Raw genomic sequence first — 51,809 nt, forward strand, 5'->3', positions numbered from 1 at the left:
TCAGACAATTTCCGCGTCATAACCCATGAAAAAATTCGGGTTTTGGGGTAGCAGCGGTATAACTTAGAAAATATCTGGCCTGTTTGTGCTTTTATTTCGCCTTCGTGACATAGATTCGCGAAGGATGTAAAACCAAGGTTCAGTGCACTTCCCTTGAGGAAATGCAGATCTTCTTCGATCTCTGATAGTGGCTTTTCGCTGTCTAAATGTTCTACACGCTCTTCGACCTCGCATAGAAATAGTTCGACGACTTCATCGAAGTCTTCGGCACCAATTTCTTCGCGCAACTCTACCACTCTCGCCCAGTTTATCATGTATCCTCCTGCATGTTGGTCTATCGGCGAAAAGGTAAAAATTTCGTTTCCTTCAGATGTGTTTTTTGCCTTTTTTTCATGTCGCTAGTTCATGTTTTATTAGGATCTGCGTTCTAAACCTCGGTTGCTAAGGAGGAAATTGTGCAGGCAGGTGTTACCATAAAAAGCGAGCGGACATCTTTTGCGGAAAGCATTCAGATCAAAGTCTTGATCGTCGATGACAGCAAATTGCAGCGCAAGATTATTTCGGCGTCGCTCCTTCGCATGGGATATGAAGTGCGTGAAGCGGATTCTGGTCAAACTGCGCTGGATATTTGCGAAATATGGCAGCCAGATCTTGTGTTGAGTGACTGGATGATGCCGGGCATGGACGGAATAGAGTTTTGTCGCGCGTTCAAGGCTCTCGATCGCGAAGGCTACGGCTATTTCATCTTGCTTACCTCAAAGAGCGGTAAGGAGGAGGTGGCAGAAGGGTTGCAATGCGGTGCTGATGATTTTCTGAGTAAACCGGTGAATGGTGTCGAGCTTCGCGCGCGACTGACGGCTGGCGAGCGGATCGTGAAAATGCAGAGCGACCTGCTTGATCAGAAAAGAATTGTATCTGAAACGCTCGAGCAACTTCGCAAGGTGCACGATTCGCTTAATCAAGACTTGATTGAAGCGAAAAAGCTTCAGCAATCGCTGGTCCGTGAGAAACATCGTCAATTTTCGAATGCAGCATTGTCGTTTATTCTTCATCCCGCCGGGCATATTGGCGGCGACCTTGTCGGCTATTTTCCTATTTCCAAACGCGAGGTTGGTTTCTTCGCGATTGATGTTTCTGGACATGGTGTAAGTTCGGCTCTTATGACCGCGCGTTTGGCAGGGTATCTTACTTCTCCCTCCCCTGAGCAGAACATCGTACTGACCCATGGTCCGCAGGATTCCGTTGTCCCGCGCGCGCTTGGGGATGTGATTTCAGATTTGAACAGGATTGTTTTGGATGAAATGGCAACGGAACACTATTTCACAGTCATTTTGGCGATCGCTGATATGGAGACGGGCGTCGTTAATCTATGCCAAGCCGGGCATCCGCATCCGCTTGTTAAGCGAAAAAACGGGCAGATTGAGCAGGATGGCCCTGGTGGATTGCCGGTCGGGCTTTTCCCGAAAGCTGAATTTGATGAGTTTCAGATTAAGCTCAATGAGGGTGATCAGCTAATCCTTGCTTCAGATGGCGTGACGGAATGCCCAAACTCGCAAGATGAGATGTTAGGCGAGGATGGTTTCGAAAAAATTGTCTGCGGTTTAAATGGTTTGAAAGGGGCTAATCTGCTTGAAACGCTAGTCTGGAAACTATCAGCATACGCAAATGACGCGCCTTTTCCTGATGATGTGTCGGCCGTGCTTTACGAGTATGCGCCAACTAAAGGGATCTAAATGTGCGGCGCAGAAAGTGTCGGTCTCCAACATTGGCAACAAATGAAATCGCCTGTTGTTTGCTTACCCAATGGGATGTGTGACCGGCTTCTGTTGGCGGCCCTTTTTTCAGCGCTGGACGGGCATAGTAGATGTGACAAAGCTTTTCAGCCCAAATGTTATATTCTGGCATATGAACAAATCTTCGAAATGCGCCGATCTTTCTTGGGGCACCAATCGTATAACCGGTCTCCTCCAAGATCTCACGGCGCAATGCGTGGATGACGTTTTCATTTGGATCAATGCCGCCACCTGGCAGTTGAAATTCTAAAAAAGGAGAATCTTGAAAGGTTAGCAAAATCCGATCGTTCTGCTGCAAAATCGCATAAGCGCCGGGTCGCAAAGTGTACTTAATGCCATCGTGAGGCGGTTCACCAAAACGTCTGATCATCTGCATGCCCTTGGACCTGCGCTTGCTGCGCCTATATAGGCGCGGTATGCCAAGTCACTGCGCATAAGGAAAGCCTATGTCACTCGGACAAAAACTCGCTTGGGACGATTCAGTCCTGCCCTTCCAACTGGATGCATCTGACATTCGTGGCCGCGTCGCGCGGCTTGATGGTGTTTTGGATGGGATACTAGAGCAACATTCATACCCGCCAGTGGTGGAGGCGCTTGTCGCTGAAATGGCTGTGCTGACTGCCTTGATTGGTCAAACGATCAAGCTTCGCTGGAAACTATCGCTTCAGGTTCAGACCAAAGGCGCGGTTCGCATGATTGCGACAGATTACTACGGTCCCACGGAAGAGGGCGAGCCAGCGCGCATTCGCGCTTATGCCAGCTACGATGCGGATCGTTTGAATGATGCTGCCCCTTTCGATCAGCTGGGCGAAGGTTATTTCGCGGTAATGATCAATCAGGGTAAGGATATGACGCCTTATCAGGGAATCACGCCAATTGCGGGTGGATCAATCGCGACATGTGCAGAGGCATATTTCGCTCAATCAGAGCAGATCCCAACGCGATTTGAGCTTAGTTTTGGCGTTTCGACAGAAGCTGACAAACCACATTGGCGCGCGGGTGGCGTGATGTTGCAACATATGCCCAAAGCATCGCCATCCGTCACAAGCGAAGGCAGCGGCGAAGATGGTTTGTTAACCCCTAGCGATGTTGTCGGCGAGGGCGACGATGCTGAAAACTGGACGCGCGCGAATGTTTTGCTGGACACTGTCGAAGAGCTTGAACTGATCGGACCAAGCGTATCGCCGGATACGTTGTTGTTGCGTTTGTTCAATGAAGAAATGCCGCGTGTGTATGATGCGCAACCCATTCGATTTGGGTGTACGTGTTCGGAAGATCGTGTGCGTCAAAGTCTTTCAATTTATTCGGCCAAGGATATCGAAACGATGACCACAGATGAGGGTCGCGTGACAGCGGACTGCCAATTCTGCGGTTCGCACTACGATCTGGATCCAAAGAGCGTTGGTTTTGAGGCAAATGCTTGAAGCCATTGATAACGTTCAGCGTCTATTGGTTGGCAATGGCCTGCCGTCGTCTGACTTTGATCTCAATCCGGAAATTAAGCTGCCCGCCGAGCGCAAGTTACGCCCAGCTGCTGTTCTGATACCGATCATAGAAAAGCAGGGCGAACCACATATTATCCTGACGATGCGTTCTAGTGCGTTGAAGCATCATCCGGGTCAGATTGCCTTTCCCGGTGGAAAACTGGACGAGAGTGATGCGTCGATTGAAGACGCAGCGCTGCGGGAAGCGTTTGAAGAGATTGGCCTACCGCGTGAAAAAGTTAAGATCTTAGGCAATTTACCAACACATGAAACTGTGACGGGCTTTACCGTGACGCCCATTGTTGGGCACGTTATGTCAGACTTTGAGGAAATACCGGAGCCCGGAGAAGTCGCGGAAGTTTTCACGGCTCCGCTGGCTTTCTTGACGGAGTCTAAGAATTTTCAAGTTGAGCATCGACGCTGGCGTGGTCAAATGCGGTATTATTATACCATTCCATACGGTCCATATTATATTTGGGGTGCGACGGCGCGGATGCTGAAAATGCTCAGCGAAACGCTGGCAGTTAAATGAAGCTCAGCGGCGCATGGATCGACGCCACAGCGACGCAAAGCGTGTGCGCCATGTTAACCAGTAATGGTTATCAAGCGCTTTTTGTGGGCGGTTGTGTGCGCAATGCGTTGTTGAACGTGCCTGTCTCGGACATCGACATTGCCACGGATGCCGAGCCGGAGGCGATCCTGAAGTGCGCTGAGCAAGCAAATCTCAAAGCCATTCCGACGGGCATAGATCATGGGACGATCACAGTCGTTAGCGATGGTATCGCGCATGAGTTAACGACTTTTCGCAGCGACACCGAAACGGATGGGCGACACGCAAAGGTACGTTTTTCAAAGGATGTGATTGAGGATGCTGCGCGTCGTGACTTCACGATGAATGCTATTTATGCGCAAGCGGATGGCACTGTGATCGATCCTTTGGGCGGTATGCCTGATCTTAAAAACCGACTGTTGCGTTTTATCGGTGATCCACATGCGCGCATCCGAGAGGACTATCTGCGCAGCCTCAGGTTCTTTCGATTTACCGCTTGGTATGGAGATCCTGCGCTGGGCATTGATGCGGATGGCCTTGCTGCGGTTGCAGAAAATATTGAGGGCCTTGCTGGCCTTTCAAGAGAGCGCGTTGGCACAGAAATCAAAAAGCTGATGGCCGCGAAAGACCCGACACAAGCGGTCGCGGCGATGCGTGTGTCTGGAGTTTTGGGTGCTGTTCTGGACGGTTCTGATGATCGCGCACTTGGTCCGTTGATCCATTTTGAACAAATGTTTGATGAGAAACCTGACGCGATCCTTCGGCTGGCGGCGATTGCAGGTGCTGAGAATGCAGAAAACCTGCGTTTGAGCAAAGCTGATAAAAGGCGTTGGATGCTGTTGCGTGACGAAGTGGGTGACATGAAATCAGCTAGTCATTTGGGCTATGCTTACGGTGCTCACGCGGCTCAGGACATTTTGATTTTGCGCGCGGCTTTGTTGGAGACACCGATTGATCCAAGCCTAGTGAGTGAAACACTAAAGGGCCAAAACGCAGTATTTCCCATCAAAGCGAAAGACCTTGAACCGCTTACAGGGCGTGATCTTGGGGTGAAGCTTAAGGAGATAGAAGCGCGCTGGATTGCGTCTGACTTTACGCTTTCTCGGGACGACCTGCTCGGATGATCCTGTTAAGCGACCCACTCTACCTTTTCGTATTTATCGGGCTGTTTTCACCAGGTCCAAATATCATTCTTCTCACAGCGTCGGGTGCGAAGTTTGGTTTTCAACGCACTTTGCCTCACTTGTTGGGCGTTGTTATTGGTGTTGGGGTCACGGCAGGCTTAACCGCATTTGGCCTTGGTGCGATCCTGCTTGCGTTGCCGAGCCTGACTTTTGCGCTCAAAATATGCGCGGCGCTTTGGATACTCTGGATGGCGTGGGGTTTGTGGAACAGCAAGCCGCGCGAAATAGACGGTACAGACATGCCGATGACGTTCCTGCAGGCTGTGCTTTTTCAATGGGTGAACCCAAAGATTTGGGCAGTCGCGTTAACCGCAGTCAGTGTCTATTCAAGCGGTTTAACACCAATTGGTGAAGCGCTTCGTCTCGCGAGCGCCTTCTCGGGCATCAACTTTTTCGTTTGTATGTTTTGGACTTTCGCGGGGACTTTGCTCACCTATTTGCTCAGCTCAGAAATTGCTTGGTACAATTTCATGCGGCTCATGGCCTTGGCCTTGGTCGCGTTTTCAATCATGATCTTCGTCTAACTCCTTTAGACGGAAAGCAGATGAATATGCTGCGCTTTTTCGAACGCCTCGTTGACCCATATGTAGATTACGCTGAGCAGGACACACCTCCGCAAAAACTGTGGCCGTTCATGATGGCCTATTCGCAGCCGTTTAAGCGGGTGTTTTGGATAACCGGCGTCATGTCCATTGTCGTGGCCGTGGTGGAAATTTGGTTGATCGCCTACATGGGCCGCGTTGTGGATATCTTGCAGGGTGACCCCGCGTTGGTTTGGCAGACCTATAGCACCGAATTTGTGATCGTTGCGCTGCTGATTTTGTTCGTGCGACCGATCTTGCAAGGCATCGATGTCGCGCTTTTAAACAATACCATCTTGCCGAATTTCGGGACGCTTATTCGCTGGCGCGCGCATAAACATGTGCTGCGCCAATCTGTGGGATGGTTCGAGAACGACTTTGCAGGGCGCATAGCAAACCGGATTATGCAAACGCCGCCCGCCGCGGGTGAGGCGGTGTTTCAGGTGTTCGACGCGATCACGTTTTCGCTGGCCTATGTCATTGGGTCTGCGTTCTTGCTCGCCAATGCGGATCCGCGTTTGGCTTTGCCTTTGGTGATTTGGTTAGGGCTCTATGCCTGCCTTGTCGTGTGGACGGTCAAACGCGTTGGCCCCGCGTCGCAAGCGTCGTCTGACGCGCGTTCGACCGTGACGGGACGGGTAGTAGATGCGTATACGAACATTCATTCCGTCAAGATGTTTAGCCATGGTCCGCAAGAGTTGGAGTACGCGAAAGACGCTATCGAAAAGGCGCGCACCACCTTCCAGACAGAGATGCGGATTTTTACCATTATGGACGTGACATTGGTGATGTTGAATGGCGTGCTTATCATCGGAGTTGTTGGCGGCGCTGTGTGGCTCTGGACGCTTGGTGAAGCCTCTGTTGGTGTCGTCGCGGCGACGACTGCGTTGGTGCTGCGCCTCAATGCTATGACCGCTTGGATCATGTGGGCGCTGACGTCTTTCTTCCGTCAACTTGGTGTTGTGAAGGAAGGGATGGAGACGATTGCGCAGCCGATTACGTTAACGGATGTGAGTGATGCAAAGCCGTTGGAGTTCCGCAATGGGCAGATTGAGATTGATCGGCTCACCCATCACTATGGGAGACGAACAGGCGGGTTAGACACTGTTTCGTTGCAAATTGGGCCGGGTCAGAAGATTGGTTTGATCGGTCGTTCTGGCGCTGGGAAGAGTACGCTCGTTAAGCTTTTGCTACGCTTTTATGATGCAGATGGTGGGCGTATTTTGATCGACGATCAGGATATTGCGAAAGTGACCCAAGACAGTTTGCGCGCGCAGATTGGGATGGTGCAGCAGGATAGTTCGCTGCTCCATCGTTCTGTGGGTGATAACATACGGTATGGGCGACCTGATGCGACGGACGAGGAAATCATCGCCGCCGCGAAGCAGGCCGAGGCGCATGAGTTTATTCTTGGTCTTGCCGATGCCGAAGGGCGTGAGGGCTATGATGCCCAAGTTGGTGAGCGCGGCGTGAAATTGTCTGGTGGTCAACGGCAACGCATCACCCTTGCGCGCGTCATGCTGAAGGACGCGCCGATCCTGCTGTTGGACGAAGCGACAAGCGCGCTCGACAGTGAAGTCGAAGCGGCAATTCAAGAGACGCTTTATGGAATGATGGCTGGCAAAACCGTGATCGCGATTGCGCACCGTTTGTCCACGATTGCGCAGATGGACCGTATTTTGGTTCTGGATAAGGGCAAGATTGTCGAAGACGGCAGCCACGACGCGCTTTTGGCGCAGGGCGGGCTATATGCTGATTTCTGGGCGCGTCAGTCTGGTGGATTTTTGAATGCCGAGGACACATGAAGAATATTGAGAATTGGATCGAGGCGTTTCGCGAAGCCGATGGGCCGCCTCCTAAAACGCTTTGGGCATTTGTGAGCTGGTGCTTGGCAAGCTCTTGGCCCGTTCTGATCCTTGCGGCGCTTTTGTCTGCAGGCGCGGGCGCGATGGAGGCGGGGACGGCCTACATATTAGGTCTCGTGATCGACGCCGTCGTTGGCTCTGGCGCGGATAATTTCTATACGCCCGCGAACATAATGATGGTTGTGCTGGCGGTTGGCTTTTTCGTGGTTATTCGCCCTTTGATGTTCGCGCTTTCATCAGGTGCGAACCACATCATCGTGATGCCGAACGTATCAACCCTTGTTCAGTCGCGCTTGCATCGTTGGTCGCTGGGGCAATCGGTAACCTTCTTCGACGATGATTTCGCGGGACGTATTGCGCAAAAGCAGATGCAGACGGCGCGTGCCGTCACGGATGTTGTGTCTGAATCCATCAATGTGGTCGCGTTTGCATTGGCGTCTTTGCTGGGCAGCTTTGCGTTGCTTGGTGCAATTGATTGGCGTGTTGCAGGTTTGTTTGTGATCTGGCTGATCTTCTACTTCGCCCTTATCGCGTGGTTTTTGCCACGTATCCGGGCGCGCGCGGCGACACGTGCGAATGCGCGTGCGGTGGTATCCGGGCAGTTGGTCGATACGATTACCAACATCAAAACGGTCAAACTTTTTGCTCATGACGCGCATGAAGACGAAGTCGCTTTGGATGCGATGGGCAAGTTCCGTCAGCAATCGCTCTCATACGGTTGGCTCGCCGCGACGTTCCGGTTTTTCCTGATGGTGATTGCAGGGATTTTGCCAGTGCTGTTGATGGGTGCGTCGATCTATTTTTGGCAGCTTGGACAAGCGTCGCCAGGTGACATTGTTGCCGCTGGCGCCGTGTCCATTCGCATTGCGCAGATGACGGGGTGGGTGTCGTTCACGCTGATGGCGATCTATTCCAATGTGGGCGAGATTGAAGATGGTATGCGCACTTTGGCCAACCCTGTTCGGGTCGAGGATGCAGGCAGCGCGGCGGAGTTGCATGTCCCTAAGGGCGAAATCACATTCGAGAATGTAGACTTTCAATATGGCAATGCGCTGGGCGGTGTGACAGGTCTGAACCTCACGATTGGTGCTGGTCAGAAGGTCGGCATTGTTGGCGCCTCTGGTGCAGGTAAATCGACGTTGGTTTCGCTGCTTCTTAGGCTCTACGATGCGGAACAGGGTCGCATTTTGATTGACGGGCAACCATTGGAAAGTGTTACGCAAACCTCGTTACGCCGCACTATTGGAATGGTCACGCAAGAGACGGCGATGTTCAATCGCTCTGCGCGCGACAACATTATGTATGGACGGCATGGCGCATCTGAGGACGACATGATCCATGCGGCGCAGCAAGCCGAGGCGCATGAGTTCATCGCCAATCTGCGCGATAACAAACAACGCAAAGGCTATGATGCGCATTTGGGTGAACGTGGTGTGAAACTTTCAGGTGGGCAACGTCAGCGGATCGCCTTGGCGCGGGCCATTCTGAAAGATGCGCCGATCCTCGTGTTGGACGAAGCAACGAGTGCTTTGGATAGTGAGGTTGAGGCGTCGATCCAAAGCGCGTTAGAGCGCGCTATGGTAGGCAAGACTGTACTGGCGATTGCGCACCGGCTTTCGACGCTCTCTCAAATGGATCGTATTATCGTCCTAGATGATGGTCGTATCGTTGAGGATGGCACGCATGAAACTCTGCTCGAACAAGACGGGCTTTATGCGCGGTATTGGAACAGGCAATCGGGCGGATTTATCGACGTGCGTTCAGCCGCGGAATAAGGCACTAGCGGCCCTATGGATGAATTTTTGATTGAACGTTTGGGGCATCAAGGCGACGGGATCGCTGAAGGTCCTGTGTTTGTGCCGCGTACTTTACCTGGTGAACGCGTGAGCGGTATTCGCAATGGGGACCGCTTGAGTGATGTGAAAATCATCGAGCCGTCTGAGATGCGCATCGCGCCTTTGTGCCGTCATTACAAAAGCTGCGGTGGTTGTCAGTTGCAGCACGCGGCTGAACCGTTTGTCGCGCAGTATAAACAACAGATCGTTAAAAGTGCGCTGGATGCGCACGGGATCGAGACGGAGTTTCGCCCGATTGTGACCTCGCCCGTGCAAAGCCGTCGCCGTGCGACGTTCGCTGTGCGGCGTACGAAGAAAGGTGCGCTTTGGGGTTTCCATGCGCGCGGTTCGGATACGGTTGTCGCTGTGCCCGAGTGTCAGTTGGTGCTGCCCGAGATTTTGCAGATTGATGCGTTGATGAACGATCTCGCCAAAATTGGTGGATCGCGCAAAGGTGAGATGTCGGTGAATGTCACGCTGTCCGAGGTTGGGCTCGATGTCTTTGTAAGCGGCGGCAAGCCGCTGGACGAAACGTTGACGATTGGTCTGTCCGGTGTTGTCGAAGCGCATAAACTGGCGCGTTTGACGTGGGATGATGAAATCATCGGGATGCGCAATCCGCCTTATCAGAAGTTCGGTGCAGGCAAGGTTGCCCCACCACCCGGTGCATTTTTGCAAGCGACAGTGCACGGGCAGGACGCTTTGACTGCCGCTGTAAAGGAAGCTGTGAGCGGTGAAAAAGGTGTCGATCTGTTCGCAGGTTGCGGCACGTTTACTTTGCCCCTGGCTGAGCACTACGAGATGATCGCGCTTGAGAGCGAGAAACCGATGATCGCAGCGCTTGACCGGGGTTGGCGTGAGGCGAAAGGGCTGAAAAAGATTGAAGCGGTTGCGCGCGATTTGTTCCGCAGGCCGTTCTTACCAGACGAATTGGCGAAGCTTGATTTCGCTGTGCTCGATCCGCCGCGTGCGGGGGCAGAAGCGCAAGTTGCTGAACTGGCGAAAAGTGAAGTCGCGCAGATTGCCTATGTGTCGTGCAATCCTGTGACCTTTGCGCGCGATGCCAAAGTCTTAATCAATGCGGGATATGTGCTTGATTGGGTGCAGGTTGTGGATCAATTTCGCTGGTCTTCGCATGTAGAACTTGCAGCAAAACTCTCGCGTCCACATATGCAGCGCTAGGGCAAAGGGAACGGGTATGCGTCAAGCGTTAGACAAATGGTTAGATCGGCCGATCGTTGGCAATTTCATTATTGCTGTGATCATTGTGAACGCGATTGTGCTGGGTCTTGAAACGTCCAAGCCGATCATGGCGCAGTTTGGCGGATTGATCTTGGCGATTGATCAGGCCTGTCTTGCGATCTTTGTAGTTGAGATTGGCGCAAAGTTGGTCGCGCGTGGCGGACGTTTCTTCCGTGATGGTTGGAACTTGTTTGATTTAGCAGTTGTCGCGATTGCGCTTGTACCAACCAGTGGTGGATTGTCGGTGCTACGGGCGTTGCGTATCCTGCGTGTTTTGCGAGTTGTCTCTGTTGCGCCCAGCCTGCGCCGTGTGGTGGAGGGGTTCATTACCGCTTTGCCGGGCATGGGCAGTGTGTTCCTGTTGATGTCGATTATTTTCTACATTGGCGCGGTAATCGCGACGAAGATATTCGGTACAGATTTCCCGCAATGGTTCGGTTCATTGGGGCAATCTGGTTACACGCTGTTCCAAGTGATGACGCTGGAAAGCTGGTCCATGGGGATCGTGCGCCCTGTGCTTGAGATTTATCCCTATGCTTGGGCGTTCTTTATCCCGTTCATCTTGGTGACGACATTTGCGGTGGTCAATTTGCTGGTGGGTTTGATCGTGAACTCTATGCAAGACGCGCATCAGGCAGAGGATGTGCAGCGCACGGATGCTTACCGCGATGATGTGCTGGTGCGGCTTGAGGCAATTGAAGCATTGCTGAAAGAGACGGCAGAGTCACAACAGCGTCAAAGCAAGTGATTTCCTTTTGAAGGATGGGTAAAACCGTTTAAGGAAGGTGCAACTTATAAGCGTATAAATTTTGAGGCAGTATTTTAGATGAAAAGACGGATTGTTCTTCTATCAGCAGCATCCGCTTTGTTGCTCACGGCATGTGGTAGCAAGTTTAAGCGTTACAACGACCCTCAAGTCACGCGCGTCATTGTTTTCAAAGGTGAGCGTAAGATGCATTTGATGCATAAGGGAAAAGCGCTTCGGAGTTATGACATTGATCTCGGTTTTGCGCCTTATCAGCATAAACGCGAAGAGGGGGACGGGCGAACGCCCGAGGGCAATTACATCATCGATCGCCGCAATCCCAATTCAAGCTTCCATCTTTCTATCGGGATTGATTATCCGAACGCACGCGACATCGCTAAAGCGCGCGCAGCTGGGGTGAGCCCGGGAGGAGATATCTTTATCCACGGGCAGCCGAATAAGTTCGCGCCCAAAGGACCTGACTGGACTGCTGGATGTATTGCTGTGACGAACAAGGAAATGGAACAGATTTATTTCATGGTGAACAACGGCACGCCGATCACGATCTATCCTTGATTAGTTAGCCGCGAGTTGGAGCGGTGGCGTACTTGCGGGTGCGCCTGTCACCAGCGTCCACCAGATCTTGCCATTGGACTCTTGGAAAAAGGCAAAACCCATTTGGGTAGATGTTTTGTCTAGGATCACATTGCGCGTGCTTGGATCTTCCATCCATGCGCCAAGGGTTTCCAGTTCTGTCTCGTATGTCTCAGAGATGTTTTCGCCCTTCAGTTCGCCGAAGTATCCGACGCGACGTACGCGGTCGATTGGAGAAGACCCGTCAGAGCCAAAGTGCCAAGGGCGGTTTTGAATGGACATGTCGCGCGAATGTGTGGCCGCAGCTGCGTTTAACTTGGCGTCCAGTTGAAGCGGTGACGCGCCAGAAGCTTGGCGGAGTGAGTTGACTGAATCGAGCATGCGGAACTGGATTTTGGCTAAGTCGTTTGAGCCGATGCGGTAAACCTTGGGAAGTGGTTTGCCATCGGGCGCAAGGGTTGTTGATGAGCTGCCACATGCTGACAAGACCAGCATTGCCGATATTAGGAGAAATCCGATGCGCATCATTTTAACTTACCTTAAGCCTGCTTTTTTCTAGCACTACCCCCCAATGCGTTGCGATTCAAACCCACAATCGGTTCAGAATCGCACAATAGTGTGCGTTTGAATTGCGAGTGAGGCTTTCGCGCACTAATAGTGAGTGCAAACACCAGTGTCTGAATTGGAGAGCGGTATGAGTGAACGAGCAACTAAACCCCTAAACCGACGTAGTTTCATCGGAGCAGCAGGTGCTTCGGTTTTGGCAGGACCTGCGATTGCGCAGCAAGCCTTGGCAACGCAGCCAGGTTTACCAAGCAACGGGACGGTTGAGTTAGAGCGTGACATCAGCGAAGCGGTGCGCCGCAACATTTCGTCGTTCCGCACACTTGATTGGCAGCCTTATTTCAACAATCTGAATAACGGCGCGATCCTTGTCGATATCTCTAGCCGTGCGCTGCACTATTGGTCTGAGGGCGGGGATACATATAAGCTGTATCCGTCTTCGGTGCCTTTGACGCCCGATTTGACGAAAAAGGGCCGCACGACTGTTGTGCGAAAAGTTGAGGGGCCCACATGGCGTCCAACGCCATCGATGAAGAAGCGTAACCCAGAGTGGCCTGATGTGGTTGAGCCCGGTCCTGATAACCCGCTTGGGACGCATGCGCTTTATCTGAGCTGGACGTATTACCGCATCCACGGCACGCACGACACGCGTAAAATTGGTCGACGTTCCTCTAATGGGTGCATTGGGCTTTATAATGAGCACATTGCGCAATTGTTCGCGGCGACGAAAGTGGGCACACAAGTGTTGCTAATTTGACGACATATGGGCGATCATGGGCTGAACAGCGAAAAGATGGGTTTGCATTCCATTAAGATAACTGTTTAGAACGGGAAATGAGGTTTAAGTCTTGGGTGCTTATTGTCCCGCAAATGGGGCTTTAGGCGAATTCTAGAGGATACTACAATGAAAAAAATCGCACTTGCTGCTGCACTTTCCGTCGCTGCTTCCACAGCTTTCGCTGGCAACATGTCAGCTCCAATCATGGAAGCTCCAATCATCGTTGAAGAAGCAAAAGCAGCTTCTTCTTCTTCCAACATCATCGTTCCTTTGTTGATCTTGGCTGTATTGGCTGCGGCTCTTTCCTAAGCTCTTAGCTAGGAAAACACAGTTTGAGAGGGCGGTACCGTTTGGTGCCGCCTTTTCTTTTTTCTGAACGGTTTTTGATTGAGCGCGCAAGCGCGCACAGGTTTAGCATATCTCAAGAGATATGCAGATTTGCCTCCGGCGGAAGTTTAGTCGGAAAGATGAAGGGCTTAATCCAGCCAACCTTTTAGGTTTTCTTCAATCACAGCTGAGAGTGCAGTGATGTGAGCCGGATCATCGTTGAGGCAAGGGATATAGGTGAAGTGCTCACCGCCGCCCTCTTCAAAGCTCTCTTTGATTTCTTCGTTAATCTCTTCAAGCGTTTCGATGCAATCGGATGAGAACGCAGGCGCAATAACAGCGATGTTCTTTTTGCCGTCTTCTTCTGCCAAGCGCGCGACTTCTTTCACGGTGTAGGGCTGAAGCCATTCTTCTGGCCCGAACTTTGATTGGAAAGTTGTCGCAATTTGCGTGTCATCCCAGCCGAGGCGTTCTTTCAGAAGGCGCGTCGTTTTCTGGCATTGGCAATGGTAGGGGTCACCCTCCATCAAGTAGCGTTTTGGAACGCCGTGATAGGAGCAGACAAGAATGTCCGGTTTTTTCTCGGCAGCGGCGTAGGCGCGTTCAACGGATTGCGCGAGCGCTTCGATATAAAGCGGATGCTCGAAGTAAGGTTCGATCGTGCGCGTCGTGGGTTGCCATTTCTCTTCCATCAGAGCGCGGAAGAACTGATCGTTAGCAGTGGCAGAAGTCGCGCCAGCGTAGTGCGGATAGAGCGGGACGAACAGGATCTTGGTGCAGCCCGCCTCCACCATAGCGCGGACTTTGCTTTTGGTGGAAGGGTTGCCGTAGCGCATGCAGTAATCAACCAAGACGTCATCGCCATAGAGTGCTTTCATCGTCTCAGTGATCGCTGCGTTTTGCTGTTTTGTGATTGTGAGCAGCGGGCTTTCGTTTGCCTCTTCGTTCCAGATTGTGCGGTACGCAGCACCAGAGGTGAAGGGACGCTTTGTCAGAATGATAAGCTGCAAGAGCGGCTGCCAAAGCCAAGGGGAATAGTCGATGACGCGACGATCCGAGAGGAACTCACCCAGATAGCGGCGCATGGACCAGTAGTCGGTGTCATCCGGCGTGCCGAGGTTCGACAATAGGACACCGACCTTGGGTTTTGGCAATTTCGGGTGGTCATCCGGGGCATGCATCGGGCAGGTCTTGGGGATTGTGTCGTCACGCATGGGGTTACTCCGAAGTGTCTTGTTAATACGCCAGATAAGCGAAATATGCGCGCGGTCAATCGCGCAGCGACTTTTCTGTTGTTTTCAGCGCATCAGCGAGACGCGTTGTCGCAGAGCCGGGGCGCAATGGTTTGGGTTGATCTGCAGAGGGTGCCCAGCCCGAAAGAAACAGGAATTCGAAAGTTGCGAGGATTTTGCCGTCCTCGGAGAAGGATTGTTCGTAGATTTCAGCACATCGGTTGAACACTGCGCGGCGGGTTGGTTTGCGCAGGCGGGCATTCAGGGCATTAGCTTCGCCAAATTTACGCAGGTCTCGCATCAGGTGGTAAACGCTTTGATAGCTGGTTTTGATGGTGATGCTATCGGCGACGGGCAAGGCGAGGCCCGCGCGTTGCAAGAGTGCGCCAAGATCGCGAATTTCGCCCATAGGCGCGATGCGAGGGGAAAGACCGCCGGTGACTTCGCTCTCCGCTTGCGCGAGGCAGGCACGCAATTCGTGCAGGGTTTGACCGCCTAGGCATGCGGCCTGGAAATGGCCATCGGGGCGCAAAGCGCGCGCGCTTTGGATGATTTGGCCCACAGGGTCATTGGCCCAATGGAGCGCCATAAAGTGAATGGCCAGATCATGGCTCGCAGGGATGACATCGAGCGTTTCCGCATCATCGATCAAGCGAGCGTCGGGAAGAAAGTTGTCACTAGGGCCTACAATAATCGGATCTTTAAACGCCCTGTTAACCAGACTCAGACGATCAAGGAGTTCATCGCGGGCGATGTCGTGCAGAAATCTATCGCTTGCGCGAGAGCGATTGCGGATCAGCGCGGTGCGATCAGTGAGGAGCGGAGCGTTTTGCATATGTCACGTCTTATTGCGCAAGGGCCGATCTTACAAACCCTTGTGCATGCGGTTTTTCCGCCCGAATGCCTTTCGTGTCGGATGCGCGTGGCGAGCGATGATGGGCTTTGTGGCCCATGTTGGCGCGATACAGCGTTTATTACGGGCGATGTTTGCGATGCGTGTGGAGTGCCGATGCACGGTGATGTGCAAAGCGGGGATCGCTGTGATGAGTGTTTGAGCACTGCGCGTCCTTGGTCGCAGGGACGTGCGGCACTTTTGTATAAGGAGCGTGGGCGCGCGTTGGTTTTGGCGCTGAAACACAGTGACAGGCATGATATTGTACGCCCTGCCGGGCTTTGGCTCGCACGGGCGGCGAAAGGTATTTTGCGAGAGGATGTATTGATCGCGCCTGTGCCACTGCATTGGACGCGCATGGTGCGCAGGCGGTACAATCAGTCAAGTTTGATCGGGCAAGCTATGACGCGTGAGGTCGGCGCGCCGTTTAGTGGTGATCTATTGGTAAGGTCCAAGGCGACAGCATCGCTGGATGGTAAATCTCGGGAAGAAAGGTTTGCTGAATTACGAGATTCCATTGTTGTGAACCCCAAGCGCGCAGAACTGATCAAAGGACGCGCAATCCTTTTAGTGGATGATGTGATAACCTCGGGTGCGACGCTCGCGGCCTGTGCAGAGACGTGCCTAAAATCACAGGCAAGCGAGGTTTGTGTCGTAACCCTAGCGCGCGTCGCAAAGGATGACTAACTTACGAGCAAGCTGAGAAAAGGAATGCTCGTGAAACAAGTTGAGATTTATACGTCGCCGCTTTGTGGTTTTTGTCATGCTGCGAAACGTTTGCTGACCTCTAAGGGTGTCGAATTTTCGGAGGTCGACATTGCGGTACAACCAGAGCGCTGTGCGGAGATGATGCAGCGCGCGAATGGTGGGCGCACTGTGCCACAGATTTTCATTGGTGATGAGCATGTGGGCGGCTGCGATGATTTGTTTGCGCTGGAGCACGCAGGCAAGCTGGACGGCGTTTTGGCTGCCTGATGTTAATCGCGCTCATTCAAACAACCTCTAGCGATGATCCGCGTGAAAACCTTGCGCGGATCTCAGCGCGGATTCGCGAAGCTGCGAATGACGGTGCAACGTTTATTCTGACACCTGAAGTGAGCAATTGCGTCTCTATGAGCCGTTCGCATCAAGAGCAGATTTTGCAGCTAGAGGCGGATGATCTGTCGCTGTCTGGCTATCGTGCTTTGGCGGGGGAGCTTGGGGTTTGGCTATTGATTGGCTCGCTTGCGTTGAAAACGGGTGATGTGGATGGGCGGTTTGCCAATCGTTCGTTTTTAATTGACCCAAGTGGCGAAATCGTTGCGCGTTATGACAAGATTCACATGTTCGACGTAGATGTGAACAAAGATGAGACGTACCGCGAATCTGACGGGTATCGACCGGGCGCTAAGGCGGTTGTTGCGCCGACGCCGTTTGGGGATTTGGGGCTGAGCATTTGCTACGATTTGCGTTTTGCTTATTTGTATCGCGCTTTGGCGCAGGCTGGGGCAGAGATTTTGACAGTTCCAGCAGCTTTCTCGCCAGTGACCGGCAAAGCACATTGGGAATCGCTGCTGCGCGCGCGCGCGATTGAGACGGGGTGTTACGTTCTTGCGCCTGCGCAAACGGGTCAGCACAGCGCTGGGCGTGGCAAGGAACGCCAAACTTATGGGCATTCGCTTGTGATTTCGCCGTGGGGCGAGGTTTTGGCGGATGGTGGAACCGAAGAACGCACTGTCTTGGTTGAAATTGACCGCTCAGAAGTGGCACAAGCAAGACGGAAGATCGCGGCGCTTTGTCATGATCGAGAGTTTGAAGGGCCCTGATGTCCGAAGATGCGAATGCTTTGGCGGTGATGCTGTTCAGTGAAATTCTGACGGCGGATCAACTGCTACGTAACAAGTTGGGGCGTGTACTGCCCAAAGGGATGGAGTTGTCGCATTTCTCTGTTCTGAACCATTTGGCTGGTAAGTCGAGTGAACGCACACCTGCGCAGCTCGCCAAGAGTTTTCACCTGACTCGTGGCGCGATGACCAACACGTTGGGCAAGTTAGAACGCGCAGGCTACATACATATCCGTCCTGATTGGGATGATGCGCGCCGCAAGCAAGTGGCGATTAGCCCGTCTGGGCGTGCCGCGCGCGATGCCGCTTTGCTTGAGATGGGGCCTGTGATTTCCGAGATTGTGGACGCGTTGGGCAGTGAAAAACTGCGTGCGGCTTTACCATTTTTGCGCGACTTACGACTGATGCTTGAGAAGGCATAGTTCCCGCCAGAAGGGTTTTGTGCCTCCGGCGGGATATTTTCGGAAAGAGGAAGTGCTAGGCTGGCTTTACGCTGGCCGTGACGTAGTTCACGCTAAGGTCGCGGTCAGATAGGCTCCAGCTCCATAGGATTGGGTTGAATACGAAACCTTTGCGATCCACAGGATTTACACCCGATTGTGAGAGCAACTCGCAAAGCTCATCTGGCGTGATGAACTTGTTCCATTCATGAGTACCTTTGGGCAGCCAACGCATGATGACCTCCGCGCCGATAATTGCCATCGCGTAGCTTTTCGGATTGCGGTTGATTGTGGAGCACACATGTAGACCACCCGGTTTCAGCAGTTGTTGGCACGCTGTGAGGTAGGCAAGCGGGTCAGCGACATGTTCGACCACTTCCATATTGATCACCACATCGAATTGCTCGCCTGCTTCGGCAAGCGCTTCGGCAGTGGTGCAACGATAATCAATCGTGAGGCCAGATTGTTCTGCATGTACTTGCGCAACTGGGATATTGCGTTCCGCGGCATCTGCACCAACGACTGTCGCACCAAGGCGCGCCATAGGTTCGGACAAAAGGCCGCCACCGCAACCGATATCCAAAATGCGCAAACCTTTGAAAGGTTCTGGCGCGCTCAGGTCGCGATCAAACTCACCAGCAATTTGGCTGGTAATGTAGTCGAGACGGCATGGATTGAGCATGTGTAGGGGCTTGAACTTGCCCTTAGGGTCCCACCATTCGGCGGCCATGGCTTCGAATTTTGCGACCTCGGACGGGTCAACTGTGTTTGGGGCGGCTTGCATTCCTGTCTCCATATGCTCATCTGGGCGCGAGTGACCTTAGGGGTATATAGGATGGATCTGGATAAAATCTCGGGCCAAAAGAGCACGGTGCAATATCTCTACTCGCCGATTGATCCTTTTGATCAGCGCATGATGGAAATGCCGGGCGGGCATAACATCTATGTTGAGCAATGTGGTAACCCTAATGGCATCCCCGTGATTGTTCTGCATGGCGGTCCGGGTGGCGGGTGTAGCCCTGCGATGCGACGCTATTTTGATCCTGCTGTTTACCGCGTTGTGCTGTTTGATCAACGTGGCTGTGGGCGTTCAAGGCCGCATGCGTCTGTTGAGAATAACACCACTTGGGACTTGGTTGCAGACATCGAGCGCATTCGTGAAGTGCTGGAGATCCAGCAGTTCATCGTGTTTGGCGGAAGCTGGGGCGCGACACTGGCGTTGATATACGCGGAAACCCATCCCGAGAGTGTAGCACATCTTGTACTGCGTGGCGTTTTTTTGGCGACGCAACGTGAGTTGGATTGGTTTTACGGTGGTGGCGCTGGGCAATTCTGGCCAGACACTTGGGCCAATTTTGTGAAGCTTGTGCCAGAGGAAGAACGCGATGATGTGATTGGCGCGTATCATCGGCGTTTGTTCAGTGGTGACTATCAGTTAGAGACGCGTTTCGCCAAAGCGTGGTCAAGTTGGGAAAATGCGTTGGCGTCTGTTTACTCGAACGGGCGCGGCGGGGATGCGCCGGGTGAATATGCGCGCGCGTTTGCGCGGCTTGAAAACCACTATTTTGTACATGGTGCTTTCTTGGAAAGCGATGGTTGGATCTTGGAGAATGTCAACAAGATCAGCCATATTCCGAGTGTTATTGTGCAAGGGCGCTACGATATGATTTGCCCGCCAAAATCTGCTTATGATCTTGCGCAGAATTGGCCGAATGCAGAATTGCGGATGGTGCGTAATGCGGGGCACGCGCTCAGCGAGCCCGGTATCAGCGCGGAACTGGTGCGGGCGATGGATCAGATTGCCGAGAGCTACACATGAAAAAGACCGCCCGGTGAGAGGGCGGCCTTAACTGAGAACTCGTTACCACAAGGAAGGTTTTGCACGTAAAAGGTGTGTTCCCTAAAGTAACTTAATCTTATGAGGGAGTTTCGCGCAACTAATGATTCGCGTATGCTCTAAATAAGCTGCCTTGTTTATATGACATGTGGCCTTGCGGACTCAGTTACTCTTGTCTATATGGCTCTCAACAGCGGCGCGGCTGGGTCCAAACCAAACGCTCCACCGGATACTTTGTAACGGGCCGCGCGCCCGTTTTTTTGTGCCTAGATGCTAGGCAGGATGAGTTATGAATAACGATTTGATTGCCAAAGCTGCCATCGACCAACGCCTTGCTGGCCTTATCACACCTGTGATCGAGGATCTCGGGTTTGAATTGGTGCGTGTGCGCTTGATGTCTGGCAAAGCGACAACATTGCAGATTATGGCGGAACGTCCTGAGGGCGGTATCGAAGTTGACCAATGTGCTGCGATCAGCACGGCGGTTAGTGCGACGCTCGATGTGGAAGATCCGATTGTGGATGAATACACGCTTGAAGTGTCCAGCCCCGGAATTGACCGTCCTTTAACACGTCTTAAGGACTTCGCCACATTTGAAGGGTATGAAGCTAAAATTGAGACGACTGAGCTGATTGACGGTCGCCGTCGTTTCAAAGGTCAGCTCGCTGGTGTTGAGGGCAATGATGTGCTGATCAACATTGAAGAGGGCACCGTCGGTCTGAATTTTGATTGGCTGAGTGATGCCAAGTTGATTCTGACGGATGAGTTGATCAACGAAATGCTACGCCAGCGTAAAAATGCTGGCGCGATTAACGAAGATGATTTTGACGAAATACAGACGGACGAAGCGCCGTTGTCGGAGGAGAAATAACCATGGCTATCACCTCAGCGAACCAGCTTGAGCTGCTGCAAACTGCCGAAGCGGTTGCGCGCGAAAAGATGATTGACCCGGGTCTCGTGATCGAGGCCATGGAAGAAAGCCTCGCACGGGCAGCAAAGTCGCGTTACGGCGCTGAAATGGACATTCGCGTGGCGATTGACCGCAAGACAGGCCGCGCGACATTCACGCGTGTGCGTACGGTTGTTGCAGAAGAAGAGCTAGAGAATTATCAGGCCGAGTTCACAGTAGAGCAGGCCAAGCAGTACATGGCTGATCCCGAGATTGGCGCAACGTTTTCTGAAGAAGTTCCGCCAGTAGAAATGGGCCGTATCGCGGCGCAATCTGCCAAGCAGGTTATCTTGCAGAAAATCCGCGAAGCTGAGCGTGATCGCCAGTTTGAAGAGTTCCAAGACCGTGCAGGCACGATCATCAACGGTGTTGTGAAGCGTGAAGAGTACGGCAACGTGATTGTTGACGTGGGTCGCGGCGAAGGCATTTTGCGCCGCAACGAAAAGATTGGCCGCGAAAGCTATCGCCCGAACGATCGTATCCGCTGCTACATCAAAGACGTGCGCCGCGAAGCGCGCGGACCGCAGATTTTCCTATCGCGGACAGCGCCAGAGTTCATGGCCGAACTGTTCAAGATGGAAGTTCCAGAGATTTACGACAACATCATCGAGATCAAAGCAGTTGCTCGCGATCCTGGTTCGCGCGCCAAGATTGCCGTGATTTCACATGACGGTTCTATTGATCCTGTCGGCGCTTGTGTTGGTATGCGCGGTAGCCGTGTTCAGGCTGTTGTGAACGAGCTACAGGGCGAAAAGATCGACATCATCCCTTGGAAAGAAGATCAGCCAACGTTCCTAGTGAACGCGCTTCAGCCTGCTGAGGTGACGAAAGTTGTTCTGGACGAAGAGGCAGGCAAGATCGAAGTTGTTGTTCCAGATGATCAGCTATCGCTTGCGATTGGTCGTCGTGGTCAGAACGTGCGTTTGGCGTCCCAGCTGACGAACCTCGACATCGACATTATGACTGAAGAAGAAGAGAGCAAGCGTCGTCAGGCAGAGTTTGAAATTCGCACTAAACTGTTCATGGAAGCGCTTGATGTGGACGAGTTCTTTGCGCAGCTTTTGGTTGCTGAAGGGTTCACAAACCTTGAAGAAGTCGCTTACGTCGAAGTTGACGAGCTACTCGGAATTGACGGTGTAGACGAGGATACAGCAGGCGAGCTTCAGACGCGCGCACGTGAATTCCTTGAGGCGAAAGCGGCGGCGGCACTTGCCAAAGCGCGCGAACTTGGCGCTGAGGATAGCCTGATCACATTTGAAGGCATCACACCACAAATGGCAGAAGTGCTTGCGGAAGATGGCGTTAAGACGCTGGAAGATTTCGCGACTTGTGCTGACTGGGAATTGGCCGGCGGCTGGACAACAGTGGATGGCGAGCGTGTCAAAGATGACGGCTTGCTAGAGCAATTCGGAATGGAGCTTGAGGAAGCCCAGACGATGATTATGACTGCACGCGTTCTGCTTGGTTGGGTTGATCCTGCTGAGTTGGAAGCAGACGCAGAAGACGACGCTGAAACAACTGAGGAGGCTGAGGTCTGATCTCAGGCCTCAGTAGGTTCTCAGAGTGACGCGCGGCGGCACAGAAAAAGATCGGTCCAACGGACCAGAGCGCAAGTGCATTGCGACACAGGATACCCTTCCTATGTCGAGCATGATCCGCTTTGTTGTTGGGCCAGATGCGCAGATTGTTCCCGATATCTTGGGAAAGCTGCCTGGACGTGGTATATGGGTGTCTGCGAACAGAGCAGCCCTTGAAAAGGCAGCAAGCAAGAATTTATTCGCAAGAAGCGCCAAGATGCCGGTCAAAGTGCCGGATGATCTGGTGGCAGAAGTCGAGAAGCAAGTAACGCGACGCCTGGTTGAATTGATCAGCCTTGCACGTAAAGGCGGCGGCGCGGTTGCGGGTTACGAAAAAGTTAAAAGCTGGCTGATGAATGAAGAAGCAGAAGTGCTAATTCAGGCTAGTGACGGATCAGAGCGCGGCAAGTCGAAATTAAGCACGCCACACTACGGCAGTTTCATCGGTTGGTTAACAGCAGATGAGCTTGGATTGGCCTTTGGGCGACAGACTGTGATACATGGCGCGCTAAGCTCTGGCGGACTCACCTCTCGTGTAGTAGAGGAAGCCCAAAGATTAAAAGAGATACGAGAAGTAGCGACGGCAGGGGCCGTCCGAAAGGAAAAGACAGCTAAATGAGCGATAACGACGGCAAAAAGACATTGGGACTGCGCGGCACCGGCTCGCGTCCCTCTAATGTAAAGCAAAGCTTCAGCCACGGCCGCACGAAGAATGTAGTGGTGGAAACCAAGCGCAAGCGTATTGTTGTGCCCAAGCCTGGTGCGCCTAAGCCTGTGGCGAGCGGTGCAACGGTGAGTGCAAACCCTGCCAAGCGTCCGGCGGGTATCACCGATGTGGAAATGGAGCGCCGTCTAAAAGCGGTCCAAGCTGCGAAAGCACGCGAAGTCGAAGACGCGGCACGCCGTGAGGCAGAAGAAAAAGCGCGCGCAGAAGATCGCGACCGCCGCCGTGCCGAGATTGAAGCGAAAGAAAAAGAAGAGCTTGAGCGCGCTGAACGTTCCAAGGCAAAAGCCGAAGCGGAAGCCGAAGCGAAGAAAGCAGCGGAAGATGCAGCACGTGTTGCTGCGGCACCTGCCGCGGACAAGCCAGCGCCAGCATCGCGCCCAGCTCCGAACAAGCCAGCGCCAACCGCTGCGCCACGTAAAGCAGACCGTGAACGCGATCAGCGCGATACACGCAAGCAAGCGGGTGCCAATGACGGACGTCGTTCTGGCAAGCTGACATTGAACCAAGCGCTTGGTGGCGGCGGTGGTCGTCATAAATCCATGGCAGCCATGAAGCGTAAGCAAGAGCGCGCGCGTCAAAAGGCGATGGGTGGCACGGTTGAGCGTGAAAAGATCATCCGCGACGTTCAGTTGCCTCCTGCGATTGTCGTCTCTGAGTTGGCCGCACGTATGGCTGAAAAGACCGGCGCAGTCGTGAAGGCGTTGATGAACAACGGCATGATGGTCACACAGAACGAAACGATCGACGCGGATACAGCCGAGCTGATCATCGAAGAGTTTGGCCACAAGGTTGTGCGTGTTTCTGATGCGGACGTCGAAGATGTCATCATGGAAATCCTTGATGAAGAAAAAGACCTTCAGAGCCGTCCACCGATTATCACGATCATGGGCCACGTTGACCACGGTAAAACATCGCTTCTTGATGCGATCCGTAGTGCGAAAGTTGTCGCTGGCGAAGCTGGCGGTATTACGCAGCACATCGGTGCGTATCAGGTGACGACGGATACGGGCGCTGTTCTCAGCTTCCTTGATACTCCGGGTCACGCTGCGTTTACGTCGATGCGCTCACGTGGTGCTCAGGTGACGGATATTGTTGTTCTGGTGGTTGCGGCGGATGATGCTGTGATGCCGCAAACGGTTGAAGCGATTAACCACGCGAAAGCGGCGGGCGTTCCGATGATCGTTGCGATCAACAAGATCGACAAGCCGGGTGCGAACCCTGACAAAGTGCGGACTGACTTGCTCCAGCACGAAGTGATCGTCGAGAAGATGTCTGGTGAAGTGCAGGACGTCGAAGTCTCTGCAATCACGGGTCAAGGTCTTGATACACTGCTTGAAGCGATTGCACTCCAGTCCGAAATTCTGGAACTCAAAGCCAACCCAGATCGCGCCGCTGTTGGTGCCGTGATCGAGGCTCAACTAGACGTAGGTCGTGGCCCTGTCGCGACGGTTCTTATCCAGACCGGTACTTTGCGCGTCGGCGACATCTTTGTTGTCGGTGAACAGCATGGTAAAGTGCGTGCGTTGATCAATGATCACGGTGAGCGCGTCAAAGAAGCCGGTCCTTCGGTTCCTGTCGAGGTTCTTGGCCTCAATGGTACACCGGAAGCGGGCGACGTTTTGAACGTTGTTGATACGGATGCACAGGCGCGTGAAATCGCCGAGTATCGTGAGAAAGCAGCGAAAGACAAACGTGCGGCAGCTGGTGCTGCGACGACGCTAGAGCAGTTGATGGCAAACGCGAAAGCGGATGAGACCGTCTCTGAGATGCCTATTCTCGTTAAGGCTGACGTTCAGGGTTCTGCGGAAGCGATTGTTCAGGCGATGGCGAAAATCGGAAACGATGAAGTCCGTGTTCGCGTTCTGCACTCTGGTGTTGGCGCGATTACGGAAAGCGACATTGGTTTGGCTGAAGCATCTGGCGCGCCGATCATGGGCTTTAACGTGCGTGCGAATACATCTGCGCGTAACACGGCCAATCAGAAGGGTGTCGAAATTCGTTATTATTCGATCATCTACGATCTGGTTGATGACGTGAAAGCGGCGGCCTCTGGTCTGTTGTCTGCGGAAATTCGTGAGAACTTTATCGGTTACGCAAACATCAAAGAGGTGTTCAAGGTGACTGGCATTGGCAAAGTTGCAGGCTGTCTCGTGACCGAAGGTGTCGCGCGACGTTCTGCGGGTGTGCGTTTGCTGCGCGATAACGTTGTTATCCACGAAGGCACGCTTAAGACGCTGAAGCGTTTCAAGGATGAGGTTGCTGAAGTGCAGTCTGGTCAGGAATGTGGCATGGCGTTTGAGAACTACGAAGACATTCGTCCAGACGATGTTATCGAGATCTTTGAGCGCGAGTCTGTTGAGCGTACGCTTGAGTAAGCTCTTGCAACCATGACATAGAAAAAGGGGCTCTAGCGATTGCTTGGGCCCCTTCTTTTTACGTGAAGATTAGAAAAATCGCTGCTTACGCGACAGCGGAGATGGGTTGACCAGCGAAGTTGCGATCCCCAACAGACACAACAATCCGTCCATCGCTAAGCGCGCGAACGAAGGCACCCTGAACTTGAACACAAGTTCCCATAATAATTGTACGAAGCATGGTCTTCTCCCCCAAGAAACCGGTGCAGTACCGGAACATGCGATATTGCAAAATCATGCTGTCACATAATTGTTAACATTTCCATAACAATTTTATCAAATGTGACACTTTGTTCAGAAGTTTCCCCGGCTAGAGCCAATCCCGAAGGATTGGAATCAGCGGAATATCGGCTTCTGGCATAGGATATTTGCTTAAATCGCGGGCATGGACCCATTTAAGTGCCTGATTCTCACGCGATTGCGGAATACCATCCCATTTGCGACAAGCAAACAGTGGCATCAATAGATGGAAGTCATCGTAGCTGTGGCTCGCAAAGGTTAATGGCGCCAGACAGCTTGCCCATGTGTCGATGCCCAGCTCTTCTTGCAGCTCACGGATTAGCGCGGCTTCGGGTGTTTCGCCCTCTTCAACCTTGCCACCGGGAAATTCCCAGAGACCGGCCATTGATTTGCCCTCAGGTCGTTGACCCAAAAGCACACGGCCATCCACATCGATGAGCGCAACGGCGCTAACAAGAACAGTTTTCATGAACGATAGTCCGCGTTGATGGTGATGTAGCCATGGGTGAGATCGCAGGTCCAAACAGTGCTCTTGCCAGAACCGATGCCAAGATCAACGCCGATTACAAGGTTGGACTGCTTCATGTACGTGGCACCGTCATCTTCGTGGTAATCAGGGCAAACCCACCCTTTATCAGCGACGCGCACATCGCCGAAACGGATGCTCAGCAAATCGCGATCTGCAGTGGCACCGGATTTACCAATCGCCATGACAATACGGCCCCAGTTGGGATCTTCGCCAGCGATGGCCGTTTTCACGAGCGGGGAGTTCGCAATGGACAGGCCATGCGTGCGTGCCTCTGCGTCATTCAAAGCGCCCGTCACTTGGATTTCAACGAGTTTTGTTGCGCCCTCACCGTCGCGCACTACTTGCAAGGCGAGGTCTTTCATCACGCCGTGGAGTGCCGTTTTGAAGTCGGCGTTGTTTGTTACATCGACACCGCTCGCGCCTGTTGCGGCGATCAAGAGAGAGTCAGAGGTAGATGTGTCACTGTCCACGGTGATGGAATTGAAGGTCACTTCGTTGAGTTCGGATACCATCGCTTGCAAGTCAGCGCGTTCGATTTGGGCATCGGTAAAGATGTAGACGAGCATCGTCGCCATATCAGGCGCGATCATGCCAGACCCTTTGGCAATCCCTGCGATGGAGACTTTGCTGCCGTGTAAATTAATCTCTGCACCAGCACCCTTGGCGAAGGTGTCAGTCGTGCGGATCGCTTCGGCGGCGGCTTCAATGGCGTCCTCATCTAGTGTCGCTTGCAGCTCGACTATCTTCGCGGTGATCCGATCATGCGCGAGAGGTTCGCCAATGACGCCAGTGGAGGAAGAAAACACGCGCGTTTCAGGGAGATCGAGCGCACTTGCAACTGCATTTGTGACAGCGCGTGTCGCTTCAATCCCGTTCTTGCCAGTGAAAGCGTTGGCGTTGCCAGAGTTCACAATGACCGCAGCACCTGCGTCGCTATCGCCGCCAATCTTCGCCTGACAATCGAGGACAGGCGCGGCGCGTGTGGAGGACTTGGTAAAGACTCCGGCGATAGAACTACCAGGCGCGATCTGCGCGAGCATCACATCGGTGCGCCCTTGATACTTTACGCCCGCAGCAACAGCGGAAAAAGACACGCCGCCAATTCGCGGCAAATTTGGAAACTGCTCCGGCGCGAGCGGGGAGCGGGGCGGCGTGCCTGCCATAATTTACTTCTCCAGTAGAGTGAGGTCTTTGAGATTTGACGTATCAATCTTGTCCATCGCTGTTCTAGAAACGGTCGCAGCGGCGGTCAACTTCTCAATGTAGGCATCCACGACGTTCATGCGGACTTGCTGCTCTAGCTCTTCGCGCACGTCTTCGACTTTTGGAGCGTCCTTGGTGCGAGTTTCATTGAGCTTGATCACGTGCCAGCCAAACTGCGTCTGGACAGGAGCAGAGATTGCACCCGCTTCCATGTCTTTCACAGCATTTTCAAAGGCTGGGACCATCTGGCCTGTGCCAAACCAACCCAATGCACCACCACGAGGGCCGGAGGGGCCTGTTGATTTGACCTTGGCCAGCTCCGCGAAATCAGCGCCGCCTTCTAGTTCACTCACAAGCGCTTTCGCTTCTTCTTCGGTCTCGACCAGAATATGTGAGGCGTCGAATTCTTTTTCTGGCGCAGCGCCACCGTAGGTTTCGTCGTAAACGGCTTTGACGGCTTCTTCCGTCACAGCGCCCGCGAGCATTTTATCCATGTGCTCGGCTGCCATCATCGCGCGTTGTTCATTTTCAAGCGCGAGACGCACGCGGTTCGGGATGTTGTCACCCTCTTGCTCGGCGAGAACAGTCTGCTGGATGACCTGATCCAAGATGCCTTTGAACAAAACTTCATCAGGCAAATCACGGTATTGATCAGGCAAGCTAGAGCGCACCACGATCATGTGACCCATCGTGATATCTGTTCCGTTCACAGTCGCGATAACTTGATCTGCGCCGGTTTCAGCGGACAAAGGCAGTGCAAGCAGTGTTGTCGCAGCAACTGTGGCCAAAAATGAAGTGCGCTTTAACATCGTTTTTTCCTTGTTTTTGGCCGCTTTCGTGCGCGCCGTTGACACTGGGATACCCGACCACTACATCGATTTTAAGCCATGGTTCAGGCCGTCTTTCACCCCTTTATCTATGGGTTGGTTGCAGGGCGAGCAAGTCGAGCCTGAGCACAAAGACGTCAAGAATGGATGAGCGCAGATGCTAGGACTCGGAAAAATCACCAAAAAGATCTTCGGAACGCCGAATGATCGCAAAGTGAAGGCCACGCGCCCACTGGTCGAGAAGATCAATGCGCTGGAGCCGGAGTTCGAAAAACTCACTGACGCGGGTCTGATCGAAAAGACCGAAGAGCTGAAAAAGCGCGCGATTGGTGGCGAAAGCCTTGATGACCTTCTGCCAGAAGCGTTCGCTAATTGCCGCGAAGGTGCGCGTCGCGCGCTTGGTTTGCGCGCGTTTGATACGCAGTTGATGGGTGGCATTTTTCTGCATCAGGGCAATATTTCGGAAATGAAAACAGGCGAGGGTAAAACCCTTGTGGCGACCCTGCCTGCGTATTTGAACGCGTTGACGGGTAAAGGCGTGCACGTTGTTACGGTGAACGACTACCTCGCGAAACGTGACGCGGAATGGATGAGCAAAGTGTTTGGCGCTTTGGGTCTGACAACGGGTGTGATTTATCCAAACCAGGACGACGCTGAAAAGAAAGCGGCCTACGCCTGTGACGTGACTTATGCCACGAACAACGAGCTTGGCTTTGACTATCTGCGCGACAACATGAAGTCCGAGTTGTCCCAGATGTATCAGCGCGATCATAACTTTGCGATTGTGGACGAGGTAGATTCGATCCTGATCGACGAGGCGCGTACACCGCTTATTATCTCTGGTCCTGCGGCGGATCGTTCTGAGCTTTATATGGCGATGGACTTGATCATTCCCGAGCTGACGGAAGAGCACTACGAGCTCGACGAGAAAACCCGCAACGTGTCCTACACGGAAGAAGGCAACGAGTTTCTTGAGAACCTGCTTCTCGAGAAAGGTATGCTTGAGGAAGGCGCGACGCTTTACGATCCTGAAAGCACGACACTTGTGCACCACGTAAACCAAGGTTTGCGTGCCCATAAGCTGTTTGAGAAAGACAAAGAGTATATCGTGCGCGATGGCGAAGTTGTTTTGATCGATGAGTTCACTGGTCGTATGATGAGCGGTCGTCGTTTGTCTGATGGTCTGCACCAAGCGATTGAAGCGAAGGAAGGCTGCCCAATTCAGCCAGAAAACGTCACGCTCGCTTCTGTGACTTTCCAGAACTATTTCCGCCTGTATAACAAGCTGTCTGGCATGACCGGTACAGCGATGACAGAGGCGGAAGAATTCGCTGAGATTTACGGTCTTGGCGTGGTCGAGGTTCCAACGAACCGTCCTATCGCGCGAGTTGATGAGCACGACCAAGTGTTCCGTACCGCGAAAGAGAAATACGAAGAAATTGTAAACGTCGTAAAGGAAGCGCAAGAAAAGGGTCAGCCTTGCCTTGTGGGTACGACGTCTATTGATAAGTCTGAATTCCTCTCCAACATGCTGAAAGAAGCTGGTTTGGAGCATAATGTTCTGAACGCGCGTCAGCACGAGCAAGAAGCGCAGATTGTTGGTGACGCTGGCAAACTTGGTGCGATCACAATAGCGACGAACATGGCGGGTCGTGGTACCGACATTCAGCTTGGCGGCAACGTCGAGTTGAAGGTCCTTGAAGCCCTCGCTGCAGAGCCAGACGCTGATCCAGAAGCGGTGCGCAAGCGCATCGAGGACGAGCATCAGGTTTGGCGTCAAAAAGTGCTTGATGCAGGTGGTCTTTATATCATCGCGACCGAGCGTCACGAGAGCCGCCGTATCGACAACCAGTTGCGTGGCCGTTCCGGTCGTCAGGGTGATCCGGGTCGCTCTGCGTTCTTCTTGTCGCTGGATGATGATCTGATGCGCATCTTTGGCTCGGAGCGTTTGGACAAAGTACTGAACACGCTTGGCATGAAAGAGGGCGAAGCAATTGTGCACCCTTGGGTGAACAAATCCCTAGAGCGCGCGCAGGCGAAGGTTGAAGGGCGTAACTTTGACATTCGTAAGCAGCTTTTGAAGTTTGACGATGTGATGAACGATCAGCGTAAAGTGATCTTTGCGCAGCGTCGTGAGATCATGGAATCCAAGGATGTGTCCGAAATCACGCAGGACATGCGGTATCAGGTGATTGATGACTTGATTGATCAGTACATGCCGCCAAAATCCTACGCGGATCAGTGGGACATGGAAGGTCTGCACGGCGCGATTGCGGAAGCGATTAACATTGATGTTCCCGTTCAGGAATGGGGCGTCGAAGAGGGCGCGGATGACGATGTGATCCGTGAGCGTCTAGAAAAGGCGGCAGACGAGGCGATGGCGCAAAAGGTTGCGGCCTTTGGTCCTGAAAACATGCGCCAGATCGAAAAGCAGATGTTGCTGCAAACGATCGATGGCAAATGGCGTGAGCACCTTGTGACGCTTGAGCATCTTCGCTCTGTCGTGGGGTTCCGTGGCTACGCGCAGCGAGATCCGCTGAATGAGTACAAGAACGAAAGCTTCCAGCTGTTTGAGAGCATGCTTGATGGTTTGCGCACAGAAGTGACGCAAAAGCTTGGTCAAGTGCGTCCGATGACGGACGAAGAGCAAGCGCAAATGGTAGCTGAGTTCCAAGCACAGCAAGAAGCTTTGCAAGATGCGGCGTCTGAAGCGTCTTCTGAAGCGTCGCAAGCGCCTGAGCCAGAAGTTGAGGGCTTTGATGAGAATGACAGCTCTACATGGGGCAATCCTGGTCGAAACGACCCTTGCCCATGCGGTTCTGGTAAGAAGTTCAAGCATTGCCACGGTAAGATTGTCTAATTTGAATAAAGGCACAACTTGGACGTGCGGCCTGAAAGAGTCCTTGCCGTCGTCCCATTCTCGCCCTGATTGAGGGCGATTAGTCCTCCGAACGGTTATCCCCTCGGAGGGCGAGAAAATGGACATCAAAAGAATCGTAATGGCTGGCGGCGTGCTCGCGACAGCGGGTGCCATCGGCTTTGTTATGCAGAACGGTGAATCTGCAAAAGCGCGCTACGCGGGTGCGCCCGTACCTGACATTTCAGGTACTCAAAGCGATCCAATGGAAGTGACGGATATCAAGCTGACCTCCGCGACGTCCAAACCGATTGTCAGCGAAGCTGTTGCGACGAAACCTACGACGAAACCCATGTCCGAGAGTGTTGCCGAAGCAATTGAAGCGCCTGCGCAAGAGATCGACGAGCCAGTTGTAAGAACTGCCGCGCTTGGCGACATCGCCTTGAAGACCACCAGCGCAGCTGAGATCGAAGAGCCTGAGATTGCTGGTCCTGCTTCCCTATGTGACATCTCCATGAACGCTGTGCCGTCCGCAGCTGCGATGGTTGATGTTTCGCTCAAAGCAGACTGCTATCCGAATGAACGTGTTACGTTCCACCACAATGGAATGATGTTTACCCATGCGACAGACCGTGATGGTAACCTTGATCTAAGCATCCCTGCGTTGTCAGAAAATGCGGTGATCATCGTTGCGTTTGCCAATGGTGAGGGCGCGCTTGCGAACGCGAAAGTGCCATCGCTCGCTGACTATGATCGCATGGTTGTGCAGTCAAAAGCCAAGAGCAATTTGCACATCAATGCTTTCGAATTTGGCGCGAACTTTCGTGAAGACGGGCATGTGAACGTCAAGTCAGAGCGCACGATCGAGCACGCCGAGCAAGGTCTTGGCGGATTTATCACAGTTTTGGGTGACAAAGCGCAGGGCGAAGCCCTTGTTGCAGAGGTCTATACATTCCCGACAAACACCTCACAGGCGCAGGGCGATGTGCATGTGTCTGTTGATGCAAACGTAACAATTGCCAATTGTGGGCTTCGCATCGAAGCGCAAACCCTTGAGGTTAGCCGCGCTGGCAAGATGAAGGTTCAGGACTTGTCCTTGCCAATTCCTGGCTGCGATGCGGTTGGTGATTTTCTGGTGTTGCAAAACCTGATACAAGACTTGAAAGTCGCGCGTAACTAAGCGCGCGACACTTCGGGGCTGTTGATTGATGATGATGCAATGTGCGGCGAGCCTCGCCGCATTTTTTGTTTGGGTACTGGTGGCTCCGCTCGCGGCGCAAGATGTGACTTTGACGTCGCCGGATGGCTCAGTTGAAGTCAACGGAACCTTGCTCGGTTTTGATGGCGACTTCTATCGCGTCGAGACGATTTATGGCGAGTTGACGGTGGATGGCACAGGCGTGAACTGTGCTGGCCCTGCCTGTCCTGATCTTCAAAACTATGTAGCTGAACTATCGATTTCTGGTTCTGCCACGATTGGCGAAGTCTTGATGCCAGCGTTGATCGAGGGTTTCGCGTTGCGCAATGGCTATGTCGCTAAGCGAGAAATTATTGATCCGACCCATTTCATTTACAACCTGCGCAACAAAAAAGACGAGGCACTTGTTGGAAAATTCATCTTTCGTGTGACCAACACGGATGAAGGTTTTGCGGATTTGCTCGCGGATGAAGCGGATATTGTGATGTCGCTGCGTGAAATTCGATTGACTGAAAACCGTCGCGCGAATGAAGCGGGGCTTGGCGATTTGCGCGGTCCGAACCGCAGCCGCGTGCTTGCGCTGGATGCGATGGTGCCAATCACCGCGCCGGGCAATCCTGTGGATGCTATTTCACCAGCCACGCTCGCGCGGGTTTTCGCAGGCCGCGTGACGAACTGGAAAGATCTGGGCGGACCTGATGCGCCAATTTCTGTGCACTTGCGCGACCCTAAATCAGGTCTGTCGCAAGCGGTTCAGGATCGCTTGATGGGGCCGGCTGCATTGGTTCTGGACAGTAACATTATTCGACACGCGACGAACAAGGCACTTACGCAAGCTGTGACAGAAGATCCGTTTGCGATTGGCATTTCGAGTTATTCAGAGACCGGAAACGCGGATGTTTTGGTGCTGACAGGCACCTGTGGGTTTTCCCTGCGGGCGGGTCGCGTCACGATCAAGACCGAAGATTATCCACTGACTGCCCCTATGTTTCTCTATATTCCGGCGCGCCGTTTGCCGCAGTTGGCGCGCGAGTTTTTGACATTCACGCGCTCCCCTTCTGCTCAAATCGTTATTCGTCGCGCAGGTTTCGTGGATCAAGCGCCAGAAGAGCTATCGATCAACCAACAAGGCGATCGCTTTGCGAATGCGATTTCGCTGATCGGCACAGAGATCGTTTTGGCCGATCTTAAGCGCTTGGTCACTGTTCTTTCACCGATGAAGCGTCTGAGCACGTCGTTTCGTTTTCGCGCTGGTTCTAGCGCGCTAGATGCTCAATCTCTGTCCAACGTGCAACAGCTTGCCCGCGCGATTGAGACAGGTGTCTATGACGAACGCTCAGTCACTTTCGTTGGGTTTAGCGACGGGCAAGGGCCTGCTGACGGCAACAAGCGGATTGCTTTGAGACGCGCAAATACTGTTTTGGCCGCCGTGAAAAAAGCAGCGGAAACAGTTGATCTCGACACGCTTAATATTTCGGTCGAAGCCTTTGGCGAAGCGTTGCCCATGGCGTGTGACGACAGCGCTTGGGGGAGACAAGTGAACCGTCGCGTTGAGGTGTGGGTGCGCTAAAGCAGGCCTTCGCTGACAAAGCTGGTTTCGCCACTTGCTCCGATAATCAGATGATCGTGAAGCGTGATAGATAGGCTGTCTGCGGCTTGTTTGATGAGCTTCGTCATTTCTATATCGCTGGGCGATGGGTTTGGATCACCAGAGGGGTGGTTATGGACGAGGATAATCGCACAGGAATTCAATTCTAGCGCGCGCTTGAGGACTTCACGGGGATAGACGGGGACATGATCTACAGTGCCAACGCCCATCACTTCATCCGCGATCAACATATTACGGCGATCAAGGTAGAGCACATGAAATTCTTCGGTCTCTTTATGCGCAAGAGCTGTGCGACAATAGGTAAGCACAGCATCCCAGCTAGAGATCAAAGGGCGATGCGCGATACGCGCTTTCGCCAAGCGCTTTGATGCGCTGAACACCAGTTTCAAATCTTGGGTCGCGCTGACGCCGATGAGCGCTTCGAGGCGTGCTGTATCCGCTGCAAGCACGCTTGCAATATCACCGAATTCTGACAGGACTTTCTTCGCAGTGGGTCGCGTGTCCTTGCGTGGCGAGGCGTGGAGGAGCAAAAGTTCGAGCATCTCGGCATCGCTTAGGTGTTCCGCACCGTGATTTTGGAAACGCCCACGCAAAGCGACATGATGATCGCGTAGCTTGGTGTCATAAAGCCCAAGGCGTTTGCGCGCCTTCTCATCCGCAAGACGCGGGTTGAATGCTGGGGCGGCGATATCGGTGAACTGTGTGTGTTGCATACTCATAACAACAGTGATCAACCGATTCGATAAATTTTTAATTAACGCTTATCCCAGTTCAACAAAAAGCCCGACGCAGCATGGCTGGTCGGGCTAATATTTTCATGTGAAGGCGTTTAGCCCTTCATGCCATCCCAGAAGGATTTCACCGAAGAAAAGAAGGTTTTGCTTTCAGGGTTGTTGTCCTCAGAGAGGTCTTCAAACTCTTTCAACAATTCTTTCTGACGGCTTGTCAGGTTCACAGGGGTTTCCACGGCAAGTTCAATGAACATATCGCCAGCGCCACCACCACGCAGGGCAGGCATGCCCTTGCTGCGTAGACGCATCTGACGACCGGACTGGCTACCCGCTGGGATCTTCACACGTGAACGACCACCATCAATCGTAGGCACTTCTATATCGCCACCCAGCGCCGCTGAGGCCATGGACACAGGAACATTGCAGAACAAGTTCACGCCTTCACGTTCAAACAGCTTGTGTTTGGACACTTCGATAAAGATGTAGAGATCACCAGATGGACCCCCGCGCATGCCTGCTTCGCCTTCGCCGGAAAGGCGAATACGTGTGCCCGTCTCAACACCGGCTGGAATGTTCACGCTGAGCGCGCGTTCTTTCTCAACACGGCCTTGACCAGAGCAGGATTTGCACGGGTTCTTGATGATCTGACCCATGCCTGAACAGGTCGGACATGTGCGTTCGACCGTGAAAAATCCCTGCTGCGCACGCACTTTACCCATACCTGAACAGGTCGGGCAATTTGTCGGCTCAGCGCCACCGTCTGCACCAGTGCCTTCGCAGCTCGTGCAATTCACAGCAGTTGGAACGTTGATCGTCTTTTGTAAGCCGCTGAACGATTCTTCGAGCGTGACGCGCATGTTGAAGCGCAGATCAGAGCCGCGCGCTGCACGATTGCGACCACCGCCGCCGCGTTGACCGCCACCCATGAAGTCGCCGAATAGATCATCAAAGACGTCTGAAAAGGCGGATGAGAAATCTCCCTGACCGCCGCCGCCGGGGCGACCGCCACCGCCGCCCATGCCACCCTCAAATGCAGCGTGACCGTAGCGGTCATACGCAGCTTTCTTTTCAGGATCCTTCAGAACTTCGTGGGCCTCATTGGCCTCTTTGAATTGCTCTTCGGCTTTGGGATTATCCGCATTGCGGTCTGGATGGAGCTCTTTGGCTTTCTTGCGATAGCCTTTTTTGATCTCGTCTGCAGACGCACCTTTGGCGATGCCTAGAACATCGTAATAGTCTCGTTTTGACATAACACTCCCCCTTTGAGGAAACGCATTGGGCCGACCCGGTTAAACAGGCCGGCCCTTTAGGGTGTGATCACGCAACTAGCGTGCCTTACCCGCGTTTTTTGTCGTCGTTCAGATCTTCGAAGTCGGCATCAACGATGTCGTCATCCTCGGGGCCAGCGTCCGCTGCCATCGGCTCGTCATCTGTTTCATCCTGAGCGGATTTGTAGATGGCTTCGCCAAGCTTCATGGCTGCTTCTGTGACGTTCTGGATGCCAGACTTGATCTTGTCTGCATTCTCGGTTTCCAGATCGTCGTTGAGCGCGGCAATCGCCAGCTCAATCGCTTCGATGGTCGTTGGATCAACCTTGTCGGCATGCTCTTCCATGGACTTTTCAGTCGAGTGGATGAGGCTTTCCGCCTGGTTCTTCGCTTCGATAAGATCGCGGCGCTCTTTGTCCGCTTCCGCGTTCTCTTCCGCGTCCTTAACCATCTTATCGATGTCTTCGTCAGACAGACCGCCAGAGGCTTGGATCGTGATCTTTTGCTCTTTGCCCGTGCCCTTGTCCATCGCGCCAACAGCAACGATGCCGTTTGCGTCGATATCAAACGTCACTTCGATCTGTGGCAGACCGCGTGGCGCGGGTGGGATGCTCTCGAGGTTGAACTGACCGAGCATTTTGTTGTCGCTCGCCATTTCACGCTCGCCCTGGAACACACGGATCGTCACGGCGTTCTGGTTGTCTTCCGCAGTCGAGAAGATCTGAGACTTCTTCGTCGGGATCGTCGTGTTGCGGTCGATCAAACGTGTGAACACGCCACCGAGCGTTTCGATGCCTAAGGACAACGGTGTAACGTCCAAAAGAACAACGTCTTTGACGTCGCCTTGAAGAACACCAGCCTGAATGGCCGCGCCCATCGCAACAACCTCATCAGGGTTCACACCCTTATGTGGCTCTTTGCCGAAGAACTTTGTCACTTCCTCAACAACGCGCGGCATACGTGTCATACCACCAACAAGGACGATTTCGTCGATGTCGGACGTGGACAGACCCGCATCCTTAAGCGCTGCTTGGCAAGGCTTGATAGAGGCTTTGATCAGATCGGAAACGAGGCTTTCGAGCTTCGCGCGCGTCAGTTTCAGGACCATGTGCAGCGGCTGACCGCCTTTTGGGTCCATGGAAATAAACGGCTGGTTGATCTCTGTCTGGTTCGCAGAGGAGAGTTCGATCTTTGCCTTTTCAGCTGCTTCTTTCAAACGCTGAAGAGCCATCTTGTCTTTGGTCAGATCAACGCCGTTCTCTTTCTTGAACTGATCCGCGAGGTAGTTGACGATGCGCATGTCAAAGTCTTCACCACCAAGGAATGTGTCACCGTTGGTGGATTTCACTTCGAATAGGCCGTCGTCGATCTCGAGGATCGTCACGTCGAACGTACCACCACCGAGGTCATAAACCGCGATTGTCTGTGTTTCTTCTTTGTCGAGACCATAAGCAAGCGCCGCAGCTGTTGGCTCGTTGATGATGCGCAGCACTTCGAGGCCCGCGATCTTGCCCGCGTCTTTCGTCGCTTGGCGCTGTGCGTCGTTGAAGTACGCAGGAACAGTGATAACCGCTTGCGTCACGTCTTCGCCGAGATAGCTCTCTGCTGTCTCTTTCATTTTGCCGAGAATGAACGCGGAAATCTGGCTCGGGGAGTACTTTTCACCCTTTGCTTCGACCCATGCGTCACCATTGCCACCGCTCACAACGGAGAAGGGCAGGTTTTTCATGTCTTTCGCGAGGTGCTCATCGTTAAAACGACGACCGATCAAGCGCTTTACGCCGAATACTGTATTATCGGGGTTTGTGACGGCCTGGCGTTTTGCCGGCTGGCCTACAAGGCGCTCGTCATCTGTGAAAGCTACGATAGACGGCGTTGTGCGCGCGCCTTCAGCATTTTCAATCACGCGTGGCTGAGAGCCGTCCATGATAGAAACGCAGCTGTTTGTTGTTCCAAGGTCAATACCAATTACTTTGGCCATGTTTTCGATCCCTTTTTTTGGTCAAGGCGATGTCACGAGACGCAAACCCGTTACGGCATCTGCGCCCCGATTGGTTAGCTGATCTGCGGTGGTGCAGTTCAACGTTCGAGCGGTATATAAGGAGCGTGTATGGGTGCTGCAAGGATTGTGCGTCACTCATTTGGAGAATTTGCACAGAAGCTGCGAATTTTTTGCGTTTAGGGTGAATAAGGAGTTAACCGAGCCTTGGAAAAGCTGAGTTTACGCGGTTTCGAGATTTATAAGGGTTTGCTTGATCTTGAGGCGCAGCAAGCCTTGGTCGCAGCTGTGCGCGAGGTGGCAAAAGCTGCGCCGCTGTTTTCGCCAATGACCCCATACGGCAAGCCGATGCGCGTCAAGATGACCTCAGCGGGGAAGTACGGCTGGGTCTCTGATCGTTCCGGGTATCGGTATTCTGAAAAGCATCCTGAGGGGATGGCTTGGCCAGATATTCCTAGTGAAGTTCTGGATATTTGGCAGCGCGTGAGCGGGTCTGATCGTGCGCCTGAATGTTGCTTGATGAACTTTTACGGCGAGACTGCGCGCATGGGTTTGCATCAAGACCGAGACGAGAGCGATTTTTCAGAGCCGGTGGTGTCAGTGTCTCTTGGGGATGACGGCTTGTTTCGCATTGGTGGCTTGGAGCGCGTTGGATCAACGGAATCGATCTGGCTGAGCTCAGGTGATGTTGTGGTCATGGGGGGGGAAGCGCGTTTGACATATCATGGGGTTGATAAAATCAGGTTCGGGTCGTCGCGTCTGTTGTCCAAAGGGGGGCGTTTGAACCTCACCCTCAGGGTTGTTGATTGAGATTGGGAGGGGGCCAGCCCCCGCGCTGGGCGCCCCCTGAAGTTTATTTAGAAAGATGAAGCACGTTTTACTGACGCGCGCTCCAGCTCGCGGAGGCGTGTTTGCGGGTGTAGAATTCGCCCATCATGCCAATCATGAGGAATATGAGGCCCACATAAAATGCGTACTCCCATGAAGAATTGCGCGGCGCGTAATTGACGAAGGCGTAGCCGCGCGACTGATCGATGCAGTGAAACAGAGGATTCCAGTCGAACATGGCAAGCAGTTGTGGGCTCAGTGTGTTGGCAACGAACATTTTGCCCGATGCGATCATGTTGGCACGCTGGTAGATCGTCAGAGAGCAAGGATGACAGGCCGGGCGACCAAGGTTTGATTGCGAGAAAGACGAGACCAACGGCAACAGCCGTGAACCATGCCAAGAGGATCATGAACATCACGCCTGTCACGTTCTGTATTTCAAATGGGGTCACAAGCACGTGGTAGGCGAACATGATCACAAAGAGCGACAACATCTGAATGTAGAGTTGCGTGAGAGCAGTGGCAGCGATGGAAATCGATGTGTTCATCGGTGCGTGCTTCATCATTGGCGAAGCGGGGCCCTCAGAGCCTGCGACGGCGCCAACGGTTTTAATGTGGGTCATGAACAGGAAGATGCCTGTCATGATGTAGACCATGAAATCGCCACGTAGAACCGCACCGCGCAGGCCAAGGATAGAGAACATGAAATAAAACGCCAGAACGAAGATGATCATCTGCATCAGGTTCATCACGATACTCATCAACGCATTGCCATGCGTTTTACGGATCGTGCGAACGATGTTGTGGTAGACGAGATCACAGAAAGTCAGAACTTTCCTGAATGTCGTTTCCCGCTTTCGGACCTGAAACATGTGTACTCTGCCTGATATGGGACGAATTGATTGATGTTTATTGCCGTCCCCGTCCCTTACTATAATAAGAGACATGTATATTTTATCAACAATACAGATGAATTCAGGCAAGGATTAGGCAGATGGACTATAAACAACTCGAAGAGAGCATGCGCCGTTTGGCCTTGGCCGCGGGCGATGTGATTATGGACATCTATGGTCAAGACGACTTTGACGTTAAATCCAAGTCTGACGATAGCCCCGTGACAGCAGCGGACGAAGCAGCGGATGCGTTGATTTCTGAAGGTTTGCGCGCGGTGTTTCCGGATGTGATGCTCGTGACGGAAGAGCAATCCGAGTCGCACACTGCAAAGGGCGATACGTTCCTGATCGTTGATCCTTTGGACGGCACAAAGGAGTTCATTCACCGTCGCGGCGATTTCACCGTGAATATTGCTTATGTGGAGAATGGTGTCCCAACGCGTGGTGTTGTTTATGCGCCTGCGAAAAAGCGGATGTTCTACACGCGCGCAGATGGGCAATCGATCGAAGAGACGGGGCCATTGCATCCAGATGTGATTGGTCAGCAAAATATCATCGCAGTGAGCAAGCCTGATAACAAAGCGCTCTACGTTGTTGCGTCCAAATCGCACCGCGATCAGGCGACGGATGACTACATCAACAAATACAAGGTGCGCGATATGAAGAGCGCGGGTTCGTCCTTGAAGTTCTGCCTAATTGCAACGGGTGAAGCAGATATTTACCCGCGGGTCGGGCGCACAATGGAGTGGGACACGGCTGCGGGGCATGCTGTTTTGACGGGGGCTGGTGGGCGCGTTGTGTGCTTTGATAACCATGAAGAGCTAACCTATGGCAAAGATGATTTCGCCAACCCGTTCTTCATTGCCTATTCCCCTGATGTTGAACTGAAAGAAGCGTAAGTGTCTGTTCTGATTGTTATTCCTGCGCGTTACGCGTCAGTGCGTTATCCTGCAAAGCCGCTTGCAGAATTAAAGGGGGCGAGCGGGCAATCGCGATCGCTTATTCAACGTGCTTGGGAGGCGGCGAGCGCTGTCAAAGGCGTAGACCGTGTTGTTGTGGCGACGGATGATGATCGGATCAAACACGCGGCAGAGGCGTTTGGCGCGGATGTTGTCATGACGCCGGAGAGTTGTGCCAATGGCACAGAGCGATGCGCGTCTGCCTATGATGTTCTGGGCAGCGATGCGGAGATCGTAGTGAATCTACAGGGTGATGCGCCGCTGACCCCTGCTTGGTTCGTTGAGGATTTGATCGAGGCGATGCGCGCGACGCCAGCGGCGGACATTGCGACGCCTGTTTTGCGCTGTGACGGACGGGCTTTGAATGGTTTTCTTGCGGATCGCAAGGCTGGGCGCGTCGGGGGTACGACGGCGGTGTTTGATGTGAACATGCGCGCGATGTATTTCAGCAAAGAGGTGGTTCCATTTACGTCGGACACCTACCCGAACGAGGCAAGAACCCCTGTGTTTCACCACGTGGGCGTCTACGCGTATCGACCTGCAGCGCTCAAGGCTTATCCGGACTGGCCTGTGGGTCCTCTGGAGCAGTTAGAAGGTTTAGAGCAGCTACGCTTTATGGAGCAGGGCGGCACGGTGCGCTGTGTGGAAGTGCAGCCAAAGGGCCGTCAGTTTTGGGAATTGAATAACCCCGAAGATGTCCCTGTGATTGAGCGGATGATGCAGGAGATGGGGATTGAATGAGCGCCCCTTCGGTCTCTGTCATTGTTGTGAGCAGAGGCCGCGCTGCTGATCTACCGCTGTGTTTGTTGGGGGTTTCTCAGCTCGATTTTCCGCTCTTTGAAGTTGTTTTGGTCGCTGACGAAGCCGGGCTAGAGGCTGCACGGGGTTTGCCATTTTTTGATGAACTGAAAACGGTAACGTTTGAAGAGGCTAATATCTCCAAAGCGCGCAATCTTGGGATCTCAGAGGCAGCAGGCGAAATCGTTGCTTTCATAGATGATGACGCTGTGCCGGAACCGACGTGGCTACGTTATCTAACCGCTGGATTTAGCGAACCTGAAGTTGCCGTCGCAGGCGGATTTGTGCGTGGACGCAACGGGATTAGTTTTCAATGGAAAGCGCGCAGCGTGGATTGTTTTGGAGATGCCACCCCGCTCGACGTTTCTGAGGATAAGATCAGCATCCTAACACCTACGAATGGACGCGCGATCAAGACGGAGGGCACCAACATGGCAGTGCGCCGTGATGTGAGTGCGCCGTGATGTGATTGCGCAGATGGGTGGGTTTGATCCGGCTTATCGTTTTTATTTGGATGAGACCGACCTGAACTATCGCATGATGCAAGAAGTTCATCGCACAGCAATCGCACCGCTTGCGCAAGTTCATCATGGGTACAAGGCGAGTGCAACGCGACGTCAGGATCGTGTTCCAACTGACTTGACCGAGATTGGGGCGAGTCTTGCGGTTTATTTGCGTAAGTTTGCGCCGAACACCCAACATAAAGTGACATTTGCCAAGGCGCGCAAAGAGCAAAGGGTAAGGGCCCTGCGCCATATGATGGCGGGCTTGTTGGAGCCGCGAGATGTTAGGCGCTTGATGGGCAGTTTTGATAAGGGTGTCGAAGTAGGTTCGCAGCGCGCAATAAGCACCTTGTCCACTATTCCTTTGGCGCGCGACGGGTTCAAACCTTTAACTCAGCGTTTCAAAGGGCAGCATGTGATTGTCGAGGGGTCATGGTTCAAGCGCAAAGCGTTGAGACAGATGGCCATGGAAACTGTTAGAAACGGCACGCGCACTTCGCTTTTCATATTTTCGCCCACTCTGCGCCCTCACAAGGTGCGATTCACGAAAGAGGGTGTTTGGGAACAGACTGGCGGTCTCTTTGGGCGCAGTGTTCGTGCGGGCGCACACGTTTTAGGGGTGACGCAAAAGCAAAGGGTCGCGCAAGAGTTGAAGCGACTTGCAAAGCTGCGCGATTTCCCGCCAAAAGTGTAAAGCGACGATTTTGGAAACAATGCCATCAAATTTCGATTAATAGACATGTTTTGGGCCCATTTCGTACCTAGAGCCGAGTCGAGACGTTAAGTGGTTTGAACACAGGGGCAATGTGATGCGTAACAAAGTAACAAAGGCAATCTTTCCGGTCGCGGGCCTCGGCACGCGGTTTTTGCCTGCGACAAAATCGGTTCCGAAAGAAATTATGACCCTCGTGGATCGTCCGTTGATCCAATACGCAATTGATGAGGCGCGCGCAGCAGGGATCAAAGAGTTCATCTTTGTGACGTCTCGCGGAAAAGGCGCGCTTGAGGATTACTTTGATCACTCGCCCCAGCTTGAGAACGAGCTGCGTAAAAAGGGCAAAGATGATCTGCTCGAAATTTTGAAGTCCACAAACATGGACAGTGGCGCGATCGCTTACATGCGTCAGCACAAAGCGCTGGGCCTTGGTCACGCAGTTTGGTGTGCACGTCGTTTGATCGGCAATGAGCCATTTGCGGTGATCCTGCCAGACGATGTGATCGCGGCGGAAAAGCCGTGCTTGCAGCAAATGGTCGAAGCGTATGAAGACGTCGGTGGCAACATGGTTGCAGCGATGGAAGTTCCGCCTTCAAAGGCCTCGTCCTATGGTATCTTGGATGTGAAGGAAGACATGGGCTCGATGGTCTCCGTCAAAGGCATGGTTGAAAAGCCAGCGCCGGGCACAGAGCCGTCCAACTTGGCCGTCATTGGCCGCTATATTCTGTCACCACATGTTCTTAAAAACCTCAATAAGATCAAATCTGGCGCGGGCGGTGAAATCCAACTGACTGATGCGATTGACCAAGAGATCGGTACGGATCGTGGCGTTTACGGGTACCGCTTCCGCGGGCAGCGGTTTGACTGCGGGTCGAAGTCGGGTTTCTTGCAGGCGACTGTGGCGTTTGGTCTGTCTCGTGAAGACTTACGTGACGATCTGCATGGTTATCTGACCGATCTTATGGCAACTGAGAAAGCAGCTCAGTAGGCATTTGAACGGGAGATCTAAGGTTGGACAACGTATTAGTTGCGGGCGGCGCAGGATACATTGGCTCGCATGCGTGCAAAGCTGTGTCCAACGCTGGTTTTACACCGGTGTGTTTCGACAACCTTTCCACAGGCTGGGAGGACGCGGTTAAGTTTGGTCCATTCGAGCAAGGCGACTTGCTGGATCGCGCCCGCATTGACGAGGTTATCGCCAAGCATAAACCCATCGCCATCATGCATTTCGCAGCGCTTTCGCAAGTGGGAGAGAGCATGGATGATCCGGGGCTCTATTGGCGCACGAATGTGCTGGGCTCGCTCAATCTGATCGAAGCGGCAGTCGATGCGCATATCAACAAGTTTATCTTTTCGTCGACCTGCGCCACGTATGGCGATCAGGACAATGTTGTCCTTGATGAAGACAGCGTTCAGCAGCCTATCAATGCCTATGGCGCGTCCAAGCGCGCGGTTGAGAATATCCTCTATGACTTCGAGCGCCGTTTTGGCCTGCGTCATGTGATTTTTCGCTATTTCAACGTCGCTGGCGCGGACCCTGAGGGCGAAGTGGGTGAGTTTCATCAGCCTGAGACGCATCTGATCCCGCTCATGCTTGATGCGATTGATGGCAAGCGGGATGCTTTGACGATCTATGGCACGGACTATGAGACGCCCGATGGTACCTGCGTGCGCGACTATGTGCATGTCTGCGACTTGGTCGATGCGCATTTGCTTGGGATGCAGTGGCTTACGGATGGACGTCCGAGTGCTGTGTTCAATCTGGGTACAGGCTCTGGATTTAGCGTGCGCGACGTTGTGGATCACTCCAAAAGCGTCACCAATAAGGAAGTGCCGATTATCGAGGGTGCCCGCCGCGCGGGCGATTGCACGCAGCTTGTGTCTGGATCTAGCAAGGCTGAAGCAGAGCTGGGTTGGAAGCCGACGCGTTCCAACCTCAAGTCAATGATCGGCGATGCGTGGAGGTGGCACCAAACTGGGCACTATTCCAAATAACGACAGGCCTATTTGCCTTGATCTGACCCGTCTCCTGAGCCGTACAGGCATGGTGCATACGGGTGTTGATCGTGTGGAATGGGCCTATTTGGAGTGGTGTTTAAGCTTGGATCGCCCTGTTTTTGCGCTGGTCCGCAGCGCGTTTGGGTATTTTCTGCTTGATCGCGTGAGTATGGCTTTTGCGCATCAGCATCTTAGGACCGCGGATTGGGGTAAAACTGATCTCCTCTCGCAATTCGCGTTCAAGTTAAGCCCAGCCCGCCGCGCTGCCGAAGCTGCCTTGCGCAAGCACGCGATTGCACGCGCTACGCCGTCCCGCATTGGCGTTCTCTTGCGCCGGAATTTTGCCGATGGCGTGCTGTATCTCAACACAGGTCATAGCAATCTCAGCAAGCGCGTTTTCCGCGCGTTCCACTCGTTGAAAGGCGCACAAATCGGGGTTTTGATTCACGATCTTATCCCGCTGGATTGGCCCGATTATCAACGGGCCGGTACCGTTGCACAGTTTGAAAAACGCATGCGCGTCGTGTCGCAATTCGCGGATGTTTTGATCTGCAATTCACAGCAAACGCTTGACGATTGTACGCGTCATTTCAAGGGCTTCGGTAGAATGCCAGAGGCTTTTGTGGCCCATCTTGGCGTTGATCTGCCTGACCACCCAGAGGTGGCATTGCCGCAAGTACCACGCCCCTACGTTATTACCATCGGCACGATTGAACCGCGCAAGAACCACGTCTTCTTGCTCGATCTTTGGGATCAGTGGGAGGAAGCACCGCATCTGGTGATTTGCGGCAATCGAGGTTGGAAGAATGAGGACGTGTTTGCGCGCCTTGATAAGGGCGATACCGCAAATATCACTGAGCTGAATGGGCTTGAGGATGCGCAGATGATGGGCTTGCTCAAAGGAGCGAAAGCGGCGCTGTTTCCGAGCCTTGCAGAGGGGTTTGGGCTGCCACAGGTGGAGGCATTAAGCCTTGGCGTGCCCGTCATATGTGGCGATCTTGGCATATATCGTGAAATCTTGGGAGAATTCCCCGTTTACGCAACGACTTCAAATGCTTATGATTGGCGTATCGAGGTTGAAAAATTGCTGCGTCAAGACAGTGAGAATCACGGTAGAGTAGTCAAAGATCAGGCCCAGTTCACAGCGCCGAAGTGGGATGCACATTTTAACCTTGTGTTACGACACTTTGGTTAATGGTGTATGTGCCGAGCTGTTGGGGTCATGAGGAGGCAGAACAGACGTGGGTATCGTCAAGTCATATAGGCTTCGATTGCAACGCAAGCGTTGGCGCATTCGTGCGATTCGCAAGCGTCGCGAATTGGAACCCATCCGCAATCGCACGCGCCAAATCAAGCGCGGCGATATTTTTCTGTTTTCCACAATGCGCAATGAGCATGTGCGCTTGCCATACTTTCTGAAATATTACCGCGATCTCGGGGTGAACCACTTCTTTATCGTGGATAATGACAGCACGGATGGCGGGCTTGAGTATCTCTCCGAGCAGCCTGATGTCTCTGTCTGGCATTCTCAGAACAGTTACAAACGTTCGCGCTACGGCGTTGATTGGCTCAATTGGTTGCAACTGCGCTACGCGCATGGCCACTGGTGCTTGACGGTTGATCCTGATGAGTTCTTTCTCTTCCCGTTCTGCGACACGCGTCCTATTCGTGCGTTGACAGATTGGCTTGATGCGTCGTCGATTAAATCGTTTAGCGCGATGCTTTTGGATATGTATCCCAAAGGGCGCATTGATGCAGAGACCTATCTACCGGGTCAAAACCCGATGGATATCGCGTGTTGGTTTGATTCCGGCAATTACACGATTGAAAAGAACAAAAAGCTTGGCAATCTTTGGATCCAAGGGGGTCCGCGCGCGCGCGTCTTCTTCCCTGATACGCCAGAGAAAGCACCTGCGCTGAACAAAATCCCACTGGTAAAGTGGGATCGCCGTTACACTTACGTCAGCTCAACGCACAACCTACTGCCGCGCGGTCTTAACCTTGTTTACGATGAATGGGGTGGTGAAAAAGCGTCGGGCGTTTTGCTGCACACGAAGTTCCTCAACACCTTTTCTGAAAAAGCGCAGGAAGAGTTGGAGCGCAAGCAGCACTATTCTGCCAGCGTTGAATACAAAGCCTATGCAGAGCGGCTCGCGGAGAACCCTGATCTGTGGTGCAAGTGGTCTGAGAAATACATCAACTGGCGTCAGCTCGAAATTCTTGGCCTCATGTCCAAAGGAAACTGGGCTTGAGCGTAGGGATCATCATGTTAGTCCACACAGCCCTCGGGCGCGCGGAACAAGTCGCGCGCCATTGGGCTGCGTCTGACTGCCCTGTGGTGATCCATGTTGACAAGAAGGTCGATAACAAGACCTACCGCGAATTTCAAAATGCCATTCGCGATGAACCTTTGATCAAATTCTCAAAGCGTCATTTTTGCGAATGGGGCGGCTGGGGCATCACTGCTGCTACGCAAGCTGCTGCCGAAGAATTGCTGCATAGCTTTGCCGATGTGCGCCATGTATTTCTCGCCTCTGGCTCGTGTTTGCCTCTGCGCCCTGTCGATGAGTTGAAAGAGTATCTTGATGCGCGCCCGCGCACCGATTTCATTGAATCAGCGACAACCTCTGATGTGCCTTGGACGGTTGGCGGCCTTGATATCGAACGTTTCACCCTGCGCTTCCCGTTCTCATGGAAAACGCAGCGGCGTATGTTCGACAAATACGTCGCATTTCAGTGCAAGCTCGGGTTAAAGCGGCGTATTCCCAAGGGTCTCGTTCCGCACATGGGATCACAGTGGTGGTGCCTTACGCGGCAAACGCTTTCTGCGATCTTAGAAGACCCCGAGCGCCCCAAGTATGACCGGTATTTTCGCAAAGTCTGGATCCCTGACGAGAGCTATTTTCAGACCCTCGCGCGTCAGTATTCTGCGAATATCGAAAGCCGCTCTTTGACTCTGTCAAAGTTCGATTTTCAAGGTAAGCCGCACATCTTTTATGACGACCACCTCCAACTTTTGCGCCGCTCTGATTGCTTTGTGGCGCGTAAGATTTGGCCCCATGCGGATCGTGTGTATGAGACGTTTTTGACGGATGGCGCAGGTGCGATGAAGCGTGCAGAGCCGAACCCCGGTAAGATCGACCGTATTTTCGCGAAAGCGGTCGAGCGGCGAACACGCGGTCGTGCAGGTCTTGTTATGCACTCTCGTTTCCCGAATGAAGGTTGGGAGAATGGGCTGACCTGTTCTGCGTATTCGGTGTTTCAAGGCTTTACCGAGCTGTTCGAGGATTTCGAACCTTGGCTTGCCAAGGCGACGGGCACACAAGTGCATGGACACCTCTTTTCGCCGGAACGCGCAGAGTTTTCGTCAAGTCAGACTGTTATCAACGGTGGTCTCAGCAACGCGCCTGAGCTGCGCGATTATAACGGTGCGGCCTTTCTGACGAACCTCATTTGGAACACGCGCGGTGAACGTCAGTGTTTCCAATTCGGGCCAATGGATACGCAAAAGATCTGCTGGAAACTTAGCAATGATCCGAATGCGCAGATTTCTGTTATCACGGGCGCTTGGGCGGTTCCGTTGTTCACAGCCAATCAAAACTTCTCAGACTTGCGTCGCGAAGCTGCGCGTCTGCAAAAGATCGAGAACAAGTTTCTCTATAAGTTGCGCAACCCCTACGCCAAAGTGCGCATTCGTATTTGGACCATGGCTGAATTCACTGAAAGCCCGATGGAGCCTTTGCAGACCATCATTGACGAAATTGGGAACGCGCCTCAAAGACGACTGTCCGAGGCACCGAAAATGGCAGACCTCACAGGTTTTGGTCAGTTCCTACAGAACCTCAAGAACCAAGGGATGCACCCGCATTTGATGGGCGATTTCCCCATCCATGATGATCCTATCACGCCTGTTAAAAAGCAACGTAAACCCTATTTGGTGAAGTAAGATATGAGTGACGCATTCGACTATTTCATCGTCTTTGCAGAAATGCGTACGGGCTCGAATTTTCTAGAGGCAAACTTGAACGCGATAGACGGCGTGACTTGTCACGGTGAAGCTTTCAATCCGCATTTTATTGGCTACCCGAATAAAACTGAAATTCTAGGCGTTACCCGTGAAATGCGTGAGAAAAGCCCAGAACAGTTGATCGAAACGATCAAGAAGTTCTCAGATGGTTTAGGCGGTTTTCGTTACTTTCACGACCATGATCCACGCGTCATGGACATTGCAATGGACGATCCGCGCTGCGCCAAAATTATCCTGACGCGCAACCCTCTTGAAAGCTATGTTTCTTGGAAGATTGCGCAGGAAACGGGACAGTGGAAGCTGACCAACGTAAAGCGCCGGCGCGACGCGAAAGCGACGTTTAATGCAGCGGAATTCGAGATGCATGTGGAAGAGCTGCAAGCGTTTCAGGTGACCTTGCTCAATCGTTTGCAAGCTCAAGGGCAAACCGCGTTTTATGTGGCTTACGAGGACCTGCAAAACCTTGACGTGATGAACGGCCTTGCGGGTTTTCTAGGGGTCGACGGTCGCCTTGGCGGGCTTGATGATTCACTCAAGCCCCAGAACCCGGTCGCCTTGGAAGACAAGGTTGCGAACCTTGATGATTTGAACGCTGGTCTGGCGCGGCTGGATCGTTTCAATCTCGCACGTACGCCCAATTTCGAGCCGCGTCGTGGGCCTGTTGTACCAAGCTACATTGCTGCACAAAACGCGCCACTGCTCTACATGCCGATCCGCTCAGGCCCTGAGCAGGTCGTGCAAAATTGGCTTGCTGCCTTGGATGATGCGCTTCAAACAGGCTTTAACCAAAAGTCGTTGCGCAATTGGAAGCGAGACCATGTGGGGCACCGTACGTTCACGGTATTGCGCCATCCTGCGCTTCGGTTGCACGATGCGTTTTGTAGTAAAATTTTGACCACCGGCCCCGGTAGTTTCAACAAAATCCGCAACACTTTACGCCGCTTTCACAAACTTCCTATTCCGGGCCAAGAACCGAACGAAAACTGGGACCTCGCGGCGCATCGCGAAGCGTTTATCGCTTTTGCGCAGTTTGTGAAGATGAACCTGTCTGGCCAAACCTCTATTCGCGTCGATGCGCATTGGTGCAGTCAGTCGCAAGCGATTGCAAACATGGCTGATTTTGCTCTGCCCGATATGGTGTTGCGCGAAGATCAGCTTGCCGAAATGCTCCCCATACTTGCGCTCTCTGCGGGTTGCGAAACAGCGCCTGCACCTGACTTGGAAGCACAAGAGCCGATGTTCTTTAACCTATCGGACATCTACGATGCAGAAGTCGAAAGCGCTGTGCAAGATGCCTATCAGCGCGACTATCTGATGTTCGGATTTGAAAGCTGGGGCTGACGCAAATGAGCACTGACACGCACACAACCCACGACGCTGAAGATGACGCTCGCAACCGTAACATCAAGATTTATGTGAACGGTGATCTCGTCCACCGCGATGATGCGAAGGTGTCTGTGTACGACAGTGGCTTTATGCTTGGTGATGGCATGTGGGAAGGGATGCGGCTCTACAATGGGACGTGGGCCTTTTTCGACGAACACATGGATCGATTTTTCGAGAGCTGCAAGGCGGTGTCACTTGATGTTGGCATGGACCGCGCTGGCATCATGGACGCGCTGCAAAAGACCGCAGATGCGAATGGAATGACCACCGATGTGCATTGCCGTTTGATGCTGACGCGCGGAGTGAAGGTGAAACCGTTTCAACATCCTTCGCTCAGTCGCACTGGGCCAACCATGGTAATTATCATGGAACATTCAAAGCCCGCTACTGCATTGCAAAGCAAAGGCATTCGTTTGGCAACTGTGCCGCAAGTGCGGGGTTTGCCGATGTCACAGGATGCGAAATACAACTCTCACTCCAAGCTAAACTGTGTGATTGCCTGCCTTCAGGCGGAACAAGCAGGGGCGGATGAGGGTTTGATGCTCGACCCGCATGGCTTTGTGAACACGACGAACGCGTGCAACTTTTTTATTGTGCGCAAGGGGGCTGTTTGGACCTCAACTGGGGACTATTGCATGAATGGTGTGACGCGTCAGAAGGTGATCGATCTGTGCCGCGCCAATGAGATCGACGTGCATGAGCGCAACTATTCGCTAGTGGACGCCTATGGCGCCGACGAGGCGTTTTTGACTGGAACTTTTGGCGCGCAAACCCCTGTGGGTGAAATTGATGGCAAGCCGATCGGCGATGGAAATCGACCTGTCACAGCGCGCATCAGAGCGCTCTATAAAGAGCTGGTCGAGGCGCATACCGCTTAAACACTGCGCAGGCCTTTGCCAAATTCACCTACGCCGTCAACTTTGCTTTGCACGCACTCTGTTATGCGCGCCAATGCCTCAGCTGAATCCTGTTGAGTGCTGTCCATAAGTTGAAAATCGTGTGGCATGGCGGGCCAAAGATCGCAGATCACATCGGCCCCGTTTACGACCTGTTGTTGTGCAAATTGCAGGATCATATCGCGCAGAATTTCTTGGCCACCAGCCTGCAAGTAAAGCGGGGCGAGGCCAGAATAATCATGCTCAATCGGCGAAAGGGCTTTGCGCCCGTATGTGCCATCAGGGTCCAGCCATGTGCCGAACTGCAAGGCCATCCAACCTTGAACCAGATCGCTTTTGTCATTGGCCGATAGGCTCTCACCGCGATCACCAATATCGGTCCAAGGACACAGAGCGATGCACGCTGCGGGTTGCGGCATGACTTGCTCGCGCAGAGCAAGAAGTAACATCAGAACCATGTGCCCCCCCGCGCTATCACCAATGATGACGATGTTTTTGGGTGGCGTGTCCTTGGCGACGTGATGCCAAGCACTGAGCGCATCCTCGGCCTGAGCAGGGTGGGGATGCTCGGGTGTCAAACGATACTCAGGCGCAAACAGCGGTGCGCCAATGTGATGCGCGAGCATCGCTGCAAACCGTTTGCTCATAGCGCCGTGAAATGTGTATCCGCCACCGTGAAGATACAGAATTGTGGCATTGCTTTTGCTTTTGCGTGGCAAGTACCACGTCCCTTTTGGGTCGCTGTGTTGGCGGGTATCGATGTCATAGATATCGGGTGTTTCGGTCTGCACAGCGTCGAGGATTTGTCGTCCTTCGTTGATGTTTTTCGCATTATACACAGAGTCCTCGAGCACCCGACTTTTGACGGGTTGACGTCTGACCGTAGAACGATTCAGCTAACCGCATGATCCG

At 53.1% G+C, this 51,809-nt stretch carries 50 protein-coding genes and 1 pseudogene; 36 read left to right on the top strand and 15 right to left on the bottom strand.

Going from position 1 to position 51,809, the window contains the following annotated elements:
* Positions 1–314 (bottom strand): Hpt domain-containing protein (locus PFRI_RS04070; RefSeq protein ID WP_072629465.1); only part of this gene is annotated, 314 nt, incomplete at its 3' end.
* Positions 315–521: 207 nt separating this feature from the next.
* Between PFRI_RS04070 and PFRI_RS04075 the strand changes: the two genes are divergently transcribed.
* The gene (locus PFRI_RS04075) at positions 522–1,733 is read left to right on the top strand and encodes a PP2C family protein-serine/threonine phosphatase (protein ID WP_342742260.1); all 1,212 of its coding nucleotides are present in this window, start codon (positions 522–524) and stop codon (positions 1,731–1,733) included.
* On the opposite strand, the gene PFRI_RS04080 is transcribed toward PFRI_RS04075, so the two are convergent.
* The gene (locus PFRI_RS04080) at positions 1,720–2,163 is read right to left on the bottom strand and encodes an NUDIX domain-containing protein (protein WP_072629467.1); all 444 of its coding nucleotides are present in this window, start codon (positions 2,161–2,163) and stop codon (positions 1,720–1,722) included. The genes PFRI_RS04075 and PFRI_RS04080 overlap by 14 nt on opposite strands.
* A 76-nt stretch (positions 2,164–2,239) precedes the next feature.
* Here PFRI_RS04080 and hslO point away from each other — a divergent pair, with 76 nt between their 5' ends.
* The 9 genes from hslO (at position 2,240) to PFRI_RS04125 (ending at position 11,855) form a co-directional block, all read left to right on the top strand.
* The gene (gene hslO, locus PFRI_RS04085; RefSeq protein ID WP_072629468.1) at positions 2,240–3,217 is read left to right on the top strand and encodes an Hsp33 family molecular chaperone HslO; all 978 of its coding nucleotides are present in this window, start codon (positions 2,240–2,242) and stop codon (positions 3,215–3,217) included.
* Positions 3,210–3,809 carry a CoA pyrophosphatase gene (locus tag PFRI_RS04090; RefSeq protein ID WP_072629469.1) on the top strand — a complete coding sequence of 200 codons (600 nt, stop codon included), beginning with the start codon at positions 3,210–3,212 and terminating at the stop codon, positions 3,807–3,809. The genes hslO and PFRI_RS04090 overlap by 8 nt, the downstream gene beginning before the upstream one ends.
* Positions 3,806–4,951 carry a CCA tRNA nucleotidyltransferase gene (locus PFRI_RS04095; protein WP_072629470.1) on the top strand — a complete coding sequence of 382 codons (1,146 nt, stop codon included), beginning with the start codon at positions 3,806–3,808 and terminating at the stop codon, positions 4,949–4,951. Before PFRI_RS04090 ends, PFRI_RS04095 begins: the two co-directional genes overlap by 4 nt.
* Positions 4,948–5,535, top strand: a complete 588-nt coding sequence (locus tag PFRI_RS04100) for a LysE family translocator (protein ID WP_072629471.1) — start codon at positions 4,948–4,950, stop codon at positions 5,533–5,535. Before PFRI_RS04095 ends, PFRI_RS04100 begins: the two co-directional genes overlap by 4 nt.
* 26 nt (positions 5,536–5,561) lie before the next feature.
* Complete coding sequence (locus tag PFRI_RS04105; protein ID WP_072629472.1) at positions 5,562–7,397, top strand: ABC transporter ATP-binding protein; 1,836 nt, start codon at positions 5,562–5,564, stop codon at positions 7,395–7,397.
* Entirely contained in the window at positions 7,394–9,232 is a 1,839-nt protein-coding gene (locus PFRI_RS04110; RefSeq protein ID WP_072629473.1) for an ABC transporter ATP-binding protein, read from the top strand. Before PFRI_RS04105 ends, PFRI_RS04110 begins: the two co-directional genes overlap by 4 nt.
* A 15-nt stretch (positions 9,233–9,247) precedes the next feature.
* Complete coding sequence (locus PFRI_RS04115; protein ID WP_072629474.1) at positions 9,248–10,474, top strand: class I SAM-dependent RNA methyltransferase; 1,227 nt, start codon at positions 9,248–9,250, stop codon at positions 10,472–10,474.
* 16 nt (positions 10,475–10,490) lie between these two features.
* On the top strand, positions 10,491–11,282 hold the full coding sequence (locus PFRI_RS04120; protein ID WP_072629475.1) for an ion transporter: 792 nt from the start codon (positions 10,491–10,493) through the stop codon (positions 11,280–11,282).
* A 78-nt stretch (positions 11,283–11,360) separates the two neighbouring features.
* Positions 11,361–11,855, top strand: coding sequence for a L,D-transpeptidase family protein (locus PFRI_RS04125; protein ID WP_072629476.1), 495 nt, complete (start codon positions 11,361–11,363; stop codon positions 11,853–11,855).
* Here PFRI_RS04125 and dalA read toward each other — a convergent pair whose 3' ends face one another.
* Positions 11,856–12,401 (bottom strand): divisome-associated lipoprotein DalA, encoded by a 546-nt coding sequence (gene dalA, locus PFRI_RS04130; RefSeq protein ID WP_072629477.1) that lies wholly within the window; start codon positions 12,399–12,401, stop codon positions 11,856–11,858.
* Between the two features lie 166 nt (positions 12,402–12,567).
* Here dalA and PFRI_RS04135 point away from each other — a divergent pair, with 166 nt between their 5' ends.
* Together PFRI_RS04135 and PFRI_RS04140 are read left to right on the top strand one after the other, a co-directional pair.
* The gene (locus PFRI_RS04135) at positions 12,568–13,194 is read left to right on the top strand and encodes a L,D-transpeptidase (protein WP_072629478.1); all 627 of its coding nucleotides are present in this window, start codon (positions 12,568–12,570) and stop codon (positions 13,192–13,194) included.
* 147 nt (positions 13,195–13,341) lie between these two features.
* Positions 13,342–13,524: a hypothetical protein gene (locus PFRI_RS04140; RefSeq protein WP_072629479.1), complete on the top strand. Its 183-nt coding sequence runs from the start codon at positions 13,342–13,344 to the stop codon at positions 13,522–13,524.
* A gap of 167 nt (positions 13,525–13,691) precedes the next feature.
* Here PFRI_RS04140 and hemH read toward each other — a convergent pair whose 3' ends face one another.
* A complete protein-coding gene (gene hemH / locus PFRI_RS04145; RefSeq protein ID WP_072629480.1) occupies positions 13,692–14,756 on the bottom strand; it encodes a ferrochelatase in 1,065 nt (354 codons plus the stop codon).
* 55 nt (positions 14,757–14,811) lie between these two features.
* On the bottom strand, positions 14,812–15,609 hold the full coding sequence (locus PFRI_RS04150) for a methyltransferase domain-containing protein (RefSeq protein WP_072629481.1): 798 nt from the start codon (positions 15,607–15,609) through the stop codon (positions 14,812–14,814).
* Between PFRI_RS04150 and PFRI_RS04155 the strand changes: the two genes are divergently transcribed.
* Genes PFRI_RS04155 through PFRI_RS04170 form a run of 4 tightly spaced genes read left to right on the top strand, consistent with a single transcriptional unit; the run spans position 15,610 to position 17,911 of the window.
* Positions 15,610–16,353: a ComF family protein gene (locus PFRI_RS04155; RefSeq protein WP_072629482.1), complete on the top strand. Its 744-nt coding sequence runs from the start codon at positions 15,610–15,612 to the stop codon at positions 16,351–16,353.
* A gap of 30 nt (positions 16,354–16,383) precedes the next feature.
* Positions 16,384–16,641, top strand: a complete 258-nt coding sequence (grxC, locus tag PFRI_RS04160; RefSeq protein WP_072629508.1) for a glutaredoxin 3 — start codon at positions 16,384–16,386, stop codon at positions 16,639–16,641.
* Positions 16,641–17,471 carry a carbon-nitrogen hydrolase family protein gene (locus PFRI_RS04165; protein WP_072629483.1) on the top strand — a complete coding sequence of 277 codons (831 nt, stop codon included), beginning with the start codon at positions 16,641–16,643 and terminating at the stop codon, positions 17,469–17,471. Before grxC ends, PFRI_RS04165 begins: the two co-directional genes overlap by 1 nt.
* Positions 17,471–17,911 carry a MarR family winged helix-turn-helix transcriptional regulator gene (locus tag PFRI_RS04170; protein ID WP_072629484.1) on the top strand — a complete coding sequence of 147 codons (441 nt, stop codon included), beginning with the start codon at positions 17,471–17,473 and terminating at the stop codon, positions 17,909–17,911. Before PFRI_RS04165 ends, PFRI_RS04170 begins: the two co-directional genes overlap by 1 nt.
* A 55-nt stretch (positions 17,912–17,966) precedes the next feature.
* On the opposite strand, the gene ubiG is transcribed toward PFRI_RS04170, so the two are convergent.
* On the bottom strand, positions 17,967–18,713 hold the full coding sequence (ubiG, locus tag PFRI_RS04175) for a bifunctional 2-polyprenyl-6-hydroxyphenol methylase/3-demethylubiquinol 3-O-methyltransferase UbiG (RefSeq protein WP_072629509.1): 747 nt from the start codon (positions 18,711–18,713) through the stop codon (positions 17,967–17,969).
* A gap of 57 nt (positions 18,714–18,770) precedes the next feature.
* On the opposite strand from ubiG, the gene pip reads away from it, so the two are divergent.
* The 5 genes from pip (at position 18,771) to infB (ending at position 25,394) form a co-directional block, all read left to right on the top strand.
* Entirely contained in the window at positions 18,771–19,748 is a 978-nt protein-coding gene (gene pip / locus PFRI_RS04180) for a prolyl aminopeptidase (protein ID WP_072629510.1), read from the top strand.
* A gap of 307 nt (positions 19,749–20,055) precedes the next feature.
* Complete coding sequence (gene rimP, locus PFRI_RS04185; protein WP_072629485.1) at positions 20,056–20,637, top strand: ribosome maturation factor RimP; 582 nt, start codon at positions 20,056–20,058, stop codon at positions 20,635–20,637.
* 2 nt (positions 20,638–20,639) lie between these two features.
* On the top strand, positions 20,640–22,253 hold the full coding sequence (gene nusA / locus PFRI_RS04190; protein ID WP_072629486.1) for a transcription termination factor NusA: 1,614 nt from the start codon (positions 20,640–20,642) through the stop codon (positions 22,251–22,253).
* 25 nt (positions 22,254–22,278) lie between these two features.
* Positions 22,279–22,911: an RNA-binding protein gene (locus tag PFRI_RS04195; RefSeq protein WP_072629487.1), complete on the top strand. Its 633-nt coding sequence runs from the start codon at positions 22,279–22,281 to the stop codon at positions 22,909–22,911.
* Positions 22,908–25,394 (top strand): translation initiation factor IF-2, encoded by a 2,487-nt coding sequence (gene infB / locus PFRI_RS04200; RefSeq protein WP_072629488.1) that lies wholly within the window; start codon positions 22,908–22,910, stop codon positions 25,392–25,394. Before PFRI_RS04195 ends, infB begins: the two co-directional genes overlap by 4 nt.
* A gap of 85 nt (positions 25,395–25,479) precedes the next feature.
* On the opposite strand, the gene PFRI_RS21805 is transcribed toward infB, so the two are convergent.
* From PFRI_RS21805 to PFRI_RS04215, 4 genes are all read right to left on the bottom strand, one after another.
* Positions 25,480–25,614, bottom strand: a complete 135-nt coding sequence (locus PFRI_RS21805; protein ID WP_281249308.1) for a hypothetical protein — start codon at positions 25,612–25,614, stop codon at positions 25,480–25,482.
* Positions 25,615–25,743: 129 nt separating this feature from the next.
* The gene (locus PFRI_RS04205; RefSeq protein ID WP_072629489.1) at positions 25,744–26,142 is read right to left on the bottom strand and encodes a (deoxy)nucleoside triphosphate pyrophosphohydrolase; all 399 of its coding nucleotides are present in this window, start codon (positions 26,140–26,142) and stop codon (positions 25,744–25,746) included.
* Positions 26,139–27,365: a bifunctional glutamate N-acetyltransferase/amino-acid acetyltransferase ArgJ gene (gene argJ / locus PFRI_RS04210; protein ID WP_072629490.1), complete on the bottom strand. Its 1,227-nt coding sequence runs from the start codon at positions 27,363–27,365 to the stop codon at positions 26,139–26,141. The genes PFRI_RS04205 and argJ overlap by 4 nt, the downstream gene beginning before the upstream one ends.
* Positions 27,366–27,368: 3 nt before the next feature.
* Positions 27,369–28,214: a peptidylprolyl isomerase gene (locus PFRI_RS04215; RefSeq protein ID WP_072629491.1), complete on the bottom strand. Its 846-nt coding sequence runs from the start codon at positions 28,212–28,214 to the stop codon at positions 27,369–27,371.
* Between the two features lie 175 nt (positions 28,215–28,389).
* Here PFRI_RS04215 and secA point away from each other — a divergent pair, with 175 nt between their 5' ends.
* The 3 genes from secA to PFRI_RS04235 all read left to right on the top strand — a co-directional run bounded on the left by secA (position 28,390) and on the right by PFRI_RS04235 (position 33,857).
* Entirely contained in the window at positions 28,390–31,092 is a 2,703-nt protein-coding gene (gene secA / locus PFRI_RS04225; protein ID WP_072629493.1) for a preprotein translocase subunit SecA, read from the top strand.
* Between the two features lie 118 nt (positions 31,093–31,210).
* Positions 31,211–32,269, top strand: coding sequence for a hypothetical protein (locus PFRI_RS04230; protein ID WP_072629494.1), 1,059 nt, complete (start codon positions 31,211–31,213; stop codon positions 32,267–32,269).
* Positions 32,270–32,303: 34 nt separating this feature from the next.
* A complete protein-coding gene (locus tag PFRI_RS04235; protein WP_175549226.1) occupies positions 32,304–33,857 on the top strand; it encodes a phosphate ABC transporter substrate-binding/OmpA family protein in 1,554 nt (517 codons plus the stop codon).
* On the opposite strand, the gene radC is transcribed toward PFRI_RS04235, so the two are convergent.
* The 3 genes from radC to dnaK form a co-directional block, all read right to left on the bottom strand.
* Positions 33,854–34,609, bottom strand: a complete 756-nt coding sequence (radC, locus tag PFRI_RS04240; protein WP_245812252.1) for a RadC family protein — start codon at positions 34,607–34,609, stop codon at positions 33,854–33,856. The two genes, PFRI_RS04235 and radC, sit on opposite strands and share 4 nt — an antisense overlap.
* 116 nt (positions 34,610–34,725) lie before the next feature.
* Positions 34,726–35,877: a molecular chaperone DnaJ gene (gene dnaJ / locus PFRI_RS04245; protein WP_072629496.1), complete on the bottom strand. Its 1,152-nt coding sequence runs from the start codon at positions 35,875–35,877 to the stop codon at positions 34,726–34,728.
* An 85-nt stretch (positions 35,878–35,962) separates the two neighbouring features.
* A complete protein-coding gene (gene dnaK, locus PFRI_RS04250) occupies positions 35,963–37,876 on the bottom strand; it encodes a molecular chaperone DnaK (protein WP_072629497.1) in 1,914 nt (637 codons plus the stop codon).
* A gap of 225 nt (positions 37,877–38,101) precedes the next feature.
* Between dnaK and PFRI_RS04255 the strand changes: the two genes are divergently transcribed.
* Complete coding sequence (locus PFRI_RS04255) at positions 38,102–38,704, top strand: alpha-ketoglutarate-dependent dioxygenase AlkB family protein (protein WP_072629498.1); 603 nt, start codon at positions 38,102–38,104, stop codon at positions 38,702–38,704.
* 67 nt (positions 38,705–38,771) lie between these two features.
* On the opposite strand, the pseudogene PFRI_RS04260 reads toward PFRI_RS04255, so the two are convergent.
* Positions 38,772–39,594: pseudogene (locus PFRI_RS04260) on the bottom strand (ABC transporter permease).
* Between the two features lie 122 nt (positions 39,595–39,716).
* On the opposite strand from PFRI_RS04260, the gene cysQ reads away from it, so the two are divergent.
* From cysQ to PFRI_RS04310, 11 genes are all read left to right on the top strand, one after another.
* Positions 39,717–40,514 carry a 3'(2'),5'-bisphosphate nucleotidase CysQ gene (cysQ, locus tag PFRI_RS04265; protein WP_072629499.1) on the top strand — a complete coding sequence of 266 codons (798 nt, stop codon included), beginning with the start codon at positions 39,717–39,719 and terminating at the stop codon, positions 40,512–40,514.
* Positions 40,515–41,315 (top strand): 3-deoxy-manno-octulosonate cytidylyltransferase, encoded by an 801-nt coding sequence (locus PFRI_RS04270; protein WP_072629500.1) that lies wholly within the window; start codon positions 40,515–40,517, stop codon positions 41,313–41,315. It begins immediately after the preceding gene.
* Positions 41,312–41,836: a glycosyltransferase family 2 protein gene (locus PFRI_RS21620; RefSeq protein WP_245812254.1), complete on the top strand. Its 525-nt coding sequence runs from the start codon at positions 41,312–41,314 to the stop codon at positions 41,834–41,836. The genes PFRI_RS04270 and PFRI_RS21620 overlap by 4 nt, the downstream gene beginning before the upstream one ends.
* Positions 41,826–42,569 (top strand): glycosyltransferase family 2 protein, encoded by a 744-nt coding sequence (locus tag PFRI_RS21625; protein WP_245812256.1) that lies wholly within the window; start codon positions 41,826–41,828, stop codon positions 42,567–42,569. Before PFRI_RS21620 ends, PFRI_RS21625 begins: the two co-directional genes overlap by 11 nt.
* A gap of 115 nt (positions 42,570–42,684) precedes the next feature.
* Positions 42,685–43,578, top strand: a complete 894-nt coding sequence (galU, locus tag PFRI_RS04280; protein ID WP_072629501.1) for a UTP--glucose-1-phosphate uridylyltransferase GalU — start codon at positions 42,685–42,687, stop codon at positions 43,576–43,578.
* A gap of 23 nt (positions 43,579–43,601) precedes the next feature.
* The gene (galE, locus tag PFRI_RS04285; RefSeq protein WP_072629502.1) at positions 43,602–44,585 is read left to right on the top strand and encodes a UDP-glucose 4-epimerase GalE; all 984 of its coding nucleotides are present in this window, start codon (positions 43,602–43,604) and stop codon (positions 44,583–44,585) included.
* Complete coding sequence (locus PFRI_RS04290) at positions 44,545–45,783, top strand: glycosyltransferase family 4 protein (protein WP_084649593.1); 1,239 nt, start codon at positions 44,545–44,547, stop codon at positions 45,781–45,783. The genes galE and PFRI_RS04290 overlap by 41 nt, the downstream gene beginning before the upstream one ends.
* Before the next feature lie 46 nt (positions 45,784–45,829).
* A complete protein-coding gene (locus tag PFRI_RS04295) occupies positions 45,830–46,840 on the top strand; it encodes a glycosyltransferase family 2 protein (protein ID WP_072629503.1) in 1,011 nt (336 codons plus the stop codon).
* The gene (locus tag PFRI_RS04300) at positions 46,837–48,534 is read left to right on the top strand and encodes a DUF5927 domain-containing protein (RefSeq protein ID WP_072629504.1); all 1,698 of its coding nucleotides are present in this window, start codon (positions 46,837–46,839) and stop codon (positions 48,532–48,534) included. The genes PFRI_RS04295 and PFRI_RS04300 overlap by 4 nt, the downstream gene beginning before the upstream one ends.
* A gap of 3 nt (positions 48,535–48,537) precedes the next feature.
* Positions 48,538–49,956, top strand: coding sequence for a nodulation protein NodH (locus tag PFRI_RS04305; protein WP_072629505.1), 1,419 nt, complete (start codon positions 48,538–48,540; stop codon positions 49,954–49,956).
* A 5-nt stretch (positions 49,957–49,961) separates the two neighbouring features.
* On the top strand, positions 49,962–50,879 hold the full coding sequence (locus PFRI_RS04310; protein ID WP_072629506.1) for an aminotransferase class IV: 918 nt from the start codon (positions 49,962–49,964) through the stop codon (positions 50,877–50,879).
* Here PFRI_RS04310 and PFRI_RS04315 read toward each other — a convergent pair.
* A complete protein-coding gene (locus tag PFRI_RS04315) occupies positions 50,876–51,736 on the bottom strand; it encodes an alpha/beta hydrolase (RefSeq protein WP_072629507.1) in 861 nt (286 codons plus the stop codon). The two genes, PFRI_RS04310 and PFRI_RS04315, sit on opposite strands and share 4 nt — an antisense overlap.
* Positions 51,737–51,809: the final 73 nt, after the last annotated feature.

This window comes from Planktotalea frisia (assembly GCF_001890925.1).
Taxonomy (GTDB): Bacteria; Pseudomonadota; Alphaproteobacteria; order Rhodobacterales; family Rhodobacteraceae; genus Planktotalea; species Planktotalea frisia.

Bases quoted from the DNA above. Each gene is read 5' to 3' on its own strand.
- PFRI_RS04090 (WP_072629469.1), top strand. From the start codon at position 3,210: ATGCTTGAAGCCATTGATAACGTTCAGCGTCTATTGGTTGGCAATGGC.
- ubiG (WP_072629509.1), bottom strand. From the start codon at position 18,713: ATGCAAGCCGCCCCAAACACAGTTGACCCGTCCGAGGTCGCAAAATTC.
- PFRI_RS04100 (WP_072629471.1), top strand. From the start codon at position 4,948: ATGATCCTGTTAAGCGACCCACTCTACCTTTTCGTATTTATCGGGCTG.
- PFRI_RS04215 (WP_072629491.1), bottom strand. From the start codon at position 28,214: ATGTTAAAGCGCACTTCATTTTTGGCCACAGTTGCTGCGACAACACTG.
- hslO (WP_072629468.1), top strand. From the start codon at position 2,240: ATGTCACTCGGACAAAAACTCGCTTGGGACGATTCAGTCCTGCCCTTC.
- PFRI_RS04290 (WP_084649593.1), top strand. From the start codon at position 44,545: ATGCGTGGAGGTGGCACCAAACTGGGCACTATTCCAAATAACGACAGG.
- PFRI_RS04110 (WP_072629473.1), top strand. From the start codon at position 7,394: ATGAAGAATATTGAGAATTGGATCGAGGCGTTTCGCGAAGCCGATGGG.
- hemH (WP_072629480.1), bottom strand. From the start codon at position 14,756: ATGCGTGACGACACAATCCCCAAGACCTGCCCGATGCATGCCCCGGAT.
- galU (WP_072629501.1), top strand. From the start codon at position 42,685: ATGCGTAACAAAGTAACAAAGGCAATCTTTCCGGTCGCGGGCCTCGGC.
- secA (WP_072629493.1), top strand. From the start codon at position 28,390: ATGCTAGGACTCGGAAAAATCACCAAAAAGATCTTCGGAACGCCGAAT.
- PFRI_RS04120 (WP_072629475.1), top strand. From the start codon at position 10,491: ATGCGTCAAGCGTTAGACAAATGGTTAGATCGGCCGATCGTTGGCAAT.
- PFRI_RS04095 (WP_072629470.1), top strand. From the start codon at position 3,806: ATGAAGCTCAGCGGCGCATGGATCGACGCCACAGCGACGCAAAGCGTG.
- PFRI_RS04310 (WP_072629506.1), top strand. From the start codon at position 49,962: ATGAGCACTGACACGCACACAACCCACGACGCTGAAGATGACGCTCGC.
- PFRI_RS04165 (WP_072629483.1), top strand. From the start codon at position 16,641: ATGTTAATCGCGCTCATTCAAACAACCTCTAGCGATGATCCGCGTGAA.
- infB (WP_072629488.1), top strand. From the start codon at position 22,908: ATGAGCGATAACGACGGCAAAAAGACATTGGGACTGCGCGGCACCGGC.
- PFRI_RS21805 (WP_281249308.1), bottom strand. From the start codon at position 25,614: ATGCTTCGTACAATTATTATGGGAACTTGTGTTCAAGTTCAGGGTGCC.
- nusA (WP_072629486.1), top strand. From the start codon at position 20,640: ATGGCTATCACCTCAGCGAACCAGCTTGAGCTGCTGCAAACTGCCGAA.
- PFRI_RS04115 (WP_072629474.1), top strand. From the start codon at position 9,248: ATGGATGAATTTTTGATTGAACGTTTGGGGCATCAAGGCGACGGGATC.
- PFRI_RS04230 (WP_072629494.1), top strand. From the start codon at position 31,211: ATGGACATCAAAAGAATCGTAATGGCTGGCGGCGTGCTCGCGACAGCG.
- dnaJ (WP_072629496.1), bottom strand. From the start codon at position 35,877: ATGTCAAAACGAGACTATTACGATGTTCTAGGCATCGCCAAAGGTGCG.
- PFRI_RS04155 (WP_072629482.1), top strand. From the start codon at position 15,610: ATGTCACGTCTTATTGCGCAAGGGCCGATCTTACAAACCCTTGTGCAT.
- PFRI_RS04150 (WP_072629481.1), bottom strand. From the start codon at position 15,609: ATGCAAAACGCTCCGCTCCTCACTGATCGCACCGCGCTGATCCGCAAT.
- argJ (WP_072629490.1), bottom strand. From the start codon at position 27,365: ATGGCAGGCACGCCGCCCCGCTCCCCGCTCGCGCCGGAGCAGTTTCCA.
- dnaK (WP_072629497.1), bottom strand. From the start codon at position 37,876: ATGGCCAAAGTAATTGGTATTGACCTTGGAACAACAAACAGCTGCGTT.
- PFRI_RS04140 (WP_072629479.1), top strand. From the start codon at position 13,342: ATGAAAAAAATCGCACTTGCTGCTGCACTTTCCGTCGCTGCTTCCACA.
- PFRI_RS04125 (WP_072629476.1), top strand. From the start codon at position 11,361: ATGAAAAGACGGATTGTTCTTCTATCAGCAGCATCCGCTTTGTTGCTC.
- rimP (WP_072629485.1), top strand. From the start codon at position 20,056: ATGAATAACGATTTGATTGCCAAAGCTGCCATCGACCAACGCCTTGCT.
- cysQ (WP_072629499.1), top strand. From the start codon at position 39,717: ATGGACTATAAACAACTCGAAGAGAGCATGCGCCGTTTGGCCTTGGCC.
- PFRI_RS04135 (WP_072629478.1), top strand. From the start codon at position 12,568: ATGAGTGAACGAGCAACTAAACCCCTAAACCGACGTAGTTTCATCGGA.
- radC (WP_245812252.1), bottom strand. From the start codon at position 34,609: ATGCAACACACACAGTTCACCGATATCGCCGCCCCAGCATTCAACCCG.
- PFRI_RS04305 (WP_072629505.1), top strand. From the start codon at position 48,538: ATGAGTGACGCATTCGACTATTTCATCGTCTTTGCAGAAATGCGTACG.
- PFRI_RS04080 (WP_072629467.1), bottom strand. From the start codon at position 2,163: ATGATCAGACGTTTTGGTGAACCGCCTCACGATGGCATTAAGTACACT.
- PFRI_RS04170 (WP_072629484.1), top strand. From the start codon at position 17,471: ATGTCCGAAGATGCGAATGCTTTGGCGGTGATGCTGTTCAGTGAAATT.
- dalA (WP_072629477.1), bottom strand. From the start codon at position 12,401: ATGATGCGCATCGGATTTCTCCTAATATCGGCAATGCTGGTCTTGTCA.
- PFRI_RS21620 (WP_245812254.1), top strand. From the start codon at position 41,312: ATGAGCGCCCCTTCGGTCTCTGTCATTGTTGTGAGCAGAGGCCGCGCT.
- PFRI_RS04235 (WP_175549226.1), top strand. From the start codon at position 32,304: ATGCAATGTGCGGCGAGCCTCGCCGCATTTTTTGTTTGGGTACTGGTG.
- PFRI_RS04105 (WP_072629472.1), top strand. From the start codon at position 5,562: ATGCTGCGCTTTTTCGAACGCCTCGTTGACCCATATGTAGATTACGCT.
- PFRI_RS04205 (WP_072629489.1), bottom strand. From the start codon at position 26,142: ATGAAAACTGTTCTTGTTAGCGCCGTTGCGCTCATCGATGTGGATGGC.